A 54194-nucleotide genomic window follows, 5' to 3' on the forward strand; every position below is an offset into this window, starting at 1 on the left:
GCGCAAGGTGGGACCGCGACAGCGCTTACGGTCAATCCTAATCCCACCGATGTTAAGTTCATCGGCGCGCTCGATCCGCGCCTCGATACCGGCCTTGCTCCCGGCTTCGTACCCGGTATCGGTCCGGTGCCCAATGCGTGTTTCGGTGCCGGGGTTCCCGATAATCCCGACGGCACCTCGCTGCTGGTATGTCCTCCCTACGAGAAGCCGTTCTACGAAAACTATCAGTGGAGTGTGAACGCGCAGCTCGACGTCGACCTTGGCTTCGCAACACTTACCGTGTTGCCTGCCTATCGCTTCGAAGACCTGGATTACCTTGAATACGGGCCGGGCTATGCTGATAAGCAGCACCCCAAGTCAAAGCAGAAGTCGATCGAGGCACGGCTGTCCGATCGCTCGGCCAACCTGAAGTGGGTGTTGGGGGCATATTACTTCAAGGTCGATCAGACCCTGCCCACCCAAATTCGCAATGAGACGAATTTTCAGAATGGGGTCGTCGACCTTGCCGCTGAGGTCGAATCCTATGCGTTCTTTGGTGAGACCACGTATAGCCTGACCGATAACCTGCGGATCATTGGCGGCTTGCGCTATACCCATGAGCAGTCCGGAACTTCCGGCGATCTGAATTCGGTGATCGGCCCGCCGGGCGTGATCAACCCGATCACGATGCTGGAGAACGTCCAGACGGAAGCCTACAATCCTTTCCATCCGATATTGAACCCGACTGGCGAGCTATTGGACTATCCGATCGCGAACGAGACCAGCAGCAGCGCCGTCACCTGGAAGGCGGGGTTGGAATTCGATGTCACGCGGTCATCTCTTCTGTTCGGCACGGTCAGCCGCGGCTTCAAGGGTGGTGGCACTTACGTCGATCGTCCCGGCGTGGACTCATCGTTCAAACCGGAGTTTCTGACCGCACTCGAAATCGGATCGCGTAACCGCTTTCTTGACAACCGGCTGCAGATCAACGTCGAAGCATTCTACTGGAAGCTGAGCGATCAGCAGATACCCTATGTCGGGTTCAATGACTTCGGCAACGTTACGTTCAAGACTGCCAATGCCGGCAAAGCCAACATGTATGGTGCCGATCTCGACATGGTGTTCAGGCTGACGTCGAACGATACGCTTCGTGGCAGTGTCGAATATCTTCATTCGGAGTATGATACCTTTGTCCGGGCGGTGCCGTCCTTCTCCGTGCTGCCGGGCACGGGTTGCGTCGCGACGGATAATGGCGAAATCCTGGGGACACCATCCTCGCTGCTTGATTGCTCTGGCCAGCAGCTGCTGCGCGCTCCCAAATGGTCGGGCAGTGCCGGTTACGAACATCGTTTCGATCTTGCGTCCGGCGCTTTCGTGGCAGCCAATTTTGATATGACGTTTGCCAGCAAGCGCTACGTTTCGCCTTCGTATACGGCCAATGTCCTGCAGCCTGCGAACACTGTGCTGAATGCGGCGCTCACTTATGAAAGTGCAAACGGCGCGATCGTGGTTTCCGGCTGGATTCGCAATATCGCCAACGAACGTATCCTTGCGGGCGGAGAGCAATTTGTGCCCGGCTATGCGCGCCTGAACGTACAACCGCCGCGCACTTACGGTGGCAGCGTCCGCTTCAACTTCTGAATGGGGGTTTTCGGAAGAGGAAGGCCGTTGCGGATTACCGCAGCGGTCCTTTTTCGCTGAAAGTCGTCAAATTGGCCGAAACGGGAATGTTGGGATCAGCGCAACATGGCCCGTGCTACATGGCACGGAACAGCCAGAAGACAGATTTGACGAGCCATTCTGTTTACTGGCATGGGACTTTTCGGTGATGGTCCCCATAATCGTACTGCGCTCATACCGGGCAAGGCGTTGTAAATACACTCTGATGCGGGATCTGGAGATTGAAATTGGCCAGTGAGTCGATATTGGATCAGGGCGACGACGTAGAAATTGTGAACGTTCGTCGAAGGCAGGCGCGGTCGCTTGCGACCCGGCGCAAGATTTTGGATGCGGCGCTGGAAGAATTCAGCGCATCCGGGTTCGACGGTTCTACCACGCGATCGATCGCGACACGCGCGGGAGTGCGCCATGGGCTGGTGATCTACCATTTCGAGACCAAACAGGGGGTCTGGGATGCGGTGATGGAGCAGGCGTTCTCCGATTGGCACGACGATGTTTCTTCCAGGACGAAAGAACTGCGCCACTGCGATCCTGTCACCACCCTGCGCGAGATCTACCGCCACTTTACCCTGATGACGGCGGCCAAGCCCGCGCTGTTATGGCTGTCTCTTCATGAAAGTGGGATGGAATCCGATCGTTTTGCCGAGCTGCATGAAAAATACGGGGCAGAAGACGTTGCCGACACCATGCACCTTATCCGCGAAGCCCAACGCCAGGGGCGTTATGTTAAGGGTGATCCGGCCCACCTTCACTTCCTGTATATGGGCGCCTCGACCAGGATTTTCCTGGAGCAGAAGCAAGTTGAGAAATTCACCGGACAGTCAGTGTTTGATGCGGAATTTCTCGAACGTCATATCGAAATGTGCGCAAGTCTGTTCTTCCGGGACCCACCGGCTGAATAGTCGCAAGTGTGCAATCGACAGCTGCCGATAAAGGTGGATTACAGGACGAGTTGGCGGCCTTATCCCGATCCAGGTTTTGTCAGGCGTTACGACCTAGCGGGGTAACGAATGTTCCGATCGCATGATCTGATTGAGGCTTGGGTTTAGCCCGGCCAATACCACTTTAATGGACGTATGGTGTACATTTGAGTGCGGCGGCGCTCACCATCAGTACGTCTTAACAAAGACAGATACATATCGAACGATATATTTATGCTTGATATGAAATATATCGTACGTTAGTTCTTGTGGCGATCGAGCATGACTCGATGCGTTGCGGGGGCAGTGGAAATGGAAGTGTGCAATGTGGGTTCCGGTTCTTCGGCCACCGCGATTCCTCCGCTCGGGCTTGAAGCTTCGCTCTTCCAGTTCCGGTTTACCATCGAGAATTTGCAGGCGACCGAGCGCGCATTCGGCAGGCAAGCGGCCGTTGCTGCAATTCGCAGTACGATAGAGCGCCTGCGTTCTGTTTTCGGAAACGATGCGCAAGTGCATCGATCGCAAACCGACGAGCTTTTGGTTATTACCGATGGCGCGTTTCCGGCCGCCCCGGCGCCAGGACGCCGGTTGGAATTTGCCCAAGCGGTGGCGTCGACCGTTCTCCGGATGCCTATCGAATGCGGGAAGCTGCTTCTGAGGCCGCAGGTCGCGGGCAGAGTGCTGGCTGACGAACCTTCCGAAATCTTGCCGCATGTACACGATTGTGTTGGGCAGGATAGACACGGCAACACGGCAATCATGTGGGAGCCGGTGCGGAGCGCCAGCGTCGATGGTGCATGCCTGTTTTATGATTACGTCCTTGCCGAACCGGGCGGCGTTTCCGGTGAAGCAGCAGTTCATGCGGTGGGCGACATCGTCAGCGAACTTGCCGATAGTGAAGACGTGGCCCTTTGTCTGCGGCTGTCGGACGATGCTTTCCGGGAAAATCGCTGGTCATCGGAGATCGTACCGATGGTCGAGGACTATTCGCTGGCCAGCCGCATCATTTTTGACATCGGAGATGCGCCGGAAGTTGCGAACAAGCCGGCCCTTCGCTTGCTTCGCGGACTGGGGTGTCGGGTTGCTCTAAGCGGTTTCGGCGTGGGGCGGTCCAGCTTCGGTGACCTGCTCGCCACCCGTCCAGATATCGTCAAGGTCGACGGCACCTTGCTTCGCATCGCTCGCGACAGCGCGAGAAACGAGAATTCCGTCAGGCGGCTCTTTGAACTGGCCGGCGCGCTGGCGCCCGAAGTGGTGGCTACAGGTGTGGACACGTTTGCCCAGAGTCGGATGGCTGTGGAGATGGGCGTTGAGTGGCAACAGGGTCAGTTCATGGGGCGCCCGTCGGCCATCAGGCCATGGGTGCTGTAATGGGCGAACTCGTCAGCTTCGCAGACGCAGCGAATGCCTTGGTGGCAAAGCGCGCCTCTACCCACGACGCCTGTGCGAATGGCCACGCGCATCTTCAGATCAGAGGTAATCCGATATGCTCGCTCTCGCGATCACTTTCGTCGCTGGCGCGGTTTTTGGTGTCGCTGGAATCGGATTGTTGGCAGTCCTTGATTCTTCGGTTCCGCACTGCACATGCGATGACCCAAACTGTGGGGGGGGCTGCCTTAGGCAATAGCCTGTCCGCCTTTTCGCCTGCTGTCGGTCGTGACGCTGCGCTCACGGGTCGCGCAAAGATCGACCGCGCGCGGTGTCTGGAGGTCTGCAATGCGCTGGGGCCACTTCCGCAACGCGACTTTCCCATGCTTGCCGATGTCGGTTCTTCTCATCGATCGCAGCTGAATTCCCTGGCGCCACTCCTGGTAATGACCGGTTTTTCAGGCGCGGCAATGACTCTCATCTGGGCGTGCTGGCCCTGACTTCAACTCGCCGCCAAGCGCGTTGCTTGTCCTTTCGGCGGTATCAATTCTGATACTTGATGGAAAAAATGAAAAAGAATCTGGAATTGTCCTGTGCCACCGGAGCGATCGCTCTTGCCATGCTGTCAGTCGCTCCTGCGATGGCTGCGCCGGGCGATCCGATCGTCGAGATCGAGATGGAGATTGATCAGGACGTGTCGGCCTGGACCGTCGACAGGGCAGATGTTGCCACGTTCACCAACGAAAGCTGGGAGGGGCGCGATGGCACCGTTCACATTACGATTTCGCCACCCGCCAACCCTTCGTCCTTCTCCAACTGGCAAGGGTACAGCCAGACACTCGACACACCTGCCGGTTCAGCCAGCATCAAGGGCGATCTTTGGATAGGTTCCGAATGGGCCGAAGGGACCGACACCGACTACGTTCGAACCGGAATATGGGGGTCGGTTCAGCCCGAGGGGACCGAAAGCTATGTCGATGCTCAGGCTATTTTCCCCATCATCAGCTTCACCAACGAAGACGGCGAAGCACGCCTGCAGGTTTGGGATACGACCGCGAATCCTTCCGGTGGGTGGGTGAATCTCGACGCATCGGAAAGTGCCCTCAGTCTGGATGAGTGGAACACTTTCGAGATGCGCGTACTGCCCGAAAGCGACCGGATCGATTACGTCGTGAACGACGTTGTCATCTACAGCTGGGATATGCCGCGCGGCGCCGAAGACAACATTTCAGACGAGCTATATGCGGTATACCTGAACGGACGGAATAATGGCGTAACCAGCTTCGACACCTACTGGTCGCAGCTCGCTCAGGCGCAGCTTGTGCTGGACGGCGAATCCATCACTGGGGCGCCGGACGGTCTCAACGTCATCGCCAATGCGCAGGGTTCGGTTGCCATCGATGCCGGCGTTACGGTGGGCGGAACCGTGCGTTCCGGAGCGGGTAGCAATGTCACGATTGCTTTCGGCGAAGACGCCGGAGTGGTTTCGACCGGCGAAGCGGGCGTTGTTTCCAATGAAGGCGGTGTGATCACCCTCGACGGTGGATCGGTTGAAACATCGGGGGCCGAAGCTCCCGGTCTCCTCGCGGTCAACCAAGGTAGCGAGATTCACACTCTGGGCACCAACGTGAGCACTGACGGTTCAGCCGGAGTGGTGGCTGCAAATGGTGGCCTCGTCAGCCTGGATGGCGGCATCGTCGAAACATCCGGCGCGTCTTCTCCCGGTTTGCTCGCGATCGGTGCGGACAGTGCGGTGATTGCCAGCGGAACGGAAGTAGCTGCCAGTGGCTCCACAGGCGCGTTGGCGATGACCGGCGGCACGATCACCCTTGACGGCGGGGTGGTTACTTCCACCCAGTTCGCGCTGGTGGCCAATCATGCTACGATCGAAGCGACCGATGTGGCAGTGTCGGGCAACTGGGCGCGCTTGCCGTCTCCGGTGGCACGATCAGTCTGCAGGGTGGCAGCGTTTCGACGACGCAGCATGGCGTTATGGCCGACGGCGGTATCATCGACCTGACCGATGTGGCGCTCTCCACCACGGTATCGAACATGAACACGAGTGAGGTTGGCGGCGTCTCCGCGATGGACGGCGGCACGGCCAGCGTTTCGGGCGGGACCATCACCCTCGAAGGTGGACGTATGGCAGGTCTCTTCGCAATTTCTGGCGGCGAGATCGTGGCCGAGGATGTCACCATCACTGCCAGCGGCGACCGTGTACGCGGTGCTTATGCTCATGCCGACAACAACGGTGCTGGTGCGATCACCATCGCGGGCGGCACGATCGAAACGGATGGCTTTCTGTCGCACGGCCTCTTCGGCAAGCGTGAAAGTGGAACGACGGCCGATACCGTGGCGACGATCGAGGCGTCGGATCTCGTCATTTCGGTCGACGGACAGGTCGCCAACGGCGTTTATGCCGACGTTGGCAGCAACGTCACGATTTCCAACTCGACAGTGAACACTGCGGGGGAACGGGGGATCGGACTGCATGCCCAGGGTAACGACGATGGCCTTGTGGGCGAAGGCGTGCTGACGGCCATCGACGCATATGTGACTACCGAGGGCGACGACGCTTTCGGCGGTTACGCCGAACTCGGTGGTGAGCTCGTGATCGAGGGTGGCAGTATCACGACCTCCGGGATCGAGGCGCATGGATTGGTTGCCTATGGCGATGCGGATTACACGCCGCAGATCAGCGCGACCGGCGTTACGCTCACCACCACTGGCGAGGGGGCTCTCGGCCTTGCCATCGCCGGCACTGGCAGCATTGCCTTTGCCGATGGAACGATCGACGCAGCCGACGCGGCAATCGGTGTTGATGGCGCTGCTGGCGGTGTCGCCCATTTTTCGGTCACCGGTTCGACGCTCGTTTCGGCCACCGGAACGGTGCTCGACGTATCGCGCGACAATGACGACGGCAGCGCGATCGTGACACTGGCCCTCGGCTCCGGCACCACGGCTACGGGCGATCTGCTGGATACCGGCAGCAAGACAACCGGATATACCGATGTCATGCTTGACGGTGCGACGTTAACCGGCGCGGTCGACGGGCTGGGCACGCTGACTCTTGCAGGTGGCGCGACATGGAACGCCACCGGCATCGGCACCTTGGACGAAATAGCGCTGGGCGCGGACGGAGGTGCGATCGGGGTTGCAGAGGGTGATGAGGTCGAAACCTACGCTATTCTGACCGGTGACGGCGCGTTGACCAAAGTCGGCACCGGGACTCTCGCCCTGTCTGGCGATGCCAGTGCTTATGAAGGCACCGCCACGATCGATGCAGGCAAGATCTTGCTGACCAATGTCTTTGCCGGTGACGTTGTGATCAACGCCAGCGGCACACTGGAACTGGCCGTCAATGCGGCTACGGCACAGAGTGCGGATCTGGCTGGATCGACCGAAAACAACGGGACGTTGATCTTCGCGCTACCGGGCGATTACGAATATTCCGGCGCGCTGTCGGGCGAAGGAGATCTTGTAAAGCAAGGCAGTGGCGTCCTGCTGCTTTCCGGCCAATACACTTACAAGGGCGCGACCATCGTTCAGGGCGGTACAGTCAAACTGGCCTCCCAACTGGATGAGGAAACCGACCTCGTCATCGACAGCGGGACATTCGATCTCAGCGGACAACAACAGATCGTTGCCAGTCTGAGCGGAACCAACGGGACCCTGCGGTTCGGCACCGATGGCGCACTTCTCGTCGAGCAGTTTAAGAACACGACCTTTGGCGGAAGCTTCACCGGGACGGGAGCGTTCACCAAGGATGGTTCGGGCGAACTGAACCTGACGGGAGACGGGACAGGGAGCGTGCTTTTCGTCATCGCGGATGGTGTGTTGCGTGCAAACGGCGACTTCGGCGCTTCCGATGTCGTTGTTGGCACGGGCGGCCTGCTTGGCGGAAACGGAACGGTTGGCCACACCACCGTCGAAGGAATTGTCGGGCCCGGCAACTCGATCGGAACGCTGCACGTCAACGGCGATATCGATTTCGAGGTCGGCTCTGTCTATGAAGTCGAGGTCGATGACGAAGGCAACAGCGACCTCATCAAGGCGACCGGGGCGGCCAACATCAACGGCGGCACCGTGTCGGTTCTGGCCGCTGCAGGCAACTATGCGCTTAGTGGCGATTACCTCATCCTGACCGCGGGGGGCGGGGTCAACGGCACCTTTGACGGAACCGATGTGGACCTGCCGTTCCTCGACTCCTACCTCAGCTACGGCGCGAACGATGTCATGCTGCAGCTGGTGCGTAACGACGATCCTTTCGTCAGCGCTGCCATTACCGACAACCAGGCCTCAGTTGCGGCCGGGTTGGAAACCGCCGATGCGACGGGCACGCTTTATCGCACCATCGCTGGTCAGACCAGCGAAGCCAGCGCCCGCGCTGCGTTCGACGCGCTCTCGGGTGAGGTATGGGGAACGGCGGCAACCGTGCTGATCGACGATGTGCAGCAGAACAACGATCGTGTGCTGGGGCGTCTGCGTCAGGCAGACGACATCACCGTTGCTCTAGGCGGGTTCGATACGCAGGTGCAGGACTACGACAGCCGGACGGCGGTCTGGGGCCAGGCATTTGGATCGTGGGGCCGCAATACAGCCGACGGCAACGCGGCAACCGCGATTGATAACGAGTTCGGCTTCGTGACCGGTGTGGATGTCGGGCTGGGCGCGTGGCGGGTCGGCGCTGCGTTCACCTACGCCACGGGCGAGGTTCGCGTGAACGATCGCGACAGCGCTGTGGATACCGACACAAAGGCGGTATCGGCCTATGCCGGCGGCGGTCTTGGGAATTTGCGTGCCCACTTCGGCGCCACCTACAGCTGGCACGATCTGGACGGTCGACGCAATATAGAGTTGAGCGGGTTGTCGGAAGAGAACCTGGCCGAGTTCGACGGAAAGACCGGGTCGGTTTTCGGTGAGCTCAGTTATGTCGCGCAGACTGGTGGGCTGAAGCTTTCACCCTTTGTCGCAGGTAGCTACGCGCACTTGAAGACCGATGGCTTCAACGAAAGTGGTGCCGTCAGCGGCCTTAAGGTCGAGAGTGGCAAGCGGAACGTGGGCTTTTCACGGCTCGGCATGCGTGCGGCCGGAGACTGGAGGGTCGGCGAGGATGCAGTCATTTCTCCTACGGTCAGCGCAGCATGGCGCCACGCATTCGGTGATCGCGAGGGGCTGAGTGCACAAAGCTTCTCCACATCAGATGTCTTCGAAGTTGAGGGCACATCGCTGCCGAAGGATGTACTGGAGGTGCAGGCCGGCTTCGACAGCGAGATCATGCCCGGCGGATCGATCGGGGCGTCCTACGTGGGAAGCTTCGCATCGGGCTGGCGCGATCATGGCCTGAAAATTGGCTTCTCATACGGGTTCTGATGCAGTCGTGTTCGGTAGTTGTGCAAAATACGCCGGGTCGACGAGGTGTGATCTGCTTATGCTCATGATGGCCAGACTAACCTCTGGTTTGGGTATGCAAGACCATATTGTCGACACGGTATTCGATGCACGGCCACCGGGCGTACGGGCCCGCCGCGCTGTCGCCATTAGCACCCCCCGGCGCTTGCGCTGTCCGCGCACGACATCGCGTCTGGTGCGGATCGGCGGAATTGGAGACAGCCGGCGGGTTTCGTTGGTGTTGGGCTATGCCACCGGATTTCCTGAGCCGTGGTTCAGGCGGTTCAGTCGATCTGTGATGCAGTCCCTAATTATCCCGGGTCGGCTGAACCATCCTTTCACAGGCAGGTTCTGGATATCGTCGTTGCTGCAATTTTCGCTGCAGCGCGCAATGCGAACGGTAGTTGCGGGAGCGCGTCATTTATGGAGATGAAATCGGCGGCTCTGCTCGATTTGGCCGCTCGGCTGCGGAATGGGGCGCTGGTCTTGGATTTCAGCGAACTGCGATCGATCAATTTTCAGGTTGCCGACGACATCGCGGCAATCGTTGATCCCGCAGGATCCGGCCCGGTGAGCGCACAGGTGGTTGCGCTGGTGCGCGAACAGGTCGGCATGATGCCAAGGGGCAGTGCCGTTCTGCTTGTGAAAATGCTGCAGAACCCGGGGCAGGTCCAAACGTTTTACCAGCTCCGTTCTTCGCGCAACAGTGCGCATTACACGCGGCGTAGCCTTGCCGTCTTTGCCCATCACTTGCGGTGTAAACTGGCGGTTGCCGGGTTCGAAAATGCGGTCCGCAGCGACAGGGGCGCGGGGTACCACATATCCGGTGACGATGCGCACGAACTGATCGAACATTACTCCCTTCGCGAGATTTGCTGATCGGTTTCGCCGGGGCTCGGCCCATGCAAGTGCGGTATTGGCAGGCAAATTCTCCCGCTCTGGGAGGAGAGCAAGGGTGAACGTTGCGCCTGTGCGGAAAGAATATGCCACTTGCGTGTATAAATTCCCGGAAGGCACTTGCTAATGCAAACGAGTCGCACTAGCAAAAATGGAAAGGGAATGGATAACCCATTTCCATCAGGGGAACCCAATGCCAATCCGAATGATTTCCGCACTCGCTTGCTCCACGGTATTGGCGAGTCCAGCCTTTGCTGAAATGGCATCGCTTGATCGTGGTGAAATCCTCGTCACGGGAGCAAGGCAGGATGGCGGCGTTGCGACCAAGACGGAGACGCCCGCTGTCGAAGTACCGCAGCCGGTTACCGTGATCGAAGCCGACACGTTCGAAGCACAGGGTGCGATTTCGATCAGCGATACGCTGAATTACGTATCGGGTGTGCAGGCCAATCCTTACGGGCCGGACGGCCGCGTCGATGGCGGATTCATTCGCGGCATCGACGCCTTGCAGTTCCGCGACGGAATGCGCGACATCTATAGCTATTACGCCAGCATCCGATCCGATCCGTACAACTTCTCGCAGGTGCAGGTCGTGCGCGGCCCCGCTTCGGTACTGTTCGGCGCCGGATCCATCGGCGGGCTGATCAACCTTGTTTCGAAAACGCCGGATTTCGACAGCTCGGGCGAGTTTTCGCTGCGTTACGGATCGCATGACCGCAAAGAGGCACTTGCCGACCTGACCGGCACGCTGACGGACGATGTTGCCGCCCGTATCGTGGCTCGCGTGCGCGATTCCGGGTCTCAGACCGATTACGTCGCGGATGATCGTGTGCTGGTGGCTCCGTCGCTAACCTGGGCACCCGGCGACGACACCAGCCTGACGTTGCTTGGCCTGTATCAAGAGGACGATGGGGGATCGACGTCGCAGTTCCTTCCGCTCGTCGGCACAATTCTGGAAAACCCGAACGGTACGCTGGCCAACAACCTGTTTATCGGGAAACCCGGTTGGGATCGTTACGATGGCCGCCTGCTGCAAGGCACGGCTCTGTTCCACCACAGCTTTTCCAATCGAGTACAGGTGAACCTGAAAGCCCGTTATATCGACAGCGACCTCACCTACCTGACGCACTATCCCAACAGCTACAGCAGCCCGACGAACCCCTATCTAGATGAAGACCAGCGGTTGATCGCCAACTATGCCAGCGGCAGCCTGGCGCGCATGGAAATCTTTTCCACTGACAACAACGTCCAGTTCGATTTCGCTACGGGAGGCGCCATCGAACACACGCTTCTGGCCGGAATCGATTACAGCTGGAATCGCGTTCGCAAGCAGAGTGGCCTCGCCCTGGAAACAATCGATATATACGACATCGATTACGACAGCCTGTCCGATTATGCTGGCTCGATCCCGATGGAAGGGGCCGACGGCTTTATCTACGCCAGTCAGGAAGACGTCAGCCAGAAACAGATCGGCTTTTACCTGCAAGACCAGGTTCGGCTGTGGGATCGGGTTTCGGTGGTGCTGGGCTTACGGCGAGACGAAGCGCGTTCGGATTCGTTCGGGACCGAGGTCTACGATACAGGGGCGACCAGCTTCCGCGCAGGCGTTATCGCCGAACTGGTGAAGGGCATCTCGCCGTTCTTCAGCTACACCGAAAGCTTCGAACCGATCGGAGGCTCGGATGTCTATGGCGATCCGTTCACGCCCAAGACCGGCAGGCAATTCGAAGCGGGTATCAAGTTTCACCCGAACGACAACACGGTCGTGACGGCAACTGCCTATCACATCCGGGAATCGAACCGCCCGGTTTCCGTTGCCGTTACCGATCCCGAAAACCCCGAAGTCACTTTGACCGGGCAGTTGCAGGTGGGCTCGTTGACATCGAAGGGTATCGAGTTTGAGGCTAATACCGTCCTACCCGGCAATGTGACGCTGCTGGCGAACTACAGCTATAACGAAGCAGAGATCGAAGACACCGGGCGGCAACTCGACAATGTGCCCCAGCACAACGCGTCGATGTGGGCGATGAAGACCTTTTCACTGCCGGATGACAAGTCCCTGCGGCTTGGCTCTGGCGTGCGTTACGTCGGCAGCAACAAATCTTTCGGTGCTGCTTTCCCGGGGGGTATCCGCACCCCGTCCTACACGCTGGTTGACGCGCTTGCCGAAGTGACATGGCAAAACTGGAGCGTCGCGCTCAACGCCACCAACCTGCTTGGCAAGGACTACTATTCTGCCTGCCTCGCAAGGGGCGATTGCTTCATGGGTGCCGAGCGCAACGTTTACGGGACGGTGAGCTATCGGTTCTGACAATGGCTGATTGGCTCCTTTGGACGGCGGCGGCAAGCGCCATCGCCGGCGTCGGTGTTTTGCGTTGGGCATGGGCGCGCCCGCAGCGCTCGCGTGCACTTAATGCTACGGGCTGGGGCATGCTGGCGCTGGCCGCTGCCATGGCCGGGGCGGCAGCAGGGGCATGGGGACTTGCCGTCGCCGCGCTGGCGGGGATGGTGGCAGCGCATGCCTTGCTGGCGATCGCAGCATGGCGGTCGCCGCAAAGCTCGGGCAGGGCATCGAACCGGCGTGCCGGAATGCTTCCCCAAAACGGCGAAACCCTGAGGCTGGGCGGAAGACTGATTACCTTTGTTCTGTCCGTCCCGGCGGGGGCTCTCGCCGCGTTGTGCATCACAGTTGCCTTGCGCGCGGTCGCACAGATGGCCGGCGTGGGTGAGGCGGATGCCAACGTCTTGGCGCTATTCGCCATGCCCGTTGCATGGGCTGTGCTTGCTATCATCATTGTGATGGCGGCCAATCGCCGCAAGCAGTGCCTCACTGTTACGCTGGCCACTCTTCCAGCCTGTCTGATCGTTTTGGCGGGACAATATCCATGACAACAGCACCCGAACCCGGCACCGTCAAACGGGCCCTTTCGGCCCACGCGGCGACAGGATTGCTGACAGGGGCCTTACTATATCTGGTTTCGCTGACCGGCACCTTGTCGGTATTTTATGCGGAGTGGCAACGCCTTGAGCAGCCGCACGCACCGGAGATGGCGGAGATTGCCCCCGAAGCAGTTCAAAAAGCGGTCGCGACGGTCATCGCAAGCGAGGCTGGCAAGCCGACCACGACCCATCTCTTCGTCCATATGCCGGTGGCTGATCTGCCGCGTACGACGATCACCACTGATCATCAGGCGGTCAATATCGCAGCTGACGGTTCGATCGCTGGGCCAGAGGAGATTGCATGGTCTGATTTCCTGGTGAACCTGCACTACACGCTCAACCTACCCGGCGTCGTCGGGATTACCATCGTCGGTGTACTGGGGGTCATGCTGCTGGCTCTCGCGCTTTCGGGCGTGATCGCGCATCCGCGCATCTTCCGCGATGCCTTTCGGCTTCGCGTCAGAAGCGCGAACGGCCTCGGGTTGGCTGACTGGCATAATCGGCTGAGCGTATGGGGCCTGCCATTTTCGCTCGCGATCGGGCTGACGGGCGCACTGATCGGTATGGCCACGGTCACTGCCTATACGCTCGCCACGGTGGATTATGACGGCGATGTTGAAGCGGTCTACGCACCGATTTTCGGTGCCGAGGGAAAGGTCGATCCGACACCGACGGGTTTGCCCGATGTAGCGGCCGCGCTACGATACATGGCCACACGATACCCGGATGTAGAGCCGACTTACGCCATCCTCCACGATCCGATGACAGCAGGGCAGAAGGTTCAGATCGTCGGAACGCATCAGCGGCGGTTGATCTTTGGCGAATATTACCTTTTCAACGCATCCGGGCGTTTCCTTCACACAGCGGGTCTGGCCGATGGGGCGTTGGGCCAACAGGCGGCCGCTTCGACCTACAAGCTGCACTTCGGTAATTTCGGAGGTTTTGCGGTGAAGCTGGCCTATGCCCTGTTCGGCACGGCGCTCACAGCAATTTGCGCGACCGGCGTCTATATCTGGCTGGGCAAGAGGGAACGAAGAGGATTCAATCAGCCACGGCTGAGGGCGGCATGGAGTGCCGTCGTCTGGGGAGCGCCCCTGGCCTTGATAGTGACGGTGGGCGTGCGCGCAACCTTGGGAAACCAAGCGCCATTCGCCACGATCTTCTGGGTCGTGTGGACCGGGTTGGTCATGGTCGCGGTGGTTTCTCCTTCCATTCGAAAGCGGCCGGTTTGGGGGGACTGATCTTCGGTGCGCAAGCGCCTCGTGCGCTGAGTATGAAGCTTAACTAACGGCGTTGACGACGGGGTTCGGAGCCACGGCTGGCTCGACGCGTCAATCGCGAAAAAGGGAGATCGGAATATCGGTTTCCCGGTGTTGACAGCAGCGCAGAATACAACTCAAATGCTAATGCGAATCATATGCATTAATTGAAAAGTCTGGAGGGCGACCGATGGAAAATGGATGGGCGAAGCAGAAGAGCTGGGGGAGGGAAGCACGCCACATTCGTTGTCGGGCGTTTGGCAAGCACCAGATTTATCCTTCGTGTGCCGGCATCGCGATCGCATTCTCCCTTCTGACTGTTCCAGCTCAGGCGCAGGATAATGACGGGCTCTATTGGGCGGACCGGCTGAACGGGATCACCATCACGGCAACACGTGTTCCTGTTGAAATCGTTGATGCTCCCGCAACGGTTACCGTCATCAGCGACAAGGAAATCGCCGACAATCTGGTTACCGACATCAAGGATCTCGTTCGTTTCGAACCGGGGATCAGCGTACGTCGGGCGCCAGCCCGTTTCGGCGCGGCGCTGGGGGCAACGGGCAGGGCCGGCAACGAAGACTTCAACATCCGCGGCATTGGCGGCAACCGGGTTCTTATTCAGGTTGACGGCATCCGCTCGCCGCAAGGATTTTCCTTCGGCGCACAGGATGCAGGACGCGGCGGCTATACAGACATCGGTCTGGTCAAATCGGTTGAAATACTACGCGGTCCCGGCTCTGCACTCTACGGAAGTGATGGCCTTTCCGGCGTTGTCAGCTTTACAACGTCCGATCCGGTCGACCTGATTGACGCGGGTGCCGCGATCGGTGGCTTCGTTCGGGCTCAATTTAGCTCGGCCGACCATGAATTCGCCGAAACGGCGGCTCTCGCCGGTCGATCCGGAAACTGGTCCGCCATGCTGGCCTATACCCGTCGCGATTATGAGGAGCTGCAAAACAAGGGCAAGGTTGGTGGCCAGGGGGAAGAGCGGACCGAACCCAATCCGCAAGACGGTCGCTCCAACGCACTGCTCGGCAAATTGGTGTGGTCCCAAGGCAGCCACCGTGTACGGCTGACCGGAGAGTATCTGAAAAGCAAGGTCTTTACGGATGTCCTGTCGGGTCAGGGGCCTGTATTTTTATACGGACCGTCGCCCAGCTGGAATGTCGATGATCTCACCGCCGATGACAGTACAAAGCGAACGCGCGTTTCGCTTGACTGGACCTGGGAAGGGTCCGGCCCGATCGATTTCGCCCATGTAGCCGTTTACTGGCAGGATGGCAAGGACGTCCAGTTCACGGATGAAGATCGCTCTTCAGTCGACGCCACTCCGCGTCCCGACCGCGAAAGGCTGAACACCTTTGAAAACCGCGTCTACGGTCTGACCGCCGAAGCGCGCAGCGATTTCGGCACCGGTGTTGTTGGACATCGTCTTGCCTATGGCGGCGACGTTAGCTGGACGCTGCAAAAAGGTCTGCGCGACGGCGTCGAGCCCCCTGTCGGCGAAACCTTTCCCACCCGCGCTTTTCCAGAGACCGACTTCACACTGGGCGGGATATTTCTTGGTGATGAAATCAGTCTGCTGGACGGCAGGTTCACAATTTATCCGGCCCTACGGTATGATTTCTACAAGCTGGATCCCGTCGTAGATCCCCTGCTGCCGAACTTCATTGCGGAAGGGCAGAAAGATTCGCAGCTGTCGCCAAAGATCGGCGCGGTCGCGAAGATCGGCAGAACTGTGCGCCTGTTCGCCAATTACGCGCAGGGCTTTCGCGCGCCGACACCAAGCCAGGTCAACAACTTTTTTGAAAACTTGGCCTATGGTTACACCTCGGCGCCAAATCCCGACCTTGGTCCGGAACGAAGCGAAAGCTGGGAAGGGGGCGTGCGGCTTAACGGCGATAGCGTGGGCCTCGCCATTACTGCGTTCCAGGCGGATTATCGCGATTTCATAGATCAACAGGTTATTTCCGGTGCCTTCACGCCAACTGACCCAGCTGTTTACCAGTGGGTGAATGTGGGCCGCGTGAAGGTAAAGGGGATCGAAGCGAAGGCCGATTTTCAGTCCCGGAACGGTTTCACCGGACGGTTTGCTGTCGCTTATGCGAAGGGTACCGAAAAACTGTCCGGTGGCGGCAATCAGCCGCTCGCTTCGATCGATCCTTTGAACTTCGTTCTCGGCCTCGGCTATCGCGATCCGGGCAATCGCTTCGGGGGTGAACTTATCGCCACCCATCACGCGCGTAAGGAAGCCGGGCAAGCACGGGGCAGCTGCTCCGAAGATGAATGCTATCGTCCGGACGCCTTCACGATTGTGGATGCCACGGCATTTCTGCGCATCGTCGAGGCACTCACCCTGCGCGCCGGCATCTTCAATCTGACTGACGAGACGTATGCGTATTGGAGCGATGTGCGCGGCCTCTCGGCAGGTTCGTCCGTGACCGACGCCTACACCCGGCCTGGTCGCAACGCGAGCGTCTCGCTCAGCTATCGTTTCTGAATACCTGAAGGATCATCAAAATGACGAAAATCACCTTGGCCTTGGCGGCAAGCTGCCTCGCAATCGGTCTCACGACGTCACCGGTCTTTGCGCACCCTCCGATAGCCGAGCGCTCCGCAAATGCTGAGCAAGCCGCGTACGAGGCCGACAGAGCCGATATTCTGGCCATGGCCGGGAATTTCTCAGTGCGGTTTGACATGCAGGAGTCGACGCCGTGGCAAGAGGGTTACACTCCCATCGACCGCAAGATATCCGGCGGGCATGAATCCGTCCGCGTGATCGAGGATACCGGCCGCAAGATCGTGCTCCAGCATCTTCTGGTTGTCGAACATGAAGGCGAAACGCACGTCATCAAGCACTGGCGACAGGACTGGGAATACGAGCCTGCCCGTATCCTCGTGTATTCCGGGCCTGGCGAATGGGCATGGGAAGATGTGTCGGAAAAGATGCGGCACGGTCGCTGGTCGCAAACAGTATGGCAGGTCGACGACAGCCCGCGCTATGCCGGTTGGGGACAGTGGGAGACGCAGGGCGGTGTGCGCCGCTGGCGGTCGAACTGGACATGGCGCCCTCTGGCCCGGCGCGATGCGGTGCGTCATCCTGTGTATGATCGCTATTACGGGATCAATCGACACCAGCCTACGCCGAACGGGTGGATACACTGGCAGGACAATATCAAGATGGAATCGTCTGATGGCGAGTTGCGACCGATCGTGCAGGAATACGTTCTCAATACCTACACCCGGTTCGATGACTATCCGGTCAAGGCCGCCGACGATTACTGGAACGCGACCAAGGATTATTGGGCGGCCGTTCGTGACGAGTGGAACCAGGTCGCGATGAAGAAGGACGGGATACATATTCGCGAGCAGGCGGATACCGGCACCATTATTTCTGCCCGGTTGCTGGAAATGGGCACAGCAATCGCGAACGGCACGCTGTCGCAAACTGATGCCATAACCGAGATGCGCAAGCTGATCCGATCCAATACCTGAGCCGCAGGAAGGCGCCCGCCATGTACGAATTTGTCGATAGACCCGTGACCTCACTCGACGATGGCGGGCGCTTTCTGGTCTGGTCTATGCGAAGCTGGGTCAGAACGGTGGCGGAAAGCCGCTGCCCGCAAAACACGCTATGCGGTGGTTTCGCATACTGGCGCATGATGTGTGCACTTCAGCCATTCTTGAAAATGATGGCATTGTTCAATTACCACGGCCTGCAAACGTTCGGATTTTGCCAGTTGCAGTGCAATCAGGTGTCTGAATCCGAAGCGATCATATTGAACCTGATCTGTTCGTTGCGCGAGCGGAATGTAGATTGCGTGCGGGCAACCGCGGCCTGTCTGGTAGATGGGGAGAGCGTCGATAGTCTGATGCGTTCACTCGCACTGATCGACAACTGCATGGAAGACGCGTCAATCGGGCTGGCACGGCCTCGTTCGCCTATCGGTCGGTCATAGCAGATCGTCATCGGTCAGGAAAAATCGCGCTGGCGGCTGAAGTCAGGATGCGAAATCGAAATGTATGATCTACTCATTCTCGTGCACATTTCCATCATGCGCAGCCACGTTGACCAAGTCCCGCTAAAGGTTCCTCGCACGGATCGGTATCACGACCGTGCTGCACACATGGGGATCGGCCATAGCCCACCACCCGCATGTGCATATGATCGTGCCTGGTGGCGACATTGAACCGGACGGCAGCAGATGGATCGCCTGCCGCTACGCCTTACGGCTGCCGGTACGCGTGCTGGGCCGTCTGTTCCTAACCCGGTCGCTCCGAATGGCGCGATGGTGCGCGCTACGATCGCCTTAAAGGTTTTGAACAGGCCATGGGGACAGACTTGGGGGCCGGCTTTGCCGCACCCTGTACCGTTCCGGTATCGTTCCCGGCATGGGACGCCGAAAGGCCCGGACCTGTCGTGAAGCAGATCCGGGCCCGGGGTAAACTTGGCGAGAGGGGTCGTTTTTCCCGCCAAGCGAAAACTGCCAGCCACTGTTTCGAACGCACCCCGCCCATACCTGAGTTTGCGCGTGTCGAAAGCGAGGGCAGGGCTCAGCCGGTTGTCAGTGCATCGTCGTCATCATCGGATTCGCTGGCGATGATAATACCGCCGATGATAAGCGCCGCCGCACCCGCGACCAGAGCCAGCGTGCCCACGTTGCTTTCCGGCTCCGCGCTTGCCGGGGTCGCTGCGCCGAGTGAAGCGGTGGCAACGGAGGCGACAGCCGCAAGCGCAATGAGAGGTTTGGCTTTCATGATCAATCCACCTTTGAGATACATATCCAAAGATATAACCAGTTATACTTTCCAGCGCAAGAACGGTTCCGCCAATCTGCCGATTAAAGATTCCGGCTTTCCGGTCGGGTTGTGATTTCGCAGGTGCGGACAGTCACGGCGAGGCACGAACTGTCCGCTATCGGGCAGAGAGGCTCACCCGAGATACCGTTCCGAAGATCCCCGTGCCAGAGGACCACGCCCGGCCGCCGAGCGACAGGGTCACGATTGAACATTGGTCTTGGTCTGGCAGCGCAAGCCGAACAACAGGCCGGTCCAGCACCTGTTCCACCGCCAGATCCGGTTGGTTGGCGCATGAAAGCCTGGCAAAAACCCGCTCGTCGCCTGCAAAGTCGGCATGCACCGTTATCGCACCTTGTGCATCGCTCATCCCGATCAGGCGTTCGGCGAAAATGCCGCCCTGGCCCGGACGGACGACGACCTTGATCCGCTCTCCGCCCGGTTCGACACGCGCGTAGAATCCGAACCGGTCAGCCAGACGCCAGCCGAACGGGGGATAGGCAGTGGTCCAGTCGATCGATTGCGCGCCCGCAGCGTTTTCCGAACGGTCGACGGCGAGATATGAGTTGTAGAGCGCGTAGCCCGCTTCCGGCTTTCCCGCCCGGACCAGCGAACCTGCCAGAAGCTGATCGGTCTTCGGCTGCAGTTCGACGGCGTTGCCTAGACTGCCGCGAAGCCGCGCAAGCCGCAGCAGCAGGGCATCCCGCTGTGCGGCTTCGCGGAAAAAGGCATCGGCCCATGAAGGCCCGGTTTGCAGCACTTCCTGGAACGCCTTGTCACTGTCCTGTTGCGCAAAGAAATCGATCAGGACAGGCATGATGATCGCGCTTGTCTCGGGATAGGCGCGATAGAGATGATCCAGATCGACCAGCGCGCCGGAAAGATCGCCCTCTTCCGCGTGATACTGAAACAGGGCACCCTGAAGGAGACGGCCCCGGTGCGAAAGATGCTGGGCAGCATCGAATATTGCCGATCGGCGCGCGGGATCGCCCGACGACAGGCCCGCGACTGCTGCCGCTTCGGTCATCAGCAGGCTGCGCGACAGGGCTTTGCGCGCGATTGCAAAGGTGCCCGGATCGCGCGCGATTTCCTGATCGCCTGAATGCGCGCGCAGCGACCGGATCGCCTGTTTTTGCACGCTTTCGGCGGCATACGGTGAAAGCGCGGCGGCGACGTCCGGTCCCCGCTTTGCCCAGGCATTGGACATCGCTTGCGCGGCGCATAGCCCGGCGACCACCGTGGTTACCGCGATAAGGAAGCCTTTGCCAGCCAGCGGCATTAGCCGGGGCCCCTATTCTTCGTTGTAGGAATAACCGAAGCCGTAGCCATCGCCATAACCATAGATATCGTTGCGCGCATCCAGTTGCGTCGTCAGCCCGCCGAGAAGCGGGGCGCCGACCCCGCGCATGCGGGCGATGCCCCGTCGCACGGCGCGTTGCGATTCCGCATTAGCCTGCACCACATAGACGACCGCATCCATGGCCCGCGACAGTTCGGGGGCATCGGCCAGTCCAAGGACGGGCGGGCCATCGAAGATCAAGCGATCGTAGCCGAGCGATCCCAGCTGTTCCAGCGCCGCTTGCATCCGCGCTGCGGTCAACAGTACGAACCGGTCCTTGCGAACCGGACCGCTGGGAAGGAAATCGAGCCCGAACTCTTCGAGTGGGGCAATTTCCGGCGGTGAGGCCGGATCGGAGAGAAGCGCGGACATGCCATGCGTTCCGCGAACGGACAACAGTTTGCTGAGGCCTGCTCGCCGCATGTCTAGATCGACCAGCAGGATCCGCTCTCCGACCCGCGCGAAACTGTGCGCCAGCGCGAGCGAAGAGATGGTCTTCCCTTCGTTCGGGCGCGTGCTCGTCAACATGAGCGAACGGCCGGCGCGCGCCGTTCCCAGCCGGATCGAAAGCGCGGCGGACGCATAGGCCTCCGACAGTTCGGAATGCGGGTCGGTAATGTCCTCGAGCAACCGGCTCTCGTCCGTCTGCGGGATGATGCCGATCAGGTCGAGGCCCAGTTTCGATCGCATCTCTTCGGGATCGCGGATAGAGTTGTCCATCGCCTCTGCCGCATAGACCGCAAGTCCGCAAAGGACCGCCGCCACGGCGAACGCGATGGCGATGTTCAACGGCAGCGACGGGCTATAGGGCGACGCGTTGGGCAAGGCATGTTCGATCTGGGTCATGTTGTTGTTGCCGGTTCGTCCGACGTCGATTTCCTTGAAGCGTTGCAACAGGGCGTCGTAGATCTGTCGGTTGGTATCCACCTCGCGCAGCAGGATGCCGTATTGCACGCCGCTGCCCTGTTGGCCGAGATAGGCGGCTTTCACGTCCTCGAAACGTTCGCGCAGGCCGCGCTCTTCAAGCATTGCCCGGCGATATTCGCCCGTTCGCGCGCTGCCGAAGCGGTCGGTTTCCGATGTGAGCGAGCGGCTGATCGATTCCTCTTCCGCCCGCAACGCTTTTACCTTTGTGTTTTCAGGCCCGAGCGTGCTGCCAAGGTTTGCAAGTTGTCCGCGGACTTCGGCCAACCTGGTGTTGAGGGCGCTGGTCCCCGCGACCGCCGATGCATCGTTGCCCGCGCGCATGGCGCTTTGTGCCGCGATGCGCCGGGCGGTTGCCTCTGCCAGAGCCGTGCTGAGGGTATCCAGTTCCGCGGAAAGCAGCGTGCTGCCCGCACCGCCGCCGTTTTCCCCCCGCTCTACGACCACGATCCCGTGGGCGTTGGCATAGCCAATCAGGTTCGCTTCGGACTTTTCCAGCCTTTCGCGCATTTCGCCCAGTTGCTGCTGCAGCTGTTCGCGGGCGAGAAGCGTGTCTCCGAAGCGTTTGTCGTAATTGGCGCGCAGGAATTGCTCCGCCCAGGCATTGGCGAGCTGCGCCGAAAGGGCGGGGGCAGGGGTGATGAACGAGATGTCGACAAGGTTAGATCGCTCGACCGGCTCAACATTGACGGTGTTCAGCAGGACGCCAGCGGCCGTGCGTTTCAGTCCCGGCTGTCCGGCGGAAAAACCGAATGTCTCAAGGAATTCTTCATTGGCAAGCAGGTTTTCCGCTTCAATCACCCGCTCTGCCAGAAACCGCGAATGGAGCAGCTGGTACTGCGTTTCGTAGTATTGGCGGTCGCGTTCCTCGACCGGCGCATCGATCGTATCGGGCCCTGCGGCGGCACCGCTGTCCACGCGGCTTATCTCTATCCGCGCGGTCGACAGGTACCGCGGCGTCATCAGCAGCGTCGCCGCAATGGCCAGTACGAGGCCGGCGCCGAACAGACCGAGCAGCCAGAAGCGCAGTTCGATGGTGCGACTGCGATAACGCTCCACGATATGGGAAATCTCGGGCGCGGGCGAATGGGCGCCCATCAACGGGGTTCCCAACGCGGCGACGGGCTGATTGGGGTTCAGTTTATTCATGGTCATTTACCAAGCCGATCGATCAGAATGGCGCTTGTAGTGAGCAGAGGGAGTACGGTGAGCATGCCGGAGAGGCGCCGCCAGAATGGCGAATCGCCAACCATCACGATGTCGCCGGGGTAGATCGACGGATCGGCGTAGTTACCGCGCTCTATCGCGCCCAGATCGTATACCCCGATGTATTGCACTCCCTGAACCTTGCGAAAGATCAGCACTTCGTCTCGCTTGGCGAATTCGCCACGCCCGCCTGCGGCGTTGACGGCGCGCAGCAGTGTCGTCGCGTCGTTCTGGGCATAGTTGCCGGGCTTGGCCACCTCGCCACCCATCGACACGGTGGCGGCGACAGGTGTTACCGGCATCACCACCACTTGCGGGTCAATCACGAAGCGCCCGTCCAGACGGCGGGCAATATCGTCGGCCAGATCCTGTGGCCCACGCGACGCGGCAGGGACAAGGCCGATGTAAGGAAAATCGAGCAGCCCGGCTTCGTCGACGATATAGGTGCCGTCAAGCGTTTGGTCCTGAAGCACCCGCACGTTGATCTGATCCAGCGCGCGAAGCCGGTTGGCATCGCCCCGGTCGGGGGCGGGCAGGGTGGTGAGGTCGGTCACCGTGATACTCGGCGCCGCGCCGATCGGCGGTCGTGGTCCGCATCCGGTCAGCACGGCTGCGGCGAACAGGACGAACGGCCCATGCCGTCTTAGTGGATAAGCCATTTCAGGGATTACCTTCCAGCTTGGCCGGGGGCGGGGCCCCCGGGTGATTTTGCGACAGGGCCGGCTTTGCCGCTCTTGCTGCACGGCAGGTCGCGGCAAGGGCCATGATCGCGATGATTTCGAAAATCGGATCACGCATCGCGTATTCGACGGAACTGGTCACGATCAGGACCGCCACGGCCGCCGCAATCAGCACGAGGCTTCCCGTGGGCAGGCGGTTCGCGCGGTGCAGCCGGACCAGCGCAAGGCCCGCGCCCGACGCCGCTGCCGTGAACAGCGCAAGCCAGGGCAGTCCTCCCTCAATCACGAGCTGCAGGAAATCGTTATGTGCCATGTTAACGTACGTCGGGCCGACCAGCGCCGTCGGTTCGTGGATGTAGAAAGCATCCTCGAACGCGCCGATTCCGGTGCCGATGGGCCAATAGGTCTGCGCCATGGTCAGCAGTGTCGGCATGAGGGCGAACCGGATGTCGTCCAGTGGGCTGTGTGTCAGCAGCTGATCCATCGCCGGAACGCGGCCGGACAGCACAGCCGCTGCGCCTGCCAACCAGATCGCCGCCAGGCAGCCCAGCGCAATCACCGCCAACTGTCCCGGTCGGCGGGCGAAGCGTCCCGATTGCGGCAGCGTCCTTGCGGCAAGGAACAGCGCAACGGACGATGCCGTGATCGCGATAGCCGTCGCCATGAAGCCAGCGCGCGATCCGTTAACAAGATTGACGAGTGTGAGCCCGGCAATGCCCACCGGCGCCAGCCAGCGCATGGCGCGGTCTTGCGGCCGGATCGCCAACAGGCCGGCAAGGGCAAGGATACCCAGCACGTTGCACAACGCGGCATGGTTGGAGTTGGCGAAAAGACCGACCGGAGAGCCGATGTTCGTTCGCTCGTAAAGATAAAAGACCTGCGTTGGCAGCGCAATTTGCAGCAATCCGACAGTCGCGCTGGCAATGGCAAGCAGGGCCACGGCGGCCAGCACACGGCGTGGGGCGGCATCGCCCTGCGCCGCCGCGATCGTCAGCGCGGCAAACAGCAGCGGCGTTCCGGCAAGCGCGTTCAGCGTCCGATAGGGGGCCAGCGAAAGCGGATAGGCCTGTTCGAGCCCCATCGCCGATGCCAGCGCAGCCACGGGTTCTCGACCGGGCAATGCGGACCATATCGCGAATGGCAAGGGGACCAGTTGTATCATCAGCAGCAAGACAATGCCGCTGACGAAGAGCAGCGGCAGGCGCGGAATCGCACGCCAGTCGACGATCGAACTGCCAAGCGCGGCAAACAGGCAGCCAAGCGGCAGGAGCAGGATCAGTCGCCCGGAATCGTATCGCGATGTCCCGCCAAGCAGCATCGTGACCGTAACGAATACGGCGAGCAGCCAGATCCGCCCGGCAACGCTGCCCGCCTGACCACTAATACTGTTCCGCGCCGCGTTCACGGGTGATCAGGCCAGGGCGGCAAGGTATGCGCCATAGGCGTTCTTGCGGAAGCGTTCCGCACGCCGGTCCAGATCGGTTGCACTGATCCAGCCCGAACGGAACGCGATTTCATCGGGTGAACCGACCTGCAGGCCCTGCCGCTCGGTCAGGGTGCGGACGAAATTGCCCGCGTCCAGCAGGCTGGCGTGGGTGCCGGTATCGAGCCAGGCAAAACCGCGACCCATTCTTTCCAGATCCAGCGCTCCTTCGGCCCGGTAGAATTCGAGCAGGTCGGTAATTTCCAGTTCGCCCCGTGCGGACGGCTTTACCCGTTCGGCAAGATCGGGCGCACGGCCATCGAGAAAGTACAGGCCGGTTACTGCATAGTTCGAAGGCGGATCGATCGGCTTTTCGATCAGCGCGACGACCTGATCGTGTTCGTCGAAGGCGGCGACGCCATAGCGTTCCGGATCGTTGACGTGATATCCGAACACTGTCCCGCCATGGGGCTTCACCGAGGCCCTTTGCAGTATTTCCGGAAGGCCGTGGCCGAAGAAGATATTATCGCCCAACACCATCATCGACGGGGCGCCATTCAGAAAATCGCGCGTGAGCAGATATGCCTGCGCCAGCCCGTCCGGCGATGGCTGGACGACATAGGTGAAGCGCACGCCCCATTGCTCCCCCGACCCCAGTATCTCCTGAAACTGAGGCCGGTCGCCCGGTGTGGTGACGACGGCGATGTCCCGGATTCCGGCAAGCATCAGCGTGCTTAGCGGGTAGTAGATCATCGGCTTGTCATAGATGGGCAGGACCTGTTTCGAGACGCCCATCGTGATCGGCCAGAGCCGTGTGCCGGATCCACCGGCCAGAATGATGCCCTTGCGTTTCATGTCGCGGATTCCTTTCGGGAGACGAGTTCGGTGAGCGCGGCTTGCCAGTCGGGTCTGGGAATCGCGAAATCGCGAACGGTCGCCGAACAGTCGAGACGCGAATTTCGCGGCCGTGCCGCCGTGGTGGGATAGTCGGACGTCGCGATATCGCGGACGGCGCAGTCCAGACCTGCGGTGCGAAAGATGGCGCGAGCGAAGTCGGCCCAGCTGACGTCCGGTGTGCCGGACAGGTGGTAAGTTCCGCCGGGATGACCGCCAATCAGGTCCCTCGCGATTGTCACCACGGCGCCGGCCAGCGCCGATGCCGGCGTCGGGCCGCCGATCTGGTCCGCCACGACGTTCAGCGATGATCGTTCCGCACCAAGCCTTAGCATCGTGGTCGGGAAATTCGCGCCGGTTGCCGAGAAGACCCAGCTTGTCCGCAGGATCGCATGGCGCGCCCCGCTTTGCCGGATGCGCAATTCGCCGGCGAGCTTCGTTTCGCCGTAAACGCCCAGCGGTCCTGTCGGATCGTCGGGGCGGTGGGCGGCGGTGCCGCCGCCCGCGAAGACATAATCGGTGGACAGGTGGACGAGGGGAATGGCCATTGCCCTGCACGCATCCGCCATCGCCCCCACAGACACGCAGTTGACGAGCGATGCGGTCTTGGCCTCGTCTTGGGCCCGATCTACGGCCGTGTAGGCGGCAAGGTTGACGACCGCGTCATGATCGCCGTCGGTAATGCAGGCTGCAACATCCTGCGGTCGGGCGAGGTCCAGTTCGTCACGCCCGAGGAAACGGCAATCGACCCCGTGCGGAACGGCGGAGCGCAGTGCCGTGGCGACCTGGCCCGTCCTGCCGATGACGAGCAGTTTCACGCCGCCGTTCCCAGCCGAACGCCGACGCCATCACGATCCTGCAGGGCGCGCCACCAGCGTTCGTTGGCAAGATACCAGTCGACGGTGTCGGCCAGTCCTTCGCGCAGCGTGCGCGAAGGCGACCAGCCCAGTTCATCCTCTATCCGGCTTGCGTCGATGGCATAGCGGGCATCGTGTCCGGGGCGGTCGGTGACGAACGCTATCTGGTCGGCATAAGAACCGACGGCTTTGGGTCGCTTCTTGTCCAGTATCGCGCAGATATCGCGTACAAGGTCTATGTTGCGCCGCTCGTTGCCACCGCCGATATTGTACGTGCGGCCCACTTTTCCACCAGACAGCACGCAGAGCAAGGCATCGGCGTGGTCCTCTACATAGAGCCAGTCGCGGATATTCTCGCCCTTACCGTAAATCGGCAGCGGCTTTCCCGCGAGTGCGTTGAGGATGACCACCGGGATCAGCTTTTCGGGGAAGTGATAGGGGCCGTAGTTATTCGAACAATTGGTGACCAGTACCGGTAGGCCATATGTTTCGTGCCATGCCCGAACGAGGTGATCGGATGCCGCCTTCGAGGCTGAATAGGGTGATCGCGGATCGTAGGGCGTGTCTTCGGTAAAGCGGACTGCCGGATCGTCGGGCAGGGAGCCATAGACCTCGTCCGTCGAAACGTGATGAAACCGAAACGAGCCCGGTTTGCCGTTCCGTGTCCAGTATGCCCGAGCCGCTTCCAGCAGATGGAATGTGCCGGTAATATTCGTGCTGATGAAAGATCCCGGCCCGTCGATGGAGCGATCGACATGCGATTCCGCGGCAAGATGCAGGACCGCATCGGGGCGGAAAACTGTGAATGCCTCATCCACCGCTTCACGTTCGCAGATATCGATCCGGGCAAAGCTGTAGTGCGGATCGTGCGCTACCGGATCGAGATTTTCGAGGCAGGCGGCATAAGTGAGTGCGTCGACATTCAAAACGTCGTGTCCGCGCGCGATCGCGAGCCGGACTACGGCCGAGCCGATGAAGCCCGCCCCACCGGTAACCAGAATTCTCACGGCGTACGCCTTTCGATGAATGGAGTTTGCAGTTCGGCAAGCGGCGCGGCGGCGGCGTCTTTGTCCGAGAGGAACGGGCCGGGCGTTTCGGGCCATGCAATCCCCGCGCTGTCCCAGTGTGCGGCGATCTCTTGCGCGGGGGCGTAGCCGGCGGAGCATTTGTATTGCACCTCGGTATCGTCGCAAAGCGTCAGGAACCCGTGCAGGAAGCCATGGGGTACGAACATCTGCCGCCCGTTTTCGGCAGAGAGTTCGTGCCCAACCCATGCGCCATAGGTTTCCGAACCCCGCCTGATGTCCACCGCGACGTCGAAGATCGCGCCGCGGGTACAGCGCACCAGTTTATGCTGCGCAGCGGGCGGTGCCTGTGCGTGCAGCCCGCGCAGCGTGCCGCGCAATCGAGACAGCGAGTGGTTGTCCTGAACGAAATCGCAGTCGATTCCGGTTTCTGCCCAGTCTTTCGCAGACCAGCTTTCGGTAAAGAAACCGCGCGCGTCGCCGAAACGGCGCGGCGTCACCAGGAAAACCCCCGGGAGATCGGTTACGGCAATGTCAGGTGGCAAGGTCGTGCCTCAATATAGCATGCGACTGGCCGGAGGCATGCCGCCCAGCCAAGTCTGATAGGGCAGGTAACAGTCGTTGAAATGGCGTGAGAGAGCGGTCCACACGATCAGCATCACAAACAGTGCCACGTAAGGGGCCGCCGCGATCGTGCGCCGGTGGCTGTGAAAAGGAAGAAACGGCAGCCCGGCCAGGATCATCGTCTGGATGGGAACGAGGTAATAGGACAACCGATCGGCGATCACCGAGGACAACGGCAGCATCGCGAGCAAGGCGAGCATCATTTGCGAACCGAGCAGCACGAGGCGATAGCTGTCGTCCGGCAGGGTTTGCCATCGTTGCCTCAGAAACAGCAGGAATGCGATGCCTGTCAGGGCAACGAGCCCGACCCGGAACAGCGCCCCCGCCGCATCGATATCGGTATCGACATATCGCGTCGTGGCCGTCTCTGCGTTGCCGGCCATCCACACGATCGCGAGGCCGGGCACGGCGAGCAGCGCTGTCGTGATCACGCGTCGCTGCGTGATGTCCCCCGAAACCAGAGGTGCCAGCAATAGGAAGACGATTGCGCTTGAATGGATGGAAGAGGCCAGCAGGACGATTATGACGAACCGCACCGTGCGTCGGTCGATGAACGCGACATAGGCGCCGCACATGATGCCGATCGCCATGGCCTGACGGATGCCCGACATCGGCATGTTGATGATGAGGACGGGAAACAGCAGGATGAGATAGGCAAGCGGATCGGGCTGGCGCCGGGCGACAAGGTGGATGCCGCCGAAAAAGACCAGAGCGGACACGACGTTGATCCAGGGATAGGCCAGCCCGAGGTCTGCCTGGGCGATGAACAGCGAGACCCACAGGGGATCGTTGCCCTCCAGCGCATCGCCGAAGTCGCTCACGCCATGGACGTAGAACTGGTTGAGATAGCCGGTCCAGTCGCAACCGACTTCGAACCGGAAAGCCGCGAACAGGAACAGGCCGACAAGCACCGGCCAATAGAGCCAGCGCTTGCCCGCCACGCTGACCAATATCAGCGCGGCAAAGACAAGAACGTAGATCAATGGCGAACCGCCTGCCGCAGCATTCCGGCCACGCGCGGCCCCCAGACCGCAAGGCTGTAAGCACGCTCTACCTTGGCGCGCCCTGCATTGCCCATGCGTCGTCTCAGGTCTTCGTCGTCGAGCAGGGTGCCGATTGCGGACCGCCATTCATCCGGCGTGGTCGCCAGAAAGCCGTTGACTCCGTGCTCAACGATATCGGCGTTCACCCCGACCGGCGAGGCGACGACCGGCAGGCCGCATGCCATGTACTGAATCAGCTTGTAACCGCACTTGCCGCGCGACCATGGCGTATCGGATATCGGCATGATGCCGATGTCCATTTCCTGGATCCGGCGCACTTCGCTGGCCTCTGTCCATGCGAAGGCGTCTACCAAGGGATGCGCTAACGGTTCCGCGCCGACGGTTCTGATCCGCGCGCCGTGCCCTGCCGCGATTTCCAGCAGGGCGGGCATCAGCGGCACCATGTATTCGCGCCATGTGCTTGGCGTACCGATCCAGCCGATGGCGGGTGGACGATCGGACCCGGCCCGTTCGCCGACGGCATAGTGATCGAGGTCGACCACTGTGGGCACGATCTCGACGCATCGGGCGCCTGCGCGCAGTGCCCGTTCCGCCAAATAGGGATTGCCCGCTGTCACGATCGCAGCCCCTGCCATCAACCGGTCGATCTTGGCGCCCAGCATGGCCCGGACCGCGGCGGAGCGATGCAGATCGTATCGGTGGAAGATCGCATCGTCGCAGTCGATCGCATAAGGTGCCGCGCCGGTCAGCGCAGCGCGTTCGCATATGGCCGGAAGCCATGGAAACGCCTCTGACTGGATCCACAACAGATCCGGCGATGGGCGCCTGCGCAACAGGGCAAGGCGGCGGGCATAGCTGGCGACGATCTGCATTCGCCTTGCCCTGCCGTCATACAGCGCCGCAAGGTACTCCGGCCCGAAGAAGGGTTCGAATGCCGGCTCCATTCCGGCCGCGGCAAGCGCGGGCTCGTATTGCAGAAATCGCAGCCGGCTCGATGCGCCGTTGCGACTGTATCGTGCCAGCATTGCGATCTTCGGGTTCATTGCCGGGCATCTGCTTGCGTGACGGCGCGATAGATTTCGCGATAGCTCCGGGTGCCTGCGTCGAGCGAAAACACCTCTTCGGCGGCTCGGCGGCACCGCGCCGCCAGGTCCGGGTCGGTCAGCAATCCCTGCAAGCCATGCCACGCCTCGAGCATAGCCGCCTCCGACCCGTCCCTGGCGAGCACGCCGATCCGGTAGTCCTCTACGATCCGGGCGACATCGCCGACCCCTGCGTTGGCGATCACCGGCTTGCCGCAGCCGAGGATCTCGCCAAGCCGGGTGGGTGAACGGCCCAGTTCGGAGGTATTCCCGCCCGCGTAAAACATGACCGAGGTCTGCTCGCGCCGAAGGATGGACGGAATGTCTTCAGGGCGGGCGGACCGGATCGTCACCCGGTCTGCCAGCGCCGGGCCCAGCGCTTCGTACACGCGGGCGGCATCGTCTCGGGTTGTGATGGCAAAGCGCGCGCCGGAATTCTCGCGTGAGACGACGGTAACGAAGGTGCAGAACCAGTCCATCCGGAACCACCCGCTCAAAACTGTGCCAAGGCAGCCGATCACTTGCGGTTCATCGCCGGGAACGGGGGCGGAGGCGGATGTGAAGCGGTCCAGATCGACGCAAGTCGGGATTACCGAGATGCGCTGCGTGCCGGTCTCGCGTGGATAGGTTGCGCGCAGATGGGCCGCCGCAGCATGCGTCAGCGAAACGACCGCGGCCGCGCGTTGCAGGCAGGCCCGCTCCATCGCAACGATCGCGCGGTGCAGCACCGATCCACGGCGCAGCCGGCCCGCCGTCACCAGCTCTTCGGGCCACAAGGCGCGCATGTCGAATATGAACGGAACGCCGGCGCACTTGCCCACGACCATGGCCGCCGCCGCAGGGACGTAGGACCGTGCGTGGATCAGCCTGATGTCGTACCGACGAACGGTGCGCCGGATCAGTGACAGCAGTTGCATCGGAACGTAGACCGCAGCAAGCACCCTTGGCAGCGAGCGGAAGCGTTGCGGTAGCCAGCGTATGCCCAGTTCACGGCACCGCGCCCGCATCTGCTCCATCGCGGCGCGATCTGCGCGATCTGCGTCCTTCTCGTAGGTGATGAGGGTAATCGCATGATCGCGCGAAAGGCCGCGCAGATAGGCAAAGACCTGGCTCTGCCCCAGGGGTTCGAGCAGGCCGTTGCGGGTGACGTAAAGCACGTTGATGGTCATCGGCGGGAACCGGCTATTCGAAGGAATAGCCCAGCACTTCCACATCCTGACGATAGAGACCGGCGACGATGTCGACCATGCGCGTATCATACAGTTGTCGGTAATCCTTGCCGTCGCCGCGCACCCGCTCTTGCGGGAGCGGGGTTCCGGGGGCCAGCCGGTTGCTGACATAGGCGTAGGCCTGGTCCATCCGTTCGAAGCGGCCGACATAGTCGACCAGGATGCGATCCCGCGCGCCCGGCTGCGATATCCAGGTCAGCTGGCTGCGGAAGTGGACGTAGCGCATAACATCGGACCGGAAGCGTTCATCCCCGTCGAGACGGTGCAGGAAAGCGGCGAAAGTCTCGACATCGGCGAGCCGCGTCGCCGCCCAGCGGTGATCGAAAAAGTCGGGCCGGGCGGTCCGCCGCCTGTGCAGATAGTGAAAGGCGCTGCTCATCCGGTCCCACGGATTGCGCACCACGCAGAACGTGAACCATCTGCGAAAGCGATCCGGATCGGCGGCGATGTACCGGGTTGCGGGTATGTGGAACGATTTTCGTCGCCAGATCGCCTTGCGCAGGCTCGTACCGGCGGCCTTGGGGACATGAATGAAAACCGCCTCCAGACGTTCGTCTTCGGGAAGGTAGGGATAGGACAAGACCCCGGTACGCAGGGCAAGCCGCTGCATGGGCAGGCCGTGGCGGAATTCCATGTCCTTGACCCGAAGCCGGATGCGGTCCGCCGCGGTAAGCATCAGCGCGCGTTTCCTTGCTCGACGGTTGCAAGATAAGCGGTGGCGGCGCGCAACGGTGAGAAATCGGCAGCACGGCGGCGGAGTGCCGAGCGATCGACCGGCATCGCAAGCGCTTTGGCCATGGCCATGGCCATCGACCCCGCGTCGCCGACCGGCGTCAGGTGGCCCCAGCGTCCGTCCGCCAAAATCTCTGCCGGGCCGGAGGGGCAATCTGTCGAAACGACCGGCAAACCTGCGTGCAGCGCCTCGACGATGACATTGCCGAACCCCTCCGCGTTGGAAGACAAGACGAAAAGGTCAGCACTGGCGTAAAATGGGCCGGGATCGTCGTGGAACCCGGCGAGGATTACCCTGTCGGTAATGCCCAGCTCGTCCGCCCTTGCACGCAACCGGCCCTCTTCCGGGCCGGCACCGAGGATCATAAGGCGTGCGTCCTTGCGTCCGCACCGCGACAACGCCTCGATCAGGAGGACCTGGTTCTTGACCGCCTTGAGCGATCCGACCGTAAGGATGCGCGCGCCGCGCGGAATGCCCCACATGGCTTCGGCTTTGTGTGGATCGCTTGCCGGGGCAGGAGCGGGTATCGGATTGCCGACGACATCGAACCGGTCGATCGGCATCGCAGCAAGCCGGGCCATGTCCTGCGCGACCCCGCGTGAAACCCCGATGCGGGCTTGGGATAGCCGATAGCCGATGGCCATCGTCGCCTTCATGACCAGTCGGTGTAGCGGTCCGCGACCCGCATATTGAGCCGAGAGAATCCCATGTTCGACGACGATGCACTTCGTCCGGTGGCTCAACATTGCGCAGACGAACGGTGCGATGACCGTCAAAGGCCACATCGATGCGATGAGGATGTCGGGCCGGGCATACGAAACATAACGCGCAAGGGCGATTGGCAAGGTTCGCACGCGCCTGCAGCCCAGACTGACCACCGGAAAACGCGCTCGGCCCTCTGCCATGAACGCCCCTTGGGCCTGCATGAGCACAATTTCGACGGACCATCCGCGTTCGGCGAAAGCGTCTGCCAGGCAGAGGTTCACACGCTCGGCCCCGCCGCCGCGCAGATCAGGCAAGAGGAACGCGATCTTCATGCCTTGATGACGTCGATGGGCCGCAACGGTCCCGTGGAGACACTGCCAGGCATTTGCCGGACGATCCGTGCGGGAACGCCAACCGCGAGAACATTGTCGGGCAAATCGCCGGTCACGACGGAATGTGCGCCGACCACCACGTTGTCGCCTATGGACACGCCTTTCAACACCGTTACTTTCGCGCCAAGCCAGACATTGTTGCCAATATGGACGGGAGCGGTGACGAAGCCGTTCCGGGCGGTCGGGACAGGGCCTCCGGCACGATGATCCTGATCGCGAATCGTCACGTACTCTCCGAACAGCGCATGATCGCCGATGCTGATCTGCTCACGAGCGACGAGGATTGCTCCGTGCCCGATAAAGGCCTCCCGTCCGATCGACAGCTGGCCGCCTCGCGCCTGAAGAAATGCATTGCGCTGGACGAAAGCGTCCGGTCCGATGCGCAGCCTGCCACCCTGTCGCAATACGATCCGCACACCGCCACCAAGCTTGAAACCGGGCGCGATATCGCTGTTACTCAAGATCCAGCGCGCGAAATGACCGCGCATTTTTGCGCCAAGCCGGCGAAGCGAGGCAATGCTCATTTGCAGCGTTTTCTCAGGTCGGCCAGTAGACGCTGATCGTCGGCGCATTCATCTCGTATCTGGGTGTCGAGTGCATCGTGCGCCGACCGGTCGCGATAACCGGCGGTTTCGTTGAGGCGCCGCAGTCGTTGCGCCATGCCGAGCCGGGTCGACCCCGTGAGCGTTCGCAAGGCAGCCGCGAGCATGAGGATGATTTTCGGGGGACGGCGCGTCAGCCGGGCCAACCAGTGGGATCGAGGCTGTTTGGCAGCGTGGATGCGCGGGAAGTGTCGGCGGCCATCATCCGCCAGACCAAGAAAAGCGAGAATGTTCAGATAGGTCTGCGCAGGCTGGGAAATCCATTCCGCCATGTCGATCACCATCAACCGATCGGGCGGGAAGACATTCAGCCATCGATTGAGATGTTCGCCAAAGCGGGCAACCGATTGGTAATCGAGCAGACGCAGTTCCCGGCAGTATGGAGGTATCTGTTCGCCCTCACGGTCGCTTCCCGTCCGCCAGGCGGTTGCGAAATCTTCGATATTCTCGTCCAGATTCAGCAGTAATTGGTTGTGGTAGGATTTCAGGAACGCAACGGGTTCGCGGGTGAACAGGATAATCTGCGGGTCGAGCGCGAATGCGGCGATGTTGGTCGGAGCATCTTGGGAATAGAGATATTGCACCGAAGCTTCGCCGACGATGCGGGCATCGCCGCAATCCGAGAACTGTTCTTGATACGCGTCCTCGGTCTTGACGAATTGATATCCGAGAAAGTCCGTGCAGAAGAAGTGCGGCTCCTTGTCGCGCGAAAATGCGATCTGCGGGTGGTGCCGCAGATACTCGACCCATGCGGTGGTGCCGCATTTGGGCGCGCCAATAATGAATAGGTTGGGACGGATCATCGCGTTTTGCGCCCCGCAACAAAGCCGAACACGGTTGAATCGATGCCGAGCACCCGTCGCGAACGGTGCCAGAGCATGACGTTCCACACCGTCATTGCGATGCTTGACGCGATCGCCGCGCCCATCGCGCCATGGGTCGGCACCAGGGCGAGGGTGAGCGCCAGATTGACGATTGTGCCGGCGACCATCTCCCTGAGCGTGATCCGCTCGTTCCCGGTCATGTTGAGCAGAGTCACCACCGCCCCGAAAAAGGCGTTCACACACTGTCCCGCGAGCAGAACCATTAGCAGGGGAAAGGCGCCGGAATAACCGGCACCGTAGAGCGCCGTCAGGATCGGATTTCCCCACAATGCGAGGATGAGCACGAATGGCGCCATCGTGGCGAGTGAGAAGACTGCGCCGGTGGCCATGAGGTGCTGGAGCGCTGCAGTCTCACCACGGGCATGAAGGCTGGCGATGCGCGGTCCGACGATCATGGCCACCATGCCCAGGCCCACGATGACGAGGGAATTGGCCGATTGCGCAATCTTGAAAAGCGCGACCGAGGTCGGATCGGCCAGTGCGCCGACGATCACGATACCCAGATTCTGGCTGGCGACCTGCACCCCGGCAAGTGCCGCCAACGGCAGAATCGCGTTCTTCCATGCTACAGAATCCTGTTCGGGTCGGGCGTGCCAGATCGCTTCGGGACTGTGGCGGCGCAGCAGGAGCGCACCGAACACGAAGGCTGCCGCCGCAGCGGCGACGGTTACGATCATCGCTTGTTCAACCGGAACCAGACCGTTTGCGAAGAACCAGAGCGCGGCAATGAGAAGGAAAGTGAGGAGCGGCCTGCCGATTGCGTCCGACAACTGGCCCCAGATGATCTTATGCAGGCCGCGCAAGGCGGCATCGCGGGCGCGGCCGAGAGCGATCAACGGGACCAGTGGTGCGCCGATGAGGGCCACCAGCCAGGCCTCTTGCGAGCAGAAGGCGGCGGCGATGGCCAGCCCGATGAACAGCGAGGGCAGAGCGGACACCGCGATCCGCTTCGTAGCCCAGGCCCACATCCCACGAACGCGCCCCCATCGACCCGTCATCGATCCGGTCGACGTTTCGCGCAGCACCAGCGTTGGCAACCCCATCTGGACGGGGATGCCGATGAGGGTCAGCACGCTGATCGCCATGGCGTAATTGCCATAACCGTCCACCCCGAGCGCGCGCGCGAAAAGCACCGAGCTAGCCGTGGTCAGGCCGAGCGAGCCGATCCGGATCGCAAGGCTGCCGCCGCCGGCGCGCAGCAGCCAGCCCCGCTGGGGTATGGCCATCGCCGTGCTCACAGGCGAAGGTCGCTCTCGGCGGCCGGGAACAGGCTTTTCAAGTCGCAGAACACGTGGATGTCGCGCCCGTGGCCGCGCATGGCCGCCGAACCCGCTTCGCGAAAGGCATCGTGCGCGACGGCAAGGATCACGCCGTCGTAGGCGCCTGCATCGGGCCTTGCGACAAGGTTGACGTCATAGGCCTGCCGCGCTTCTTCGGGATCGACCCATGGATCGTGGATTTCCACCGTGACGCCATAATCGGCCAGTTCGCTGACAAGATCGACGACGCGGGTGTTGCGAAGGTCCGGGCAGTTTTCCTTGAAGGTTAGGCCGAGGATCAGCACACGCGCGCCATCGACCTGGATCCGGCGCTTCAGCATGGCCTTGACCATCTGGCCGGCAAGCCATCCGCCCATGCCGTCGTTGATGCGGCGACCGGCAAGGATGACCTGCGGATGATATCCCAGAGCCTCTGCCTTGTGGGTCAGGTAGTACGGATCGACCCCGATGCAGTGCCCGCCGACAAGGCCAGGGCGGAAAGGCAGGAAGTTCCACTTGGTTCCCGCCGCGTCGAGCACGGCCTGGGTGTCTATCCCCATGCGTGCGAAGATGATCGCCAGTTCGTTCACCAGCGCAATGTTAAGGTCGCGCTGCGTGTTCTCGATCACCTTGGCGGCTTCTGCAACGCGGATGCTGTCTGCCCGATAGGTCCCGGCTTGGATGATGGAGGCGTAGAGCCGGTCGATCGTTTCCGCCACTTCGGGCGTGGAACCGGCGGTGACCTTGCGAATGGTGGTAAGGCGATGCAACTTGTCGCCCGGATTGATCCGTTCGGGGCTGTATCCGCAAAAGAAATCGCGATTGAAGGCAAGGCCTGACACACGTTCGAGAACGGGTACGCAGTCCTCTTCAGTGGCGCCGGGATAGACCGTGCTTTCGTAGATCACGATATCGCCCTTGCCCAATACCCGCCCCACTGTTTCGGAGGCGCGGATGAGCGGGGTGAGATCGGGCTGCTTGTGCGCGTCGATCGGCGTCGGGACGGTGACGATGAAGATGCTGGCCGCTTTAAGCGCTTCGGGATCGGACGTGAAGCTTAGCAGCGATGCCTGTGCCAGTTCGTCGCCATCAACCTCGCGCGTAGCGTCATGCCCGTTGCGCAGATCCTCGATCCGCCCCTCGTTCACGTCGAAGCCTATGACCGGCCGTTGTTTGCCGAATTCGACGGCAAGGGGCAGGCCGACATAGCCGAGTCCGATCACGGCGATCGTGTCGGTGGATAGAGTCATCGCGGTTTCTCATTCAGGGCGCGGGGAGGGGTCTTGGTGCGGCCCCGTGCCAGGATGGAGTTGCCCAGCCGGAACGACAGGACGACGAAGACGCAGCCGACCGCTCCGGCAAGGAAATCGTCAAAGGCGGCTTCGCGTCCGGGTATCCAGATTTGCGCGATCTCGATCAGGGCGGCGATGACCATGCACGGCAGCGCGGCGCAGCGACCGGGGCGGGCCACATGCACCGTCAGGGTCAGCAAGGCGAAGCTGACGGCATGGAGCGCCAGGTCGTTCTTCCCGTGCAGCGCAGGGTGATCGGGCAACTGACCATCGTACGCGATCGCGAAATAGAGAATTGCGCAAAGACAGGCCGCAGCGAGCAGCGAGCCGAGGGCGCGGACACCGTTCATTTGCCGTAGTATCCGCGGAACCATTCGACGAAGCGGGCGATACCATCGCGAACGTCGGTTTCGGGGCGATATCCGGTAAGGTTCTGGAGCAGGCCCGCATCGGCCCATGTCGCGGGCACGTCGCCGGGCTGCATCGGCATGTAGTTGCGGATAGCCTTGCGGTTCAGGCAATCCTCTATGGCGTCGATGAAATCGAGCAGGCGGATCTTGTCCGAATTGCCGATGTTCACGATCCGGAACGGGGCCACCGGCGACAGGCTGTCGTTGGCGGCGATGTCCCCGGCGCTTTTCGGGCGGACCGGCGGGGAGTCGATCAACAGGCGGATGCCGCGGACGAGATCGTCGACATAGGTGAAATCCCGCCACATCTCGCCGTTGTTGTAGATGTCGATCGGGCGCCCCTCCAGGATCGCATCGACGAACTTGAACAGGGCGAGGTCGGGGCGGCCCCATGGCCCGTAGACCGTGAAGAACCGGAACATCGTGGTGGGAATGTCCCACAGGTGGGCATAGGCATGGCCCATGCTTTCGTTCGCCTTCTTGGTCGCGGCGTAGATGGTAAGCTGGGTGTCCGCCTTGTCCGTTTCGGCAAAGGGCATGTCCTCGTTCGCGCCATAGACCGACGAGGTGGAGGCCATCAGCAAATGACCCACCCCGGCCGCTTTTGCCGCATCCATCACGTTGAGCGTTCCGGTGACGTTGCTGTCGATATAGGCGCGCGGATTTTCGAGGCTGTAGCGAACACCGGCCTGGGCGGCGAGATGGACGATCGTGTCGGGCGCGAATGCGGCGACCGTATCGCCAAGCGTGCCGCCATCTTCCAGCATCGCCTCGGTTGCGGCAAAGTTGGCGTATTCGCGCAGGATGGCGTGGCGACGCTGTTTCAACGCGACATCGTAATAATCGGTCATGCCGTCATAGCCGTGAACCTGCAAACCCTCTTCCAACAGGGCGCGGGCCAGATGAAAGCCGATGAATCCGGCCGTGCCGGTGATGAAGACCTTGTGCAAAGGATCGTTTCCCGTGTTTTCAGGCAGCGGCAGGGCGATTTTCGCTGCTTGCTGCATGCCGGCCGGTTGCCCGGGCCAGTCGGTTGATTTCGGTTCGGTATGCGTCGATCACGATCTGCTGATCGTATTCGCGTTCCATTTTCGCGCGTCCGGCGCGCCCCATTTCCGTCTGTGCGGCGGGAGGCATCGCGATAAAGCCGGTGCAGGCGCGGGCGAGGCTTTCGCTGCTGCGAGCGCTGCACAGCAGGCCTGTTTCGGTGTCGTCGACCACTTCACGGCAGCCCGGCACATCGGTCGCGATCAGGGGGCGCGCCATCGCCGCCGCCTCGATCAACGTGCGGGGTGCTCCTTCGCGATAGGAGGGAAGGACGACGCAATGGGCGGCGGCGATTTCACGGCGCACGTCGGAGCTGGTGCCAAGATATTCGATCCCGTGACTTCGCTCCCACCCATGGACAGTGGCAAGATCGATTGCGGTGCGGTTCGCATCCCCTGCCGCGCCCAACAGCTGAAAGCGCGCACCGGGATATCGCGACCGTACGATGCGGGCGGCTTCGACATATTCGTGCACACCCTTGTCGCGCAGCAAGCGGGCGATCATCAAAAAGACGGGTCCGCTGTCCGAAGCAGGCGGCGGCGAGGGGGCAAACCGGTCGAGGTCGATACCCGATCCCGGCAGCAGGACCGTCTGTGCGTGTTCTACCAGCTTGCGTTCGATGAACAGCGAGAGATCGTCGCGGTTCTGGAAGAACACCCGTGGCACCGCGCGGAACGCCTGCCGGTAGAGCATCGTCGCAATCCGCTCTACCGCGCCGCCGGACAGGAACGCGGTGCCAAGCCCGGTCACGTTGGGCAGAAAGGCGATGCCATGCCGCCGGGCCGCGAGCGCGCCGTAGATATTGTTCTTGATGGTGAAGCCAAGGACGACATCCGGGCGAAGGGTTCCGAATGCCCGGGACATCCGCCGCAGCAATCCGGCGTCGCGCACGGGGTTCAGGCCTTTGCGATCCATGGGCAGGTCGCATACTTCGCACCCCATCGCGGCCAGCGTGGTGACGCTGTCGTCCAGCGGGGCCAGAACCGTCAGCCGATGACCGTCCGCCAGTAGTGCGGAAACGAGGCCGCTGCGGAAATTGCATAAGTTCCACGCTACGTTGACTGTCAGCACGATGTGGGAACCGGTCGCACGCACGGTTTCGCGGGGCGAGGCTGGGTGTGAGCTGGTCATGATGGCGATGATTTCGCGGCGCGTTGCGGTGCGCGGGATCGTGCACGGCTAGGGTTTGTCGATCTTTTCGGCGTCAGCCTTCAGGCTTTCGATCTGTTCGGCCAGGCGGTCGTGTTCGGTCAGCTTCGTTGCCAGGATGCGATGCGTATCAGCCATCCTGCGCGCACGACCCTGTGGCGTCAGGGCGTATGCGTTGCGCGGTTTGTTCGAAGGCGAACGAAGGTTCCGGGTCTTGATGAAACCCTGGTCGGCCAAGCGCTGCAGGGAATAATTGATCCGCCCCACGCTGACGCCAAGGCGTTGCGCGATTTCGCGTTGCGAAAGGCGCGGTTCGTTTTCAAGAAGATAAAGCAGCTCAAAATCGAGCAGTTCACGATTGGAGAGGGGCGGTTGAGACATATTCTTCGCCAAAGCTACCGCAGTGTGGGTGAAATACCCAACACGTAAAAATTTGGCAGTCTTGAAACGTGCGAAGAAATGTACGTTCAATTTTGAACATAGACTTCCGGCATCAGGTGTTCAAGAGAAAATTCTATTTTGCTCCATGCCCGGTCAGGACTGTGCGAATCGTCATCAATACGATCACCATGTCGAGCCAGATCGAGAAATATTTGAGATAATAGAAGTCGTATTCCAGCTTTGTGCGGGCTTCGCTCACCAGGGCTACGTTACCCTGATGCACTGCCGCCCAGCCGGTGATCCCCGGACGCACAAGGTGGCGATAGGCATAGTAGGGTAGCTCTCTCTGGTAATCGCGGCCCAGTTTCAGCGATTCCGGGCGCGGGCCGATCCAGCTCATCGATCCCTCGATCACGTTGAAGATCTGGGGCAACTCGTCGATCCTCGTCTTGCGGATAAAGCGACCGACCCGGGTGATTCGCGGATCGTTGTCCGTCGTATATGCGGGGCCGGGGATGTCGCTGCGCATCGACCGCAGTTTATAACAGACGAATTTCCGCCCCCGATAGCCAAGCCGGACCTGAGGAAACATGGCGGCCCCCGGGCTTTCGAGTCTGATCGCAACCGCGAATATCGCGATGACGGGCAGGACCAGAAGCGAGGCGGGCACGGCGAAGAACAGATCGATCAGGCGCTTTACGCGCAGATAGGGCTGTTCGGGAAGGATCGCGCCGAAAACCTGCTCTGGATGATCGCGCAGCACCATTCGGCCGGTGATCATTTCACGCAGTTGCGCTGCTTCGTAAACCGGTATCCCGCGCAAGGTGGCGCGAGTGAACAGCCGTTCGAATTCGTCGGCAATGCCGGAATGGGAATCGTAGACGATACCCTGAATATCCGGAGGCAAGACCGGAACGTGCAGGTGCACCCATTCGATCGAGGCAAGCATCAGATCGTTATCCGGCCCGCCGCATCCGATATAGGCCAGGCGCGGGGCCGTTACCCGCGCGCGGATCATGGCGATGGCAAGGTACCAGGCGCTGCCGATGACGAAGCTGGTGACGGGGTGGTAGTAACCGATCCGCCCCAGCGCGAGCTGCACCGCGATGAAAACCCCGCCATAGGCCGCGGCGAAAACCGGCAGGATGATAACCTTGTCGTCAACCAACGGAAGCAGGCCGATCTTGCGAAGATAGACGTGGGCCGCCAGCAGCGCGACCACAGAAGCATAGAACGAAGGTTCGTTCGGCAGAACCGATCGGGCCCACGCCAATTCGCTTGCGAACAATGGATGGAACAGTTCGGGGATCAGGATCGCCAGAACCAGCGCCCCGATGAGGGTGAAGCGATTGGTCCGCACGAGCGCGCCGATCTGACGCCTGCGTGCGCTGTGACGGGTGACGAACTGCTGGACGTGATGAGGAAGCTCGCGTGCCATGTCTGCCTCCCCGCCCTATGCCGGCCTGAGATCGTATGAGGGCAGGGTCATCGAAACCGACGATCCGAGCAGGGCGAAGAGGACGCGAACCCGGTCGGGCCCTTCCAGGTTTTCAACCCGGGCCAGCGTTTCGGCGAAGGGTCCGTCTTCTATGCGGACGACCTGGCCGGGCACCCAGACGTCGGCGCTGCCCATGAACAGATCGCCATCGCAAGCGTCGCACAGTTTGCGCATTACCCCCGGGCGGACCGGTGTGGGCGCGCCGCCATCGCCCGTAACGAGCGTCTTTACCCCATGGGTGGAATTGATCGAACGCCAGCGATCTACGCCGTTGTCGAACGCAACGAATATATAGCCGGGAAACAGCGGCACCTTTGCTTCGATGGCGCGCCTTGCGTGGCGCGTGATCCTGCGGATGCGGGGCAGGAACGTGCGGAACGACTGACGCTCCAGATGCTGCTTCGCCAGCACTTCTCCCCGGGCTCGGGTCTGCGCGACATACCATCGGATCGCCATGATTTCAGGCCCCGCACAGCCTTCGGAAAGGTCGGGCGGAAAAGGTCGTCGACAGGATCCGGAGCGGCAATGGATTGGGCCGGTACACGATCGAAACGTCCTTTGCAGTGACGGGGCCATTCCCCCGACGCGGCCAGCGGATATCGCATCGGATATTACCTTACAACCCAATTAAGATATCTAACGATATATTTTTGGACTTGCACACATGAGCGCATGTAGGTTGCGAGCAGATCGCTGGAGCGGCAATGCCGGCATTCCTATATAGTTGATTTACCCCATGATATTAGACTATTTTTGGGCACCTTGCCGGCAATCTACTGCGCCTAGAAGGAGGCTCTGGATGCCGGAGAACGGATGGATGGCCGCGATCCCGTCGGATCTAAAATATTTCAGAAATATAACGTACGATATTATATTTTGACAGATATTTAATCATAGGATAGTCGGCAGATCGTTGCTGGGGCTCCACGAGTTGCGGCTTGTCGTCGCTCGGGATCAGGCTTTTCGCTTTCTGCCTGTGCCCGGCCTTTCATCCTGCTTCGGAGCCCTTTACGCCCACGATGCGACAGCGCACGAGGGAGAAGTCGTGTTGACGGGCGAGGTGGGGGCGGGGGCGCGATATCGTTCCCCCGGATGCGGTGGAGGCGGGCATCGTGCAGGACCGTTTTGCCGGGAAACTCTATGTCGATACGTCGCTCGACTATGTCACCGGGCCGATCCGGCTGTCGCTCGATGCGGGTGTTGAGAACTATCCCGGCGAAGATCGCTTCGATCGCTACAGAATCAATCCCGGCGCGACTTTCGACCTGCCGATTGCGCAAAATGGGCGAACGCGTCTTCGCATTGGCGCGGGATACGAATACGTGGCCGACAACGACGAGCGGGTCTTTGACCGGGGCCGTGCCGATGTGCAGTTGATCCATCGCCCGTCGGCCACACATCGCACCGTCGCGCGAGTCCGCTATGGCTTTCGCAACCAGTCGGAGCGACAGTTCGAGGGTTTCGACCAGCAGGAGTGGCTTGCCGAACTGAGCCATGTCTGGAGGCCGGTCGGCACCCGTGCGCGCGTTGGCGCGACGATACTGGGCATCAGGCACGATGCCGACGACGACCGCTTCAGCCACACTGGCTATGGCCTGCGCCTGACGGGCGGCATGCCGATCGGCGATCGTGTCGATGGGCGGATGCGGGCAACCGTGATGCGGCGCCTGTACGATGACGATTTTTCCGCTGAATTGCCGTTGGACCGAAAAGACACGCGGATCGACTTATCGACCAGATTGTCGCTTGCCCTGCGTGGAGGAGCCACGCTGTTTGTAGAAGGCGGCTATGTGGACAACCGTTCCAACATCGCGGCGCGCGATTTTTCTGGCGTGACCGCCACGCTTGGCCTGCGCTGGACGTTACGCGCGCACCGCCGCGATCAATCTCGACGCTAGGCGGATTTCCGCAAGGCCATGGTGGCAAGTTCCGTGCGGTTGGAGATTTGCAGCTTCTTGTAGATGTTGTGCAGAAACACCTTCACCGTTCCCTCGGTGGTGCCAAGCTGCTCCGCAATCTCGCGATTTCGCAGGCCTTGCGCAACGCAGTGCGCCACCTTCATCTCCTTGGGAGACAAGGTTTCGAGAGGCGAGGGGGCAGGGCGTGTGCTCGCATGGAAAATGGCCTTGTCGTACAGCTCGCTGTCAAGATAGCGGTCGCCTTTCATTACCGTGTCGATCGCCTCCAGCAGGCGATCCTCGCAGTAATGCTTGAAGACGATGCCGTTGACCCGCAGCCGGATGGCTTCCAGCAACTGGTCATCGGTCACTTCGACGGTAAGGATGATGACGGGCCGCTCGTCCCCTTTCTCGCGAAGCATGCGCAAGGTGTCGATGCCGTCCCGGACAGGCATTCTTATGTCGAGCAGGACGACATCGGGATCGACACGGGCGATTTCCGTCAGCGTGGCGTCGCCATCGTCCGCGGTGGCGACGACTTCATGCCCGCCGGTCTTGAGAACCGCTTCCACGCCCAGTCGGAAAAATGGGTGATCGTCAGCGATGAGAATGCGTGTCACGGTCCGGCAATATCCCGATTGTGTCTTGGCGATTCATAAATGAGCGGTCTACCGAGGGCAACTCGACAGCGTGGCGATATGGCGGCGCTTGCCGCAATCGCCACACCGACGCATCCTCCAATGCCGCCAGGAAGGGGCCAAGACAAGCTCTGACCGTGACAAAAAACTTGCACAAGGCTGCAATGGCGCGCAAGAATATCGCAAGATATATTCCACTGGTAAGCATTGAGTGGATTTGATGCCCGGAATCTCGGTCTGCGAGCGACCCGCCAGATGGGCTAAAGAAGATATGGCCGGTAATAATTCACTTATAATCTCAATAAAGTTTCTCGAAAAATATCCAGCTACGATTCTTTGGAATAATATATTGAACATGAAAAATATATTTATTAAATGCATGAATATAAATGATAAATAATTTAATATGCAATATATTCAGTATTTTCGGTCTTAAACATCATCGTTTATGGATATTATTTTAGATCCGACATGACAGTAAATGTTACATAAAGATGGATATTAGTTAATTCCGTCTCCGCTAAATCTTGCTAGCAGCGATGCATGAGTTTCTCGACAATGATCAGACATAATCTGGCTCTACTTGCGAGCAGGATGATCTGCGCCGTGGCGCTCGTGGCCATCGCCCTGACAGACCCTGCGATGCCGGGCTTCCAGCTTGAATTCGACGATGTCTTTGCGCTTTGTTACCTGGTCTGGGTCACGGCCACCACGATCGCTTCGCTGCGTAGCTGGTTCGTGGACTTCGTCTTTTCCGCCCCGCTGATCATTGCGGACATCGTCGCGTTTACCGTGCTGCTGATATTCCTGCCGGTTCACGACGATGCCATGATCGCTTCCACATTATCCTTTCTGGCACACATCGTCTTTACCAGCGTCCTGCGCTGGCGATCGCGCCTCGCCTATGCGCTTGCTGCGTCCGTCTACGTCAACCTGTTCTGGATGCTGGAAGTGATCTTGATCGATTTTCACGCACAGCCGGGGGGCTCTGCGCATGCCTTGCGCATGGGGCTTTTCGCGATCGTGGGATCGATAGTGATATTCTGCGCCAGCCGGCAGATATCCCGATCCGTCCCGGTGCGGTTCCGGGCCGAAGATCCGGAGGCCGGGCTGCCGCTTCCGGTCTCGGCTTTCGACTACATCAGCAACACGACCGGGGCGAGGCGGATCGTGTTCTGCTGGAAGGATCGCTACGATTCGCGAAAGTTCGCTTTCGATTCCAGGCAGCTGGATGGCGACCTCAGGAAACTGGACGATCGCGCAGGCAAGGGCGACCACACCCCTGTCGAACTTGACTTCACGCAGGTGCTTGCATTCAGAGAGCTTGCGCCGATGCTGTTCGACCTCGCCCGCGAAAGGGCGCTGATCCAGCGCGGCGGAATGATCTCGATTCAGGAACGGGGGCCGATACCGGGGGCGAAGCTGCTGAAGGACCTTGGCGTCGTGCGGGGAATCTGTATGCCGATCATCACGGTAGAGGGGACCGACTGGCTGATCCTTAGCGACATCCCGCTGCTGGGGTGGTCGCACTTGCGCAGCGCCGATGCCATCTGCACCGAACTGGCGCAGGAAGTGGATGTCCAGATCAGCGCTCTTAACGCAAGAGAGGCCGCGCTTGCAGGCTTGCGTCAGGCTATCGCCCGCGACCTGCACGATAGCGTGGCGCATTCGCTTGCCGGTGCGAAATACCTGTTGCTGGCACTGCGCACGCGGGTGGCCGACAGCCCTGGAGCGGTGGAAGAGATCGATGCCATCCGCGATGCGCTGGAGGCCGAGCATCGCAATGTCCGCCAGTTGATCACCCAGCTTCGAGATAGCGAGCCGGATACCGGGCTGCGCAATTTCATCGAGGATGTAACCGCGATAATTCCCAATCTGGCGTTGCGCTGGCACCTTTCGGTCGAACTGGTCGATTCCGACTATCGCCTCATGGTTCCGGCTTGGCTCTCGCTCGAACTGCAGCAACTGGTGCGCGAAGCCGTTTCGAATGCCGCTCGGCACGGCAAGGCGAGCGCGTTGACGGTGCAATGTCGGCGCAAGGCAACCCGGATCGAAATCACCGTGATCGATAACGGCAAGGGCTTCGCCGCAGATGAGGTTGCCCGACCGCGTTCGATCAGTGAACGTATCGCACTGCTTGGAGGCGAGCTGGAGATGCAGTGCCGTCCCGGTGCAACCATCCTGCTGATGTCGTTTACGCTGCAGGAATGATTGCCGACAGATCTGGGCCGTGTTTCCGCCATCCCGTCCAGCGTGATCAGGGCCACTGAGAGGACAAATGGGGCCTTTCGGTGGCATCGTGGTGCACCCTTTGAGCATCTTTTTGGTACAGCCAAATACATATCGGACGACTGCTATCGTGGATTTCATGGCGATAAGTCTGAAGTCTGATATTTAGCGGCTCTAGCCATCCGCATCGTTCCGCACAGACGTGTGATCCGTTCGATTAGCTCCTTCTCGTTCCGGTCGAAGTGATGCGTGTGTCCCGGCCCCAGAATCCGGCGATTTTTTGTGAGCTGTGGAAGAGAACGGCTCGTAGTAACTAGGTGATAGACTTGCTTGCAGTTTGTCAAAGACACTTCGGCATTGTCGAATTTTCCGCAGTTCGCCGAGACCGTCGATAATCCCGCTGTACAATTATGAACGTAGGGCTCGGGAATGGCGGCTATGTTGGTGGCTGCAGCCACGGCTTTTAATTCTTCCGTAACGGCGCCCCCCAACCAACTCTAGCCGTTCCACCTTTCGCACAGGACCGGCGGCCGTCGCCAAAAACCCGCCATTCCAGCCACCTCGATCAACGCGGTAGCATTGCCCCTCACTCGTCGATTGCGATTTTTCGGCTGTTCAACGCTAGCACAGCTGCGCCTTATCCGGGTGCACCCGATAACTCGCCAGCGTGCTGAGCATGCTGCCCGGCGTCTGTACCCTGTCGAGAACCTTGACGTCCGTGCGCCATTCGTGCGGGCCAATGTCGAAGAGCTGATAGCCGCGCTGCTGGTTGTAGAGGCTGAAGTGCGGGTTGTCGCGCAGCAGAAAGCGCCGCTTCTCGCTGTCTGCCTGGCCGTCGCCCCCCGAACTGATGGAAGTACCGAGAAATTCGACGGCGGCGGCAGGGCCGTCCAATTCGTCATCGCGCACCGGGAGGTGCCCGACATTGTGGACGTGGGAATCCCCGCTGGCCACGACGACATTGGTCAACCCGTTGTCGCGGACGGCCTCGATCAGGCGCGCGCGCGCCGCAGGGTAGCCGCTCCAACTGTCGGGAGGGCCCGGCAGACGGATGCCGTCCGCATTCCTGCGGACGATCGGCATCATCCGCACCTGCTGCGCGATCAGGTTCCAGCAGGCCTGATTGCGCAGACCCGCGCCCAGCCATGCCTCTTGCGCGTTGCCGAGAACGGTCGACGTGGCATCGTCCCGCTTGCGGCATCCGCGTCCGGCCGGCGTCTCGCACAATTGTTGGCTGCGATGGCTGCGGGTGTCGAGGACATGCATCCTGACCAGCCGTCCGAAGTCTAGCCGCCGGTACATGGTTAGCTCGCCAAGGCGCGGGGCCTGCGCCAGCCGCACTGGCATATGTTCATACCAAGCCTGCATCGCGACTATGCGCCGCGCCAGCACAGCCTCGCGGGAGCTGCCATGCTGATCGAACGAGGACACCCAGTTGTTGTCCACTTCGTGGTCGTCGAACGACATGATGAATGGCACCGCATGATGAGCCGCCTGCAGGTCCGGGTCCATCTTGTACTGCGCATAGCGCTGCCGGTATTCCGGGAGCGTGTAAACCTCATCGGTCAGGTGCCGCCGGTGGGCGTCCCGACCCTCCCGGTCCCGTATCGTGAAGCTGCTCTTGCGGCCGTATTCGTAGATATAGTCGCCGTAGTGGAAGACAGCGTCGAGGTCCGGTTCACTGGCAAGATGGCGCCAGGCTTCGTACCAACCCTGCGGATAGGCCTGGCAGCCCGCCAGCCCGAGGCGGAGCCGTTCCGGCAGCGCGTCTGCGGCCGGAGCCGTCCGCGCTCGCCCCACCGGGCTTGCTTCCACCCCGGTGACAAGGAAGCGGTACCAATAGAGGCGCGACGGCCGCAACCCGCTGACCTCTACATGAATGCTGTGCGCCAGATCGGGGTGCGCGATTTCCTCTCCACTGCGCACAACATGTGCGAAAGCCTCGTCTTCGGCCACTTCCCAGCGGACTTGCACGGCAAGTGGCGGCATCCCGGCGTCAGGCTGCAGGGGGTGGGGGGCAAGCCGCGTCCAGATCACGAAGCCGTCCGGCCAAGGATCGCCCGATGCGACGCCAAGGCTGAAGGGGAAGGCACCGAACCTGGGCGCCGCCCATAGTCGGGCATGACGGCCCAGTCCCGCGAACAGGACTGCGCCGCTTGCCGATACGAGGAAATTACGCCGGTGCAGCGCCATCATCGATCACCTGTCAGCATTTTGGAAAAGGACAAAACCCGCCGCGGTTCAGAATGTGGCGCGAATGCCCACCGTTCCGTTGACGCCCGCGTTGTTGTAGTTGGCGACATGGTCAGGGACGGATCCCGCCTCATTGCTGACACCCGGCGCCAGCCGGTAGGTTGCCCGGTTGAGCAGGTTTCTAATCGAGAAGAATGCCTGTAACCCCCGCCTGATCCGGTAATTGCCCGAGAGGTTCACGTCCCAGCGCGCCTTGTCATAAGTGCCGGTGGAGATGGTCGCGGGCTTGTCGTCAGTCCAGACGGTGTTGAGATAGAGCCGTACCGGCCCGCTCTTGTAGGCCAGCGCCAGAGTGACCATGTTTTCAGGCGTCAGGGAAATCGGTTCGTCCGGGTGGGTGTAGGTATAGGAACCGCGCAAGGTCAGCCCCTTGAACGGATTGGGCAGCAAGCGTTCAAGCGAATAGTTGAACTCCAGTTCCACGCCCTGGATGCTGATCGTGCCTTCGCCCACGGTGGTCGTCGTTCGGAAGGTGTAGTCGGCGTATTCCGTTCCAGTGTAGCCGAACTCCTGTGCCGTGAATTCCTGCGTCTGAAATGCGCCCTTCAAATCGTTACGGAAATAGTTAACAGCTACCAGCCCGACCGGCTCGAAATACTTGACCAAGCGGGCCGAGTAGTTGTTGGAAAGTTCGGGAGTCAGCCCCGGGTTCGGCGCGGTGACGGTCTGGGTGGTCTCGTTCACTGACCATACGCCTGCCAATACGCTCACTTCGGGGCGACGGATCGTCCGGCTGTAGCCAAGCTGCAAGTCGAGGTTGTCGGTGAAGGAGACCTTCGCCGAGGCGCTTGGGAAGAAATAGTCGTATTGGCCCTTACGTGCGACGCGAGGGCGCGACTCATACTGGTACTGAATGCCTTCGACCGTCGTCGCACGACCGGTCGATACCGAAACGTCATAGCCTGCCGCGATCACTTCCTCGGCCGAAAGCGCGTCCGGTTCCAGCGCGGCAGTGCGCGTCTGTTCCCAGCGCAGCCCCGCGCGCAGCGCCAGCCAGTCGGCCGGCATTGCTGTCACCATCGAATAAGCGGCATAGGTATCTTCGTCGAAGTGACGGCTGTTGCCGATATAGGCGTTGTAGTAGTTCGTCGCCGTCATCAGTGGGCTGAACTCGTCGGGATGGTTGAGGAAATATTGCCCGATCAGGTAATTGCTGGGCATATACAGATACGAGGAGCCTGATAGCGTCTGGTACGTCAGCCCGGCTTCGTTAAAGCTGCTCCGGATGTCGCTCTGGGTCGCGGCAAGAAATTCCGCCGTGCTGAGCGGCCCGGTATAGACATAGCGGCTGGCCTCGCGCTGGTTTTCATATTGGTAGGATGCCAGCTGAATCTTGCCGCCCGTCTTGATCGTGACGGGGAAGGCGCTGCCCGGCAGTTCGTAGGCAACATTGATCGCGCCGCCGGTGCGCTCGACCTTGGACGAGCGGCCGTCCTCGGCGTTGATGATGATCGACGACAGCGAATAGCTGGCCGGATCGCTCCAGTCAGCGCCGCTCAGCTGGCGAATGGTCCAATCGGTCGCCAAGTAGTCCTCGCTGCGCTGCGCGGAGTAGTTTCCGGAAGCCACCGGCGAGGCGACGGTGTACACCGCGTTTTCCTGCCCCATCGGATCGTACCTGCTCTTCGAATTGGTGTAGAAGGCATTGCCGTCCACCGTCAGGTAGCTGCCGCGATATTCGAAACTGGGCGTGAGCGTCACGCTGGTGCCGATCTTGGCGATCGTGTTGGCGGAGGCCTGCACCGTCGTGGTGCCATCCGCCAGTTGCGTGGTATAGTCGAAGGCCGGATCGCCGATCAGCCCAGCGCTACGGGCTCCGCTGGTGAAAACATGGGCGCGCTGTTCCGACAGGTTATAGGCCCGGTTGTAGATGCCCATGAACGACAGGGTCAGGTCGTCGGTCGCCTTGAAGTCGAGCGAAAGATTGCTGGAAAAGCGGTCTATTTCTTGCGAGGTGACGCGATTGGTCATCGTGGCAGAGACCATCGGGTCCGGACTGATGGCGGTGGCGTTGTAGTTCCATCCATGCTGGATTGTTTCCATTTCCGTATGGACGCGGGACAGGCTTGCGCTGGCTACCACGCCCAGCCGTCCGCCGAACAGGACATCGGAATATTCGATCGATCCGCCGGGACGGAAGCGGCCATTGCCGCGCTTCTCGCCCGGTCCGGCCAGCTTACTGTCCCATAGGTCGGACTGGGTGGTAGTGTTCAGGGCAACAACGATGCGTCGCCCTTTGCGATCGAACGCGCGCTTCGTTCGCAGGTTGATTGTACCTGCCGGCGCGTTCGCATCGACGTCGGCGCTGACCGTCTTGGAAATTTCGATGGAATCGATGCTGCTGAGAGAAGCCTGCTCAAAGCTGAAAGAGCGCGAGGAGCTGGATCCGCCGTTGGCATCGGCCCCGGCGATCGCGATGCCGTTGACCGTGATGGCCGTGTATTCCGGCGGCAGTCCGCGCAGACCGACATAGCGCACGCTGTCGTCTGCGCCGCCCTGGTTCTGCGTGATGACGCCGGGCATGAACTTCAGGAATTCGCCGATATTGCTTTCGGAAACCTCGCCGAAGGATTCCGAGGACAGGCTGTTCTTGATGTCCATGGAATTGCGCTGGCTCATGATCGCCTTGGCATCGCCTTCGCGCGTACCCAGCACGATTATTTCACCGCTCGATGGGCCGTAGCCGGGCGCGGAGAGCGTGAAGTCGACTTCCACCGCCTTGCCAGCAGGAGTCTCCACCGTGACTTGCTCATCGGGATACCCGGTGAACGCGACGGAAATCTCGGTTGCGCCCGCCGGCACGTCCAGCAGCCGGTACTGCCCTCCGTCCCCGGTCGTCGCCGTCCTCTTTTCGCCCGTGGATGTCGTGACGCGGACAATGGCGTTGCGTTTGTACTCGCCGGTTGCAGCATCGATTACGCGCCCGGAAATCGAGCCGGTTTCCGCCTGGTGCCTCGTGGCGGGGGCCATCACGATGCTGTAGCCGCCGCTCGGCGTGGCGCGATAATGCAGACCCGTCCCTGCCAGCAACAGCTGGAGCGCCTTTTCCGGCGTGTACCTCCCCGTTACCGCGGAAGAACGGTGGTCCTGGGTCAGTTCCGACCTCGCCGTGACGGCAACGCCAGCCTCGCGCGAAAATTCCAGCAGCGCCGAAGCCAGCGGCTGCGCGGGAATGTCGAAATCCCGTGTTGCCTCCTGCTCTTTGGCGCTGGCCGGGCTGCTGCCCGCTATCAGGGCCGGCACCGATGACATGCAGAGCAGTGCAATTGCGAACTTTTTCACGACGAATACCCCCGAGTTCCTTGAACCGATCACAAGCGCGTGAGGCCCTTTTGCGCAGGCCTCGACGTGCTCTCGCGCTAAGGACGTCCGGACACGCGAAATCGGACAAAGAAATTACGGATGAAGTGAAAATTGCCGTAAAAGAGGTGTGCCAGCCGGTATTGCTGCTATTTAGACACGGCGCTGCGTCGCCGCAGCGTTACAGAGCCATCGGCCTCCCGGTCCACCGTCAGGGGGAGAATGTCGGGCAGGGTGTCCAGCATCTGATCGACTTGGCTCGCGCTGAAGGATGTCGTCAGGTGCTCGCTGGCAAGAGCCGGTGAGGCGATCTCGATGGGGTGAGGGTAATACCGTCTGGCATCGGCGATGATCTGGCCAAGGGCAGCGTCATGATAATCCAGATGGCCGCTGCGCCATGTACCGGCTTCCCCGCCCAGCGGCTCAGGGCGCGCCTGTCCGGAGCTGCCTGCGCTCAGCTTCTGGCCCGCGACGAGTGTGACGTACCCCTGCGCGCCGGGTTCGGGCTGCGGGTTTTCGGGATGTTCGCCAGCTGTGTCGGGCGCGACTTGCACCACGCCTTCCATCACCGATACGTGCACCCGCTTGCCGTCGAAATTGACGTTGAACTTGGTACCCACCACCCGGATGCGCTGGCCGCCGACCAGAACGACGAAAGGCCTGTTCCTGTCGGGAGAGACGGAGAAGAACGCTTCGCCACGCGTCAGCTGGACGGTGCGTTCGGAGGGGGAAAAGGCCACGTTCAGGGCCGAATGCCCGCCGAGCGTTACGAGACTGCCGTCCTTGAGCGGAATTTCGCGGACTTCCGCGATCTGGGTTTCGAATACCGGAGAGGCAGGGCGCAGCATCCACACGCTGCCAAGCACGAAAAGCGCCGCCAGGGCGGCCATGGCGAAGCGGGGCCGGTCGCGCGCGACAGGCGGCCCCGCCATAATGCCGCCGATCCGGCGGGTCCAGGCGACGAACCGTTCGCGCAGAGTCGGCGGCCCAAGCAGTTCAGCATAGCGCGGATGCCGGCCAAGACTTGCGGCATCTTCCCAGACCCGGCACAGCGCCTCCGGGCTTGCCGAGCTGCGGTTGAGCACGATTTGCGGCATGGCTTCGAGGTGGCCGATCGCTGGCGGGACATGCTGCGGCGTACCGGCAACATCCGTTTCGGCTTCGCCTTCTCCCTGTCTGTGCATGGTATGGCTGCCGGTCACCCTTTGTGCTCCGCTTTCGCGAAAGCTTTCGCGCAATCCTCGAGTGCGCGTTGGACGTGTTTATACACAGCCCCTTCGCTCATGCCAAATTGCGCTGCAACTTGCCGGGGGGAGAGGCCTTCGACCCGGACCAGCAGAAAGATGCGCCGCCGCGTCCCCGGCATGGAGCGCAGGGTGCGCTCGAAAATGGAAAAACGCTGCCTTTCGTAGAGCACCTGTTCGGGGCAGGGGCTGGCAGTCTGGTAATGTCCGGACTGAGCCAGATCGTGCTGCGCTTCCTCACGCCTTATCTGGCTGCGCTGGTGATCGATCACCACATTGCACGCGATCGTGTAGAGATAGCGGCGCGCGTCCTGCACGCTGGCAGTGCCGTCGATCGCTGCCAATCTGGCGAATGCCGTCTGGCAGACTTCCTCGGGCTCGGGCGGTCCGGAGCCGAAGCGGCGAGCAATATAGCGCGTCAGTGCAGTCGCGTGTTCGCGATAGAGAACCTCCAACTCTTCGCGACCTTCAGTCCGATCGCAATTCCTAGGTTCTGCGCGCACTGCGCCCGGAGCGGCGCACTTCCAAGGCACTTCAACTATCGCCATCATGTTTCGCCAGTCCGGAAAACATCCGGCGCCCAACGTGCGCGGAAGCCGTCCCTTTTCTTTCGGTAGCGCGCTCCTAGGGAGGCAATTATGCCGCTTTGTGACAGTTTGCGGCGGGCGATGACTCAGATGCCGAGTTGGCGAGATCCGCGCCAAACGTTCTGACGTCGAACAAGCCAAGGGTGAGAACGGCGGTGCAAAATTAGACCACGGT

44 protein-coding genes and 1 pseudogene are annotated in these 54194 nt (G+C 61.0%); 15 read left to right on the top strand and 30 right to left on the bottom strand.

Annotated features, from left to right (window positions below):
- The 6 genes from A7A77_RS18185 to A7A77_RS15140 all read left to right on the top strand — a co-directional run.
- Positions 1 to 1620: TonB-dependent receptor (locus A7A77_RS18185; protein ID WP_066560139.1), on the top strand; the 1620-nt coding region annotated here is incomplete at its 5' end.
- A gap of 266 nt (positions 1621 to 1886) precedes the next feature.
- Entirely contained in the window at positions 1887 to 2561 is a 675-nt protein-coding gene (locus tag A7A77_RS15125; protein WP_216635597.1) for a TetR/AcrR family transcriptional regulator, read from the top strand.
- 330 nt (positions 2562 to 2891) lie between these two features.
- Positions 2892 to 3950, top strand: coding sequence for an EAL domain-containing protein (locus A7A77_RS15130; protein ID WP_066560142.1), 1059 nt, complete (start codon positions 2892 to 2894; stop codon positions 3948 to 3950).
- Positions 3950 to 4447, top strand: coding sequence for a hypothetical protein (locus A7A77_RS17985; protein WP_156500603.1), 498 nt, complete (start codon positions 3950 to 3952; stop codon positions 4445 to 4447). Before A7A77_RS15130 ends, A7A77_RS17985 begins: the two co-directional genes overlap by 1 nt.
- A 68-nt stretch (positions 4448 to 4515) precedes the next feature.
- On the top strand, positions 4516 to 5967 hold the full coding sequence (locus tag A7A77_RS15135) for an autotransporter outer membrane beta-barrel domain-containing protein (RefSeq protein WP_156500604.1): 1452 nt from the start codon (positions 4516 to 4518) through the stop codon (positions 5965 to 5967).
- Positions 5940 to 9320, top strand: a complete 3381-nt coding sequence (locus A7A77_RS15140; protein ID WP_066560148.1) for an autotransporter outer membrane beta-barrel domain-containing protein — start codon at positions 5940 to 5942, stop codon at positions 9318 to 9320. The genes A7A77_RS15135 and A7A77_RS15140 overlap by 28 nt, the downstream gene beginning before the upstream one ends.
- Positions 9321 to 9755: 435 nt before the next feature.
- Here A7A77_RS15140 and A7A77_RS17990 read toward each other — a convergent pair whose 3' ends face one another.
- Positions 9756 to 10193: a hypothetical protein gene (locus tag A7A77_RS17990; RefSeq protein ID WP_156500605.1), complete on the bottom strand. Its 438-nt coding sequence runs from the start codon at positions 10191 to 10193 to the stop codon at positions 9756 to 9758.
- 301 nt (positions 10194 to 10494) lie between these two features.
- Here A7A77_RS17990 and A7A77_RS15150 point away from each other — a divergent pair, with 301 nt between their 5' ends.
- From A7A77_RS15150 to A7A77_RS17610, 7 genes and pseudogenes are all read left to right on the top strand, one after another.
- Positions 10495 to 12546 (top strand): TonB-dependent siderophore receptor, encoded by a 2052-nt coding sequence (locus tag A7A77_RS15150; protein ID WP_245638507.1) that lies wholly within the window; start codon positions 10495 to 10497, stop codon positions 12544 to 12546.
- 2 nt (positions 12547 to 12548) lie between these two features.
- Positions 12549 to 13124: a hypothetical protein gene (locus tag A7A77_RS15155; protein ID WP_066560154.1), complete on the top strand. Its 576-nt coding sequence runs from the start codon at positions 12549 to 12551 to the stop codon at positions 13122 to 13124.
- Positions 13121 to 14416 (top strand): PepSY-associated TM helix domain-containing protein, encoded by a 1296-nt coding sequence (locus A7A77_RS15160; RefSeq protein ID WP_066560158.1) that lies wholly within the window; start codon positions 13121 to 13123, stop codon positions 14414 to 14416. Before A7A77_RS15155 ends, A7A77_RS15160 begins: the two co-directional genes overlap by 4 nt.
- Before the next feature lie 208 nt (positions 14417 to 14624).
- Entirely contained in the window at positions 14625 to 16934 is a 2310-nt protein-coding gene (locus A7A77_RS15165) for a TonB-dependent hemoglobin/transferrin/lactoferrin family receptor (protein WP_082836177.1), read from the top strand.
- 20 nt (positions 16935 to 16954) lie between these two features.
- On the top strand, positions 16955 to 17929 hold the full coding sequence (locus tag A7A77_RS15170; protein WP_066560161.1) for a DUF6607 family protein: 975 nt from the start codon (positions 16955 to 16957) through the stop codon (positions 17927 to 17929).
- Positions 17930 to 17949: 20 nt separating this feature from the next.
- A complete protein-coding gene (locus A7A77_RS15175) occupies positions 17950 to 18393 on the top strand; it encodes a hypothetical protein (RefSeq protein ID WP_156500606.1) in 444 nt (147 codons plus the stop codon).
- A 136-nt stretch (positions 18394 to 18529) separates the two neighbouring features.
- Positions 18530 to 18715: pseudogene (locus A7A77_RS17610) on the top strand (transposase); the annotation flags it as partial.
- Between the two features lie 273 nt (positions 18716 to 18988).
- Here A7A77_RS17610 and A7A77_RS15180 read toward each other — a convergent pair.
- From A7A77_RS15180 to nusG, 24 genes are all read right to left on the bottom strand, one after another.
- Entirely contained in the window at positions 18989 to 19192 is a 204-nt protein-coding gene (locus A7A77_RS15180) for a hypothetical protein (protein WP_156500607.1), read from the bottom strand.
- A gap of 157 nt (positions 19193 to 19349) precedes the next feature.
- Entirely contained in the window at positions 19350 to 20510 is a 1161-nt protein-coding gene (locus A7A77_RS15185; protein WP_066560168.1) for a hypothetical protein, read from the bottom strand.
- A gap of 12 nt (positions 20511 to 20522) precedes the next feature.
- The gene (locus tag A7A77_RS15190; RefSeq protein WP_082836178.1) at positions 20523 to 22649 is read right to left on the bottom strand and encodes a GumC family protein; all 2127 of its coding nucleotides are present in this window, start codon (positions 22647 to 22649) and stop codon (positions 20523 to 20525) included.
- Positions 22646 to 23359 carry a polysaccharide biosynthesis/export family protein gene (locus A7A77_RS15195; RefSeq protein ID WP_066560170.1) on the bottom strand — a complete coding sequence of 238 codons (714 nt, stop codon included), beginning with the start codon at positions 23357 to 23359 and terminating at the stop codon, positions 22646 to 22648. Before A7A77_RS15195 ends, A7A77_RS15190 begins: the two co-directional genes overlap by 4 nt.
- 1 nt (position 23360) lies before the next feature.
- A complete protein-coding gene (locus A7A77_RS15200; RefSeq protein WP_066560172.1) occupies positions 23361 to 24785 on the bottom strand; it encodes an O-antigen ligase family protein in 1425 nt (474 codons plus the stop codon).
- A 6-nt stretch (positions 24786 to 24791) separates the two neighbouring features.
- Positions 24792 to 25658 carry a glucose-1-phosphate thymidylyltransferase RfbA gene (gene rfbA, locus A7A77_RS15205; RefSeq protein ID WP_066560177.1) on the bottom strand — a complete coding sequence of 289 codons (867 nt, stop codon included), beginning with the start codon at positions 25656 to 25658 and terminating at the stop codon, positions 24792 to 24794.
- Positions 25655 to 26515, bottom strand: a complete 861-nt coding sequence (gene rfbD, locus A7A77_RS15210; RefSeq protein ID WP_066560184.1) for a dTDP-4-dehydrorhamnose reductase — start codon at positions 26513 to 26515, stop codon at positions 25655 to 25657. The genes rfbA and rfbD overlap by 4 nt, the downstream gene beginning before the upstream one ends.
- A complete protein-coding gene (gene rfbB, locus A7A77_RS15215) occupies positions 26512 to 27561 on the bottom strand; it encodes a dTDP-glucose 4,6-dehydratase (protein WP_066560187.1) in 1050 nt (349 codons plus the stop codon). The genes rfbD and rfbB overlap by 4 nt, the downstream gene beginning before the upstream one ends.
- The gene (rfbC, locus tag A7A77_RS15220) at positions 27558 to 28124 is read right to left on the bottom strand and encodes a dTDP-4-dehydrorhamnose 3,5-epimerase (protein WP_216635599.1); all 567 of its coding nucleotides are present in this window, start codon (positions 28122 to 28124) and stop codon (positions 27558 to 27560) included. The genes rfbB and rfbC overlap by 4 nt, the downstream gene beginning before the upstream one ends.
- 9 nt (positions 28125 to 28133) lie before the next feature.
- Positions 28134 to 29186, bottom strand: coding sequence for an EpsG family protein (locus A7A77_RS15225; protein ID WP_066560189.1), 1053 nt, complete (start codon positions 29184 to 29186; stop codon positions 28134 to 28136).
- The gene (locus tag A7A77_RS15230) at positions 29183 to 30250 is read right to left on the bottom strand and encodes a glycosyltransferase family 4 protein (protein ID WP_066560194.1); all 1068 of its coding nucleotides are present in this window, start codon (positions 30248 to 30250) and stop codon (positions 29183 to 29185) included. The genes A7A77_RS15225 and A7A77_RS15230 overlap by 4 nt, the downstream gene beginning before the upstream one ends.
- The gene (locus tag A7A77_RS15235; protein WP_066560199.1) at positions 30247 to 31458 is read right to left on the bottom strand and encodes a glycosyltransferase; all 1212 of its coding nucleotides are present in this window, start codon (positions 31456 to 31458) and stop codon (positions 30247 to 30249) included. The genes A7A77_RS15230 and A7A77_RS15235 overlap by 4 nt, the downstream gene beginning before the upstream one ends.
- A 13-nt stretch (positions 31459 to 31471) precedes the next feature.
- Positions 31472 to 32194 carry a sulfotransferase family 2 domain-containing protein gene (locus A7A77_RS15240; protein WP_066560202.1) on the bottom strand — a complete coding sequence of 241 codons (723 nt, stop codon included), beginning with the start codon at positions 32192 to 32194 and terminating at the stop codon, positions 31472 to 31474.
- Complete coding sequence (locus A7A77_RS15245) at positions 32194 to 33288, bottom strand: glycosyltransferase (protein ID WP_066560205.1); 1095 nt, start codon at positions 33286 to 33288, stop codon at positions 32194 to 32196. Before A7A77_RS15245 ends, A7A77_RS15240 begins: the two co-directional genes overlap by 1 nt.
- Positions 33285 to 33872: an acyltransferase gene (locus A7A77_RS15250; RefSeq protein ID WP_082836180.1), complete on the bottom strand. Its 588-nt coding sequence runs from the start codon at positions 33870 to 33872 to the stop codon at positions 33285 to 33287. The genes A7A77_RS15245 and A7A77_RS15250 overlap by 4 nt, the downstream gene beginning before the upstream one ends.
- Positions 33869 to 34753 (bottom strand): sulfotransferase domain-containing protein, encoded by an 885-nt coding sequence (locus A7A77_RS15255; protein ID WP_066560208.1) that lies wholly within the window; start codon positions 34751 to 34753, stop codon positions 33869 to 33871. Before A7A77_RS15255 ends, A7A77_RS15250 begins: the two co-directional genes overlap by 4 nt.
- Positions 34750 to 36060 (bottom strand): lipopolysaccharide biosynthesis protein, encoded by a 1311-nt coding sequence (locus A7A77_RS15260; RefSeq protein WP_156500608.1) that lies wholly within the window; start codon positions 36058 to 36060, stop codon positions 34750 to 34752. Before A7A77_RS15260 ends, A7A77_RS15255 begins: the two co-directional genes overlap by 4 nt.
- 8 nt (positions 36061 to 36068) lie before the next feature.
- Positions 36069 to 37343, bottom strand: a complete 1275-nt coding sequence (tviB, locus tag A7A77_RS15265; RefSeq protein ID WP_066560221.1) for a Vi polysaccharide biosynthesis UDP-N-acetylglucosamine C-6 dehydrogenase TviB — start codon at positions 37341 to 37343, stop codon at positions 36069 to 36071.
- Positions 37340 to 37735: a VanZ family protein gene (locus tag A7A77_RS15270; RefSeq protein ID WP_066560224.1), complete on the bottom strand. Its 396-nt coding sequence runs from the start codon at positions 37733 to 37735 to the stop codon at positions 37340 to 37342. Before A7A77_RS15270 ends, tviB begins: the two co-directional genes overlap by 4 nt.
- Complete coding sequence (locus A7A77_RS15275) at positions 37732 to 38802, bottom strand: NAD-dependent epimerase/dehydratase family protein (RefSeq protein ID WP_082836181.1); 1071 nt, start codon at positions 38800 to 38802, stop codon at positions 37732 to 37734. The genes A7A77_RS15270 and A7A77_RS15275 overlap by 4 nt, the downstream gene beginning before the upstream one ends.
- Entirely contained in the window at positions 38765 to 39973 is a 1209-nt protein-coding gene (locus A7A77_RS15280) for a glycosyltransferase family 4 protein (protein ID WP_066560226.1), read from the bottom strand. The genes A7A77_RS15275 and A7A77_RS15280 overlap by 38 nt, the downstream gene beginning before the upstream one ends.
- Before the next feature lie 48 nt (positions 39974 to 40021).
- The gene (locus A7A77_RS15285; RefSeq protein WP_156500609.1) at positions 40022 to 40462 is read right to left on the bottom strand and encodes a MarR family EPS-associated transcriptional regulator; all 441 of its coding nucleotides are present in this window, start codon (positions 40460 to 40462) and stop codon (positions 40022 to 40024) included.
- A 43-nt stretch (positions 40463 to 40505) separates the two neighbouring features.
- Positions 40506 to 41810, bottom strand: a complete 1305-nt coding sequence (locus A7A77_RS15290; RefSeq protein ID WP_082836182.1) for a sugar transferase — start codon at positions 41808 to 41810, stop codon at positions 40506 to 40508.
- Positions 41811 to 41825: 15 nt separating this feature from the next.
- Positions 41826 to 42326, bottom strand: coding sequence for a transcription termination/antitermination protein NusG (gene nusG / locus A7A77_RS15295; protein WP_066560230.1), 501 nt, complete (start codon positions 42324 to 42326; stop codon positions 41826 to 41828).
- Positions 42327 to 42982: 656 nt separating this feature from the next.
- Here nusG and A7A77_RS15300 point away from each other — a divergent pair.
- Positions 42983 to 43768 (top strand): hypothetical protein, encoded by a 786-nt coding sequence (locus A7A77_RS15300; RefSeq protein ID WP_156500610.1) that lies wholly within the window; start codon positions 42983 to 42985, stop codon positions 43766 to 43768.
- Here A7A77_RS15300 and A7A77_RS15305 read toward each other — a convergent pair.
- Complete coding sequence (locus A7A77_RS15305; protein ID WP_066560234.1) at positions 43765 to 44388, bottom strand: response regulator; 624 nt, start codon at positions 44386 to 44388, stop codon at positions 43765 to 43767. The genes A7A77_RS15300 and A7A77_RS15305 overlap by 4 nt on opposite strands.
- Positions 44389 to 44964: 576 nt before the next feature.
- On the opposite strand from A7A77_RS15305, the gene A7A77_RS15310 reads away from it, so the two are divergent.
- Positions 44965 to 46617 (top strand): sensor histidine kinase, encoded by a 1653-nt coding sequence (locus A7A77_RS15310; protein WP_172799927.1) that lies wholly within the window; start codon positions 44965 to 44967, stop codon positions 46615 to 46617.
- Positions 46618 to 47256: 639 nt separating this feature from the next.
- On the opposite strand, the gene A7A77_RS15315 is transcribed toward A7A77_RS15310, so the two are convergent.
- From A7A77_RS15315 to A7A77_RS15330, 4 genes are all read right to left on the bottom strand, one after another.
- Positions 47257 to 48831: an alkaline phosphatase D family protein gene (locus A7A77_RS15315; RefSeq protein WP_156500611.1), complete on the bottom strand. Its 1575-nt coding sequence runs from the start codon at positions 48829 to 48831 to the stop codon at positions 47257 to 47259.
- A gap of 45 nt (positions 48832 to 48876) precedes the next feature.
- Positions 48877 to 52062, bottom strand: a complete 3186-nt coding sequence (locus A7A77_RS15320) for a TonB-dependent receptor domain-containing protein (protein WP_425388581.1) — start codon at positions 52060 to 52062, stop codon at positions 48877 to 48879.
- Between the two features lie 275 nt (positions 52063 to 52337).
- Entirely contained in the window at positions 52338 to 53372 is a 1035-nt protein-coding gene (locus A7A77_RS15325) for a FecR family protein (RefSeq protein ID WP_216635600.1), read from the bottom strand.
- A 14-nt stretch (positions 53373 to 53386) separates the two neighbouring features.
- Complete coding sequence (locus A7A77_RS15330; protein WP_066560249.1) at positions 53387 to 53887, bottom strand: RNA polymerase sigma factor; 501 nt, start codon at positions 53885 to 53887, stop codon at positions 53387 to 53389.
- Between the last annotated feature and the right edge of the window lie 307 nt (positions 53888 to 54194).

The sequence above is a fragment of the Croceicoccus bisphenolivorans genome, assembly GCF_001634625.1.
Lineage (GTDB): Bacteria > Pseudomonadota > Alphaproteobacteria > Sphingomonadales > Sphingomonadaceae > Croceicoccus > Croceicoccus bisphenolivorans.

Coding starts and splice junctions, on each gene's coding strand:
- A7A77_RS15130 (WP_066560142.1), top strand. CDS start 2,892: ATGGAAGTGTGCAATGTGGGTTCCGGTTCTTCGGCCACCGCGATTCCT.
- A7A77_RS17985 (WP_156500603.1), top strand. CDS start 3,950: ATGGGCGAACTCGTCAGCTTCGCAGACGCAGCGAATGCCTTGGTGGCA.
- A7A77_RS15135 (WP_156500604.1), top strand. CDS start 4,516: ATGAAAAAGAATCTGGAATTGTCCTGTGCCACCGGAGCGATCGCTCTT.
- A7A77_RS15140 (WP_066560148.1), top strand. CDS start 5,940: ATGGCCGACGGCGGTATCATCGACCTGACCGATGTGGCGCTCTCCACC.
- A7A77_RS17990 (WP_156500605.1), bottom strand. CDS start 10,193: ATGTTCGATCAGTTCGTGCGCATCGTCACCGGATATGTGGTACCCCGC.
- A7A77_RS15150 (WP_245638507.1), top strand. CDS start 10,495: ATGGCATCGCTTGATCGTGGTGAAATCCTCGTCACGGGAGCAAGGCAG.
- A7A77_RS15155 (WP_066560154.1), top strand. CDS start 12,549: ATGGCTGATTGGCTCCTTTGGACGGCGGCGGCAAGCGCCATCGCCGGC.
- A7A77_RS15160 (WP_066560158.1), top strand. CDS start 13,121: ATGACAACAGCACCCGAACCCGGCACCGTCAAACGGGCCCTTTCGGCC.
- A7A77_RS15165 (WP_082836177.1), top strand. CDS start 14,625: ATGGAAAATGGATGGGCGAAGCAGAAGAGCTGGGGGAGGGAAGCACGC.
- A7A77_RS15170 (WP_066560161.1), top strand. CDS start 16,955: ATGACGAAAATCACCTTGGCCTTGGCGGCAAGCTGCCTCGCAATCGGT.
- A7A77_RS15175 (WP_156500606.1), top strand. CDS start 17,950: ATGTACGAATTTGTCGATAGACCCGTGACCTCACTCGACGATGGCGGG.
- A7A77_RS15180 (WP_156500607.1), bottom strand. CDS start 19,192: ATGAAAGCCAAACCTCTCATTGCGCTTGCGGCTGTCGCCTCCGTTGCC.
- A7A77_RS15185 (WP_066560168.1), bottom strand. CDS start 20,510: ATGCCGCTGGCTGGCAAAGGCTTCCTTATCGCGGTAACCACGGTGGTC.
- A7A77_RS15190 (WP_082836178.1), bottom strand. CDS start 22,649: ATGACCATGAATAAACTGAACCCCAATCAGCCCGTCGCCGCGTTGGGA.
- A7A77_RS15195 (WP_066560170.1), bottom strand. CDS start 23,359: ATGGCTTATCCACTAAGACGGCATGGGCCGTTCGTCCTGTTCGCCGCA.
- rfbA (WP_066560177.1), bottom strand. CDS start 25,658: ATGAAACGCAAGGGCATCATTCTGGCCGGTGGATCCGGCACACGGCTC.
- A7A77_RS15230 (WP_066560194.1), bottom strand. CDS start 30,250: ATGAACCCGAAGATCGCAATGCTGGCACGATACAGTCGCAACGGCGCA.
- A7A77_RS15235 (WP_066560199.1), bottom strand. CDS start 31,458: ATGACCATCAACGTGCTTTACGTCACCCGCAACGGCCTGCTCGAACCC.
- A7A77_RS15240 (WP_066560202.1), bottom strand. CDS start 32,194: ATGCTTACCGCGGCGGACCGCATCCGGCTTCGGGTCAAGGACATGGAA.
- A7A77_RS15245 (WP_066560205.1), bottom strand. CDS start 33,288: ATGAAGATCGCGTTCCTCTTGCCTGATCTGCGCGGCGGCGGGGCCGAG.
- A7A77_RS15250 (WP_082836180.1), bottom strand. CDS start 33,872: ATGAGCATTGCCTCGCTTCGCCGGCTTGGCGCAAAAATGCGCGGTCAT.
- A7A77_RS15255 (WP_066560208.1), bottom strand. CDS start 34,753: ATGATCCGTCCCAACCTATTCATTATTGGCGCGCCCAAATGCGGCACC.
- A7A77_RS15260 (WP_156500608.1), bottom strand. CDS start 36,060: ATGGCCATACCCCAGCGGGGCTGGCTGCTGCGCGCCGGCGGCGGCAGC.
- tviB (WP_066560221.1), bottom strand. CDS start 37,343: ATGACTCTATCCACCGACACGATCGCCGTGATCGGACTCGGCTATGTC.
- A7A77_RS15270 (WP_066560224.1), bottom strand. CDS start 37,735: ATGAACGGTGTCCGCGCCCTCGGCTCGCTGCTCGCTGCGGCCTGTCTT.
- A7A77_RS15275 (WP_082836181.1), bottom strand. CDS start 38,802: ATGCAGCAAGCAGCGAAAATCGCCCTGCCGCTGCCTGAAAACACGGGA.
- A7A77_RS15280 (WP_066560226.1), bottom strand. CDS start 39,973: ATGACCAGCTCACACCCAGCCTCGCCCCGCGAAACCGTGCGTGCGACC.
- A7A77_RS15290 (WP_082836182.1), bottom strand. CDS start 41,810: ATGGCACGCGAGCTTCCTCATCACGTCCAGCAGTTCGTCACCCGTCAC.
- nusG (WP_066560230.1), bottom strand. CDS start 42,326: ATGGCGATCCGATGGTATGTCGCGCAGACCCGAGCCCGGGGAGAAGTG.
- A7A77_RS15310 (WP_172799927.1), top strand. CDS start 44,965: ATGATCAGACATAATCTGGCTCTACTTGCGAGCAGGATGATCTGCGCC.
- A7A77_RS15315 (WP_156500611.1), bottom strand. CDS start 48,831: ATGATGGCGCTGCACCGGCGTAATTTCCTCGTATCGGCAAGCGGCGCA.
- A7A77_RS15325 (WP_216635600.1), bottom strand. CDS start 53,372: ATGCACAGACAGGGAGAAGGCGAAGCCGAAACGGATGTTGCCGGTACG.